General features: G+C 39.6%; 44 protein-coding genes (1 of these 44 running past the window's edge). 16 read left to right on the forward strand and 28 right to left on the reverse strand.

From position 1 onward, the window contains the following. Nucleotides 1-323: 323 nt before the first annotated feature. The gene (locus ACFFIP_RS16230; protein ID WP_382388757.1) at nt 324-977 is read left to right on the forward strand and encodes an MCP four helix bundle domain-containing protein; all 654 of its coding nucleotides are present in this window, start codon (nt 324-326) and stop codon (nt 975-977) included. A 90-nt stretch (nt 978-1,067) separates the two neighbouring features. Here ACFFIP_RS16230 and ACFFIP_RS16235 read toward each other — a convergent pair whose 3' ends face one another. The 5 genes from ACFFIP_RS16235 to ACFFIP_RS16255 are packed head-to-tail and all read right to left on the reverse strand — an operon-like array spanning nt 1,068 to nt 6,434. Next, a complete protein-coding gene (locus ACFFIP_RS16235) occupies nt 1,068-1,970 on the reverse strand; it encodes a sugar phosphate isomerase/epimerase family protein (RefSeq protein WP_382388758.1) in 903 nt (300 codons plus the stop codon). 58 nt (nt 1,971-2,028) lie between these two features. Continuing rightward, the gene (locus tag ACFFIP_RS16240) at nt 2,029-2,583 is read right to left on the reverse strand and encodes a gluconate 2-dehydrogenase subunit 3 family protein (protein WP_382388760.1); all 555 of its coding nucleotides are present in this window, start codon (nt 2,581-2,583) and stop codon (nt 2,029-2,031) included. A gap of 19 nt (nt 2,584-2,602) precedes the next feature. Beyond that, complete coding sequence (locus tag ACFFIP_RS16245; protein ID WP_382388761.1) at nt 2,603-4,282, reverse strand: GMC oxidoreductase; 1,680 nt, start codon at nt 4,280-4,282, stop codon at nt 2,603-2,605. Nucleotides 4,283-4,306: 24 nt separating this feature from the next. Further along, on the reverse strand, nt 4,307-5,179 hold the full coding sequence (locus ACFFIP_RS16250) for a hydroxypyruvate isomerase family protein (protein WP_382388762.1): 873 nt from the start codon (nt 5,177-5,179) through the stop codon (nt 4,307-4,309). 25 nt (nt 5,180-5,204) lie between these two features. After that, a complete protein-coding gene (locus ACFFIP_RS16255; RefSeq protein WP_382388763.1) occupies nt 5,205-6,434 on the reverse strand; it encodes a nucleoside permease in 1,230 nt (409 codons plus the stop codon). Nucleotides 6,435-6,705: 271 nt separating this feature from the next. Between ACFFIP_RS16255 and ACFFIP_RS16260 the strand changes: the two genes are divergently transcribed. The 4 genes from ACFFIP_RS16260 to ACFFIP_RS16275 all read left to right on the forward strand — a co-directional run bounded on the left by ACFFIP_RS16260 (nt 6,706) and on the right by ACFFIP_RS16275 (nt 10,191). Continuing rightward, a complete protein-coding gene (locus ACFFIP_RS16260) occupies nt 6,706-7,875 on the forward strand; it encodes a Gfo/Idh/MocA family protein (protein ID WP_382388764.1) in 1,170 nt (389 codons plus the stop codon). Nucleotides 7,876-7,954: 79 nt separating this feature from the next. Then, nucleotides 7,955-9,007 (forward strand): sugar phosphate isomerase/epimerase family protein, encoded by a 1,053-nt coding sequence (locus ACFFIP_RS16265; protein WP_382388765.1) that lies wholly within the window; start codon nt 7,955-7,957, stop codon nt 9,005-9,007. A 22-nt stretch (nt 9,008-9,029) separates the two neighbouring features. Next, nucleotides 9,030-9,458: a c-type cytochrome gene (locus ACFFIP_RS16270; protein WP_382388766.1), complete on the forward strand. Its 429-nt coding sequence runs from the start codon at nt 9,030-9,032 to the stop codon at nt 9,456-9,458. A 1-nt stretch (nt 9,459) separates the two neighbouring features. Further along, the gene (locus ACFFIP_RS16275; protein ID WP_382388767.1) at nt 9,460-10,191 is read left to right on the forward strand and encodes a 3-keto-disaccharide hydrolase; all 732 of its coding nucleotides are present in this window, start codon (nt 9,460-9,462) and stop codon (nt 10,189-10,191) included. 39 nt (nt 10,192-10,230) lie between these two features. Here the strand turns inward: ACFFIP_RS16275 and ACFFIP_RS16280 are convergent, their stop codons facing one another. Next, on the reverse strand, nt 10,231-10,536 hold the full coding sequence (locus ACFFIP_RS16280) for a rhodanese-like domain-containing protein (RefSeq protein ID WP_382388769.1): 306 nt from the start codon (nt 10,534-10,536) through the stop codon (nt 10,231-10,233). Nucleotides 10,537-10,806: 270 nt separating this feature from the next. On the opposite strand from ACFFIP_RS16280, the gene ACFFIP_RS16285 reads away from it, so the two are divergent. Continuing rightward, on the forward strand, nt 10,807-12,162 hold the full coding sequence (locus ACFFIP_RS16285) for a transglutaminase-like domain-containing protein (protein WP_382388770.1): 1,356 nt from the start codon (nt 10,807-10,809) through the stop codon (nt 12,160-12,162). A gap of 59 nt (nt 12,163-12,221) precedes the next feature. On the opposite strand, the gene ACFFIP_RS16290 is transcribed toward ACFFIP_RS16285, so the two are convergent. From ACFFIP_RS16290 to ACFFIP_RS16320, 7 genes are all read right to left on the reverse strand, one after another. Then, entirely contained in the window at nt 12,222-12,452 is a 231-nt protein-coding gene (locus ACFFIP_RS16290) for a hypothetical protein (protein ID WP_382388771.1), read from the reverse strand. 208 nt (nt 12,453-12,660) lie between these two features. Continuing rightward, nucleotides 12,661-13,992, reverse strand: coding sequence for an alpha-L-fucosidase (locus ACFFIP_RS16295; protein ID WP_382388772.1), 1,332 nt, complete (start codon nt 13,990-13,992; stop codon nt 12,661-12,663). 150 nt (nt 13,993-14,142) lie between these two features. After that, nucleotides 14,143-14,871, reverse strand: coding sequence for a lysophospholipid acyltransferase family protein (locus ACFFIP_RS16300; protein ID WP_382388773.1), 729 nt, complete (start codon nt 14,869-14,871; stop codon nt 14,143-14,145). Between the two features lie 98 nt (nt 14,872-14,969). Continuing rightward, on the reverse strand, nt 14,970-16,976 hold the full coding sequence (locus ACFFIP_RS16305; RefSeq protein WP_382388774.1) for an alpha-ketoacid dehydrogenase subunit alpha/beta: 2,007 nt from the start codon (nt 16,974-16,976) through the stop codon (nt 14,970-14,972). Nucleotides 16,977-16,982: 6 nt separating this feature from the next. Beyond that, on the reverse strand, nt 16,983-17,867 hold the full coding sequence (locus ACFFIP_RS16310) for a phytanoyl-CoA dioxygenase family protein (protein WP_382388775.1): 885 nt from the start codon (nt 17,865-17,867) through the stop codon (nt 16,983-16,985). A gap of 99 nt (nt 17,868-17,966) precedes the next feature. Beyond that, nucleotides 17,967-19,202 (reverse strand): M48 family metallopeptidase, encoded by a 1,236-nt coding sequence (locus ACFFIP_RS16315; protein WP_382388776.1) that lies wholly within the window; start codon nt 19,200-19,202, stop codon nt 17,967-17,969. Between the two features lie 10 nt (nt 19,203-19,212). Then, nucleotides 19,213-20,259: a PorP/SprF family type IX secretion system membrane protein gene (locus tag ACFFIP_RS16320; protein ID WP_382388777.1), complete on the reverse strand. Its 1,047-nt coding sequence runs from the start codon at nt 20,257-20,259 to the stop codon at nt 19,213-19,215. A gap of 82 nt (nt 20,260-20,341) precedes the next feature. On the opposite strand from ACFFIP_RS16320, the gene ACFFIP_RS16325 reads away from it, so the two are divergent. The 4 genes from ACFFIP_RS16325 to ACFFIP_RS16340 all read left to right on the forward strand — a co-directional run bounded on the left by ACFFIP_RS16325 (nt 20,342) and on the right by ACFFIP_RS16340 (nt 31,759). Continuing rightward, nucleotides 20,342-25,906: a T9SS type B sorting domain-containing protein gene (locus tag ACFFIP_RS16325; RefSeq protein WP_382388779.1), complete on the forward strand. Its 5,565-nt coding sequence runs from the start codon at nt 20,342-20,344 to the stop codon at nt 25,904-25,906. A 2-nt stretch (nt 25,907-25,908) separates the two neighbouring features. After that, the gene (gene yaaA, locus ACFFIP_RS16330; RefSeq protein ID WP_382388780.1) at nt 25,909-26,658 is read left to right on the forward strand and encodes a peroxide stress protein YaaA; all 750 of its coding nucleotides are present in this window, start codon (nt 25,909-25,911) and stop codon (nt 26,656-26,658) included. 128 nt (nt 26,659-26,786) lie between these two features. Next, nucleotides 26,787-30,299 carry a T9SS type B sorting domain-containing protein gene (locus ACFFIP_RS16335; protein ID WP_382388781.1) on the forward strand — a complete coding sequence of 1,171 codons (3,513 nt, stop codon included), beginning with the start codon at nt 26,787-26,789 and terminating at the stop codon, nt 30,297-30,299. Between the two features lie 254 nt (nt 30,300-30,553). Beyond that, on the forward strand, nt 30,554-31,759 hold the full coding sequence (locus tag ACFFIP_RS16340; RefSeq protein ID WP_382388782.1) for an MFS transporter: 1,206 nt from the start codon (nt 30,554-30,556) through the stop codon (nt 31,757-31,759). Between the two features lie 55 nt (nt 31,760-31,814). Here the strand turns inward: ACFFIP_RS16340 and galK are convergent, their stop codons facing one another. From galK to purN, 7 genes are all read right to left on the reverse strand, one after another. After that, a complete protein-coding gene (galK, locus tag ACFFIP_RS16345) occupies nt 31,815-32,960 on the reverse strand; it encodes a galactokinase (protein WP_382388783.1) in 1,146 nt (381 codons plus the stop codon). Continuing rightward, on the reverse strand, nt 32,960-34,027 hold the full coding sequence (locus ACFFIP_RS16350) for an aldose epimerase family protein (RefSeq protein ID WP_382388784.1): 1,068 nt from the start codon (nt 34,025-34,027) through the stop codon (nt 32,960-32,962). The genes galK and ACFFIP_RS16350 overlap by 1 nt, the downstream gene beginning before the upstream one ends. Before the next feature lie 14 nt (nt 34,028-34,041). Further along, entirely contained in the window at nt 34,042-35,076 is a 1,035-nt protein-coding gene (locus tag ACFFIP_RS16355) for a LacI family DNA-binding transcriptional regulator (protein WP_382388785.1), read from the reverse strand. A 27-nt stretch (nt 35,077-35,103) separates the two neighbouring features. Next, complete coding sequence (locus ACFFIP_RS16360) at nt 35,104-36,084, reverse strand: M28 family peptidase (protein ID WP_382388786.1); 981 nt, start codon at nt 36,082-36,084, stop codon at nt 35,104-35,106. Beyond that, nucleotides 36,074-37,567, reverse strand: a complete 1,494-nt coding sequence (cysS, locus tag ACFFIP_RS16365) for a cysteine--tRNA ligase (protein ID WP_382388787.1) — start codon at nt 37,565-37,567, stop codon at nt 36,074-36,076. The genes ACFFIP_RS16360 and cysS overlap by 11 nt, the downstream gene beginning before the upstream one ends. Nucleotides 37,568-37,922: 355 nt before the next feature. Then, a complete protein-coding gene (gene purH, locus ACFFIP_RS16370) occupies nt 37,923-39,449 on the reverse strand; it encodes a bifunctional phosphoribosylaminoimidazolecarboxamide formyltransferase/IMP cyclohydrolase (protein ID WP_382388788.1) in 1,527 nt (508 codons plus the stop codon). A gap of 109 nt (nt 39,450-39,558) precedes the next feature. Further along, nucleotides 39,559-40,116 (reverse strand): phosphoribosylglycinamide formyltransferase, encoded by a 558-nt coding sequence (purN, locus tag ACFFIP_RS16375; RefSeq protein WP_382388789.1) that lies wholly within the window; start codon nt 40,114-40,116, stop codon nt 39,559-39,561. A gap of 179 nt (nt 40,117-40,295) precedes the next feature. On the opposite strand from purN, the gene ACFFIP_RS16380 reads away from it, so the two are divergent. After that, nucleotides 40,296-41,906, forward strand: a complete 1,611-nt coding sequence (locus ACFFIP_RS16380; RefSeq protein WP_382388790.1) for an N-acyl-D-amino-acid deacylase family protein — start codon at nt 40,296-40,298, stop codon at nt 41,904-41,906. A 63-nt stretch (nt 41,907-41,969) separates the two neighbouring features. On the opposite strand, the gene ACFFIP_RS16385 is transcribed toward ACFFIP_RS16380, so the two are convergent. The 8 genes from ACFFIP_RS16385 to ACFFIP_RS16420 all read right to left on the reverse strand — a co-directional run bounded on the left by ACFFIP_RS16385 (nt 41,970) and on the right by ACFFIP_RS16420 (nt 50,611). Continuing rightward, the gene (locus ACFFIP_RS16385) at nt 41,970-42,785 is read right to left on the reverse strand and encodes an enoyl-ACP reductase FabI (protein WP_382388792.1); all 816 of its coding nucleotides are present in this window, start codon (nt 42,783-42,785) and stop codon (nt 41,970-41,972) included. Between the two features lie 135 nt (nt 42,786-42,920). Then, nucleotides 42,921-44,573 carry a DNA repair protein RecN gene (recN, locus tag ACFFIP_RS16390; protein WP_382388793.1) on the reverse strand — a complete coding sequence of 551 codons (1,653 nt, stop codon included), beginning with the start codon at nt 44,571-44,573 and terminating at the stop codon, nt 42,921-42,923. A gap of 43 nt (nt 44,574-44,616) precedes the next feature. Then, entirely contained in the window at nt 44,617-45,519 is a 903-nt protein-coding gene (gene porD, locus ACFFIP_RS16395; RefSeq protein ID WP_382388795.1) for a type IX secretion system protein PorD, read from the reverse strand. A 41-nt stretch (nt 45,520-45,560) separates the two neighbouring features. After that, a complete protein-coding gene (gene coaBC, locus ACFFIP_RS16400; protein ID WP_382388796.1) occupies nt 45,561-46,769 on the reverse strand; it encodes a bifunctional phosphopantothenoylcysteine decarboxylase/phosphopantothenate--cysteine ligase CoaBC in 1,209 nt (402 codons plus the stop codon). Beyond that, on the reverse strand, nt 46,769-47,086 hold the full coding sequence (locus ACFFIP_RS16405) for a DNA-directed RNA polymerase subunit omega (RefSeq protein ID WP_382388797.1): 318 nt from the start codon (nt 47,084-47,086) through the stop codon (nt 46,769-46,771). The genes coaBC and ACFFIP_RS16405 overlap by 1 nt, the downstream gene beginning before the upstream one ends. Nucleotides 47,087-47,089: 3 nt before the next feature. Further along, on the reverse strand, nt 47,090-48,028 hold the full coding sequence (locus ACFFIP_RS16410) for an outer membrane protein assembly factor BamD (RefSeq protein WP_382388798.1): 939 nt from the start codon (nt 48,026-48,028) through the stop codon (nt 47,090-47,092). Between the two features lie 70 nt (nt 48,029-48,098). Beyond that, entirely contained in the window at nt 48,099-48,806 is a 708-nt protein-coding gene (locus ACFFIP_RS16415; RefSeq protein WP_382388799.1) for a T9SS type A sorting domain-containing protein, read from the reverse strand. 164 nt (nt 48,807-48,970) lie between these two features. After that, nucleotides 48,971-50,611, reverse strand: coding sequence for an OstA-like protein (locus tag ACFFIP_RS16420; RefSeq protein ID WP_382388800.1), 1,641 nt, complete (start codon nt 50,609-50,611; stop codon nt 48,971-48,973). Between the two features lie 49 nt (nt 50,612-50,660). Here ACFFIP_RS16420 and tilS point away from each other — a divergent pair, with 49 nt between their 5' ends. From tilS to ACFFIP_RS16445, 5 genes are all read left to right on the forward strand, one after another. Further along, complete coding sequence (tilS, locus tag ACFFIP_RS16425) at nt 50,661-51,986, forward strand: tRNA lysidine(34) synthetase TilS (protein ID WP_382388801.1); 1,326 nt, start codon at nt 50,661-50,663, stop codon at nt 51,984-51,986. Next, the gene (locus ACFFIP_RS16430; RefSeq protein WP_382388802.1) at nt 51,979-52,515 is read left to right on the forward strand and encodes a Crp/Fnr family transcriptional regulator; all 537 of its coding nucleotides are present in this window, start codon (nt 51,979-51,981) and stop codon (nt 52,513-52,515) included. Before tilS ends, ACFFIP_RS16430 begins: the two co-directional genes overlap by 8 nt. 148 nt (nt 52,516-52,663) lie before the next feature. Beyond that, nucleotides 52,664-53,602, forward strand: a complete 939-nt coding sequence (mdh, locus tag ACFFIP_RS16435; protein WP_382388803.1) for a malate dehydrogenase — start codon at nt 52,664-52,666, stop codon at nt 53,600-53,602. Nucleotides 53,603-53,702: 100 nt separating this feature from the next. Further along, nucleotides 53,703-56,432, forward strand: a complete 2,730-nt coding sequence (locus ACFFIP_RS16440; RefSeq protein ID WP_382388805.1) for a hypothetical protein — start codon at nt 53,703-53,705, stop codon at nt 56,430-56,432. Nucleotides 56,433-56,540: 108 nt separating this feature from the next. Then, a protein-coding gene (locus ACFFIP_RS16445; RefSeq protein WP_382388806.1) for a mechanosensitive ion channel family protein crosses the window boundary here: on the forward strand, nt 56,541-57,671 show its 5' portion. Its footprint extends 540 nt past the window's final position; only the first 1,131 of its 1,671 coding nucleotides appear in the window; its start codon is at nt 56,541-56,543; its stop codon lies beyond the right edge, outside the window.

Consider the following 57,671-nt stretch of genomic DNA (forward strand, 5'->3'; position numbering starts at 1 on the left):
CGGACAAACATGGACTAATTTAATAAAATCATCCCCTGGGACACCCAAAACCGAAACTTAAGAATCCATAAACATTGAAATTCAATAACTTAAAAAATTACGGTGAATAATCTGCGGAAGTCAGGAGCATAACACTTTTAATGTTAGGGTCCTGGGTTCGAGCCCCAGCGGGATCACCAAAACCTCCTTTTCAGGGAGGTTTTTTTATTCCTGAAAGTTTGAAAATTTGGTCCTAAAAATTTTATTTGGTTGAATATTTAGCTTTTTACCCAAAATCTTATTAATTAGGATTCTCCTTATATTAGTTCACTAATTAGCCAGCCATGCCTAAAAACAAAAACCAAAACAGAAAACTCAAAGCAGCCATCGTACTTACCATCCTTATAGCGATGATCTTTGGTAAAAATGTATTGGAGAGAAAAAACTTCAATGAATTAGGAGATAGTTTTATTTCATTTTATGAAGATCGATTAATGGTAGAGAGTTATATCTTCTCTATTTCTGAAAAGCTTTTCCGTATAAAGCTGTTGGTCAACCATTGTGAATTTGAGAGTGATTACTCACATGTCATTGATGAAATCATAGGTTATGAAGAAGATATTTTAAAGCTTGTGGTGGACTTTGAAAATACCAAATTGACAAATGTTGAAGCGGGATTTTTAAATGATTTTAAAGGAATCATTAAAGACAACCTACGTATTTCAGATTATGCCTTGTTGTATTCGGATGAATCAGGAATCAATGCGTCAAAAGTCAAAGAGTATAACTCTTATATAGAAAGAGCAATTACCGATTTGGAAAAGCTTTCACAGATTCAATTGGATGAGGGTAAAATTCTTGCCATGAATTCTGATAAAGTCGTTAACAGATCAAAAATTTGGGCGCAATTTGAAGTAGCGGCTTTGGTGATACTATTGGTGATTATTTATTTATTGATATATACGTCAAGAAACATCCGCACAGGAATTGTGGACTAATCACGCTAAAGTTTTTATCAATAAGTAGGAGCAGATATTAGAAACAAAGGGACCGATGAAAATCAGTCCCTTCGCTTTTGTATAGGATTTTTAAAACACAAAGTTTTTCATAAATGAAGCATTTAATTCAGCAGCTTCCATTGGGGTTGTGCCGTCAAACCTTTCCTGCTCGACTATAAAATATTTCATTCCATTGTCCATACCTGCTCTGAGTATGCTTGGAAAGTCCATGATTCCTTTTCCGATAAGAGTGGACCCATTTGCTTCCTCAAAAGGTAAATCTCCTGATTTGTCTTTGACATGTCCAAGAGTAAACCTGTTAGGAAATCTCTTGATGTAATCAATAGGATCTTTTCCTGCTGTATAGACCCAATAGGTATCCATTTCAAAGTCTACCAAATCTGGATCAGTGTTTTCCATGATGTAATCCTGTGGGATCTGACCGTCTAATTCTACGAAAGTATAGCCATGGTTATGGTAAGCGTATTTGATTCCATGGTTCTTGCAGATTTCTCCTTGCCTGTTAAAGTCATCGGTCAACCTCTTGAAGTCATCCATGGATTTTTGAGGTCCGACCCAAGGGCAAATGAGGTATTTCATGCCAATAGCTGCGGCCTGTTCAGCCTGTTCCTCAAGATTCTCAAAGGTATTGGCATGGGAAGCAATAAAGTCAAGTCCCAGATCATCTGTTAGGCTTTTAAATTCCGTGTTTTTCATGCCCCAGAAAATTCCCTTCCCTCCATCGAATCCCTCAATCTGAGTGTATCCAAATGATGCGATAGCTTTAATTGTGGCTACAGGGTCTTCCGCCATATTCTCTTTGACAGAATAGAGCTGAATGCCGAAATCATCTAAAATTCCTTTTGATGCTCCCAGTATGGCTTCAGTAGCTACGCTATCTTCCTTCTTGGGAGATGAGCAAAACTGGAATGGTAACATGGCCCCAACTCCAAGGACAGCGCTGGCTTTGATAAATTTTCTTCTATTTTTCATGCTGAGTAAGAAGTAAAAGAGACTGCTGTAAACAGTCTCTTGGTTTTAAATAAGTTTGTTATAATGCATAAACACGATCTCCTGGTTTGTAGTCAATACAACTATCATATCTTCCGGGAGCTTCAAAATAACGCAATTGCTGTGTGGCACCAATTTCAGAGGTGAAGTAGCCCAGGACAGTTAAATCCTGAAGCATACCCAACACTGCCTTTCCTTTTTCATCTGTATTGGTGTTGCTTTTTAGAGCATTGAGGTATGCAGTTCTTTCTTCTACACTGACATCCATGAAGTCTTTTCCTTCTGATGCTTTGAAGTCTGAACGAATGAAGTTTAAGCCATCGACAAAAGTCTGTTGCTGTTCTCCATTATAAGTGTCTTTGACCATCATTGCCATAAATTCACCTATACCGGTTGCTTTTGCTCCCGGGGTATCTGTAGTTGGGATAATGGCTTCACCTATTTCATCAAGAAATGCGATGTCATTTGGAGAGAAATCTAAGCCTATGAGCTGATCTTCAGGAGTACAGCCGGTAAAGATGACATTGGCACCTACCATAGCACCTCCCATCATCAATGCAACACTTTTAAGTGCGTCTCTTCTATTCATTGCCATGATTCAATTCTTTTAAGATTTAAAGATTACCTTTTTTAAGTTCACTGACTGCAAAATCAGCAGCTCTGGCTGTAAGGGCCATGTATGTAAGGGATGGGTTTTGTGCAGCGGCAGAAGTCATACAAGCCCCATCTGTGACGAATACGTTTTTGGCATCCCAGACCTGATTATTGCCATTGAGGACGGATGTTTTTGGATCGCGGCCCATTCTCGCAGTTCCCATTTCGTGAATTCCCTGTCCAAAAGTGTATCCGGCATCGAATGTCTTGACATTTTTGAGTCCTGCTGCTTCCAACATTTCAGCTGCATCATTCATCATGTCCACCCTCATTTTCTTTTCATTTTCTTTGATTTCGGCATCCATTTCCAATGCCTCAAGTCCCCATTTGTCTTTTACAGTTTTGCTAAGGCTGATGGTGTTTTCATGGTATGGAAGGATTTCGCCAAATGCAGTAATTCCCATGCTCCATGGTCCTGGCTCGCTCAACGCTTCTTTCAAAGGTGCGCCAAAGTTCATTTCTGCCACATTTCTGCTCCAACCTGAGCGGGAAGCACTACCCTGATAACCAAAACCTCTTAGGTAGTCTCTCTTGTCATCTCCGACATTTCTGAATCTAGGTATGTAGACGCCGTTCGGTCTTCTGCCGAAATAATATTTGTCTTCATAACCTTCAGCGATCCCATTGGCGCCCAATCTAAAATGGTGGTCCATCACATTGTGTCCCAATTCCCCTGAGCTACTTCCCAGACCTCCTGGCCAAATGTCGGTAGCCGTTCTCATCAAAATAGCTGTTGAGTTGAATGCAGATGCGCAAAGGAAAATGATTTTGGCATTGTATTCATAGGTCTGATTGGTTTCGGCATCCAAAACCTCAACTCCTGTTGCCTTTTGACTGTCTTTGTCGTAGATAAGGCGTGTCACAATTGACCATGGTCTCAAGGTGAGATTGCCTGTTTTCATGGCTGCTGGCAATGTTGATGACTGCGTGCTGAAATAGCCTCCAAAAGGACAGCCCAACCAGCATTTGTTTCTAAACTGACATTGGGTTCGCCCTTCAAGTGGCTGTGTCAGGTTAGCTACTCTACCGATAGTAACCAGTCTTTTTCCGTCAAAAGCTTTCTTAACCCTATCAGCAACATCTTTTTCTACACAGTTGAGAGGCATTGGTGGTTGGAATTCTCCGTCAGGAAGTATAGGGTAGCCATCTTTGTTTCCTGAAATACCGGCGAATTTTTCAACATAACTGTACCAAGGCGCCAGATCCTTGTATCTTATAGGCCAATCCACAGCAATACCTTCTTTGAGGTTGGCTTCAAAATCAATATCTCCCAATCTATAGCTTTGTCTTCCCCATAGTAAAGACCTTCCGCCTACCTGATATCCTCTAAACCAAGTAAAAGGTTTCTTCTCTACATAGGGAGAGTCTGCTTCATGTGCCCACCAGTGTACATTCTGTTCGTTCAACACATAATCTCTTCTCAGATTGGGATGGTTTTCTATCATTTCAACCGTTCTCCTGCCCCTGTGAGGTATTTCCCAAGGAGCTTGGGTTGCGGTTTTGTAGTCCTTGATGTGTTCAACATTTTGACCTCTTTCTAATAATAGAACTTTCAAACCTTTTTCTGTAAGTTCTTTCGCTGCCCAACCACCACTGATTCCTGACCCGACAACGATTGCATCATAGGTATTATCTGCCATAATAAATAATGTATTAGTTTACTCTTATAAATCACATATTTTGATTGCCTGCTCTAAAGAGGCTATTTTATCCGTTGCTTTAGGGATGAATTCCTGGCAAAGGTAACCTTTGTACCCAGTATCTAGAATTGCCCTTACTACTGCTGGATAGTTGATTTCCTGGGAACTGTCTATTTCATTTCTTCCAGGATTACCTGCTGTATGGTAATGACCGAAGTATTGATGGTCTCTTTTGATGGTGCGGATAATATCGCCTTCCATAATCTGCATATGGTAAATGTCGTAAAGCAATTTGAAGTTTTCACTGCCAACACTTTTACATAACTTTACGCCCCAAGCACTGTTGTCACACATGTAATCCTTGTGGTCCACTTTGCTGTTAAGTAGTTCCATGATGATGGTCACCCCATGCTTTTCAGCAATTCCAACCACTTTTTTTAGGCCTTCTGTACAGTTCTGCAGGCCGGTTTCGTCATCCATGCCGTTTCTGTTGCCACTGAATGCGATAATGTTCTTGTATCCTGCCTTTGCGACCAAAGGAATAACTTTTGCATAGCCTTCATATAATTGATCATGGTTGGCTTTATCATTAAATCCTTGGACAATTCCCATGTCAGCGCCATTTGCCATGGAGCATTCCACACCATGTTTCTGTAGGATGTGCCAGTTGTCGGGGCCAACCAGATCGATGGCGTTGAAGCCGATTTTTTTGATTGCGATGCAGAGGTCTTCTAGAGACATGGGGTTAAATGGCCAGTGGCAAACAGCATGGTTAACATTGCCTTTTAAAGGAGTTTCTAAACTTTTCGCTTCAGTTTGAAGGATGGGAAGGCAGCTCAAAGCTGCTGATCCCAGTACCATTTTTTTAAGACTGGTTCTTCGGCTAAGTTGGGTCATAAGATTAATTTAAATAGGTTTGGTTTTAGAGATTTTTATTTGCTGGTTCGTTTTTGAAGAAAAACAAAAAGAACAGGACTACTAATATAGCAATACCTGATGGAATCATCCAGATAGATTTCCAATTATGTGTACTATCTGCTATTAAATAATGATCAGATACTTGGCCTGCAATCGCAAAGCCTATGAGCATTCCGATGCCATAAGTTGCCAGTGTGATCAATCCTTGGGCAGCTGATTGGAATTTTTCTCCTGCTTTGGCATCTGTATAGATCTGACCGGATACAAAGAAAAAGTCATAACAAATGCCATGTAAGGCTATGCCTATGATCAGTAGATATAACCCGCCTTCCGCATCTCCTAATGCAAAAAGCGCATACCTTACTACCCAGGCCATCATTCCTACCAACAATGTTTTTTTGAATCCGAATCGTTTAAAGAAAAAGGGTAAGAGCAAAAGGAAAAGTGCCTCTGATATTTGCCCAATGGTCATTTTGCCAGTAGGGTCTGACACTCCAATTTCGGCCAGAAAAGGATTCGCATTTTGATAGTAAAAGGCAAGCGGGATGCAAATCAGGATAGAAGAGATAAAAAAGACTGCATAATTTCTGTCTTTTAATAAGGATATAGCGTCTAGGCCAAGGATATCTGAAAAACTGATTTTGTCCGCTTTTGATGCCTTTGGAGGTGTTTTGGGAAGAGTAAAACTGAAAAGGCCTAAGAGAAGTGATGCAAAAGAGGCCATTAGGAAAGTGTTTTTCAGTAAACCTTCCTGCATTCCAGTAGCAGAATCCCAGACAAACACATAACTTATAGCCAATCCGGCTGTAATCCATCCTATGGTGCCCCATACCCTGATTGGAGAAAATTCCTTTTCAGGATCATTCATTTGTCTGAAAGATACTGAATTGACCAGTGCCAATGTGGGCATATAAATGATCATATACATTAAAATGTACGGATAGAATGCCGAGAAAGTAGGGGATTGATAGGCGAGAAAGAGCAATCCAGCACCAATCAGGTGAAGGAATCCCAATATTTTCTCAGCATTAAAGTAACGGTCTGCAATCAAGCCTATGATAAAGGGGGCAATGATGGCTCCTAAAGACTGGGTGGAGAAAGCCGCTCCTATCTGAGTACCAGTCGCCTGCAAATTAATCCCTAAAAAAGTGCCCAATGTGACAAACCATGATCCCCAAATAAAAAATTCCAGGAACATCATGATAGAGAGTTTTGATCTAAGCAATAGGGGCATTTGGTAATAGGCTTTGGTTAAATAAACTTGATTCGAAATGGTAAACTATCAATTTACTGTTTAAAATTCAGGTTTTTTGACTTAATTTTAATTTTACCAAAACCGACCTTCAAGTAAGATATTCTAAGCTTGAATTCTTTACCACTCATAACATCTTACTGCTGTTGGTCAATTATTTCATTTCCTTTTTAAGTGAATAGAAAGGATAAATTATCTTTCAGGAAATTAACCCAAATAATGTAAATCAATAAACCTTTAAACCGAAATTAGTATGACGGCTCACAAGAAACTGAAGATGGGGATGGTAGGTGGAGGCCCTGGGGCATTTATTGGTGCTATTCACAGAAATGCTGCATTGATGGATGGATTGATTGAACTGACAGCAGGTTCATTCAGCAGTAATCCGGAGAAATCAAAAAAAGCAGGTGAAGAATTGATGCTTGACCCATCAAGGGTATATGCTTCCTATGAAGAGATGATTGAGAAGGAACTTGCACTCCCTGAATCGGAGCGAATTGACATCATCAGCATTGTGACTCCCAATAACGTCCACTTTGATCCAGCGAAAAAGGCTTTGGAAAATGGGTTTCACGTAGTCCTTGATAAGCCAATGACCTTGACCTATGAAGAAGCTCAGGCACTCTATAAGGTGATCAAGAATAGCGATAAATTATTTTGTCTGACACATACCTATACAGGTTACCCGATGGTCAAGCAAATGAAGCAGATGATAGCTGATGGGGCCATCGGAGAAGTGAGAAAAGTGTATGTAGAATATCCTCAAGGCTGGTTGTACAAGCTTTTGGAGCATGAAAATAATAAGCAGGCTGAATGGAGGACAGATCCGGCCAGAAATGGAAAAGCAGGATGCTTTGGAGATATCGGCACCCATGCCTTTAATCTTGCCGAATATGTTTCCGGAGTCAAAGTAGCCAAAATCTGTGCGGATTTGGATATAAAAATTCCAGGTCGTCCAATTGATGATGACGGAGCAGTCCTGATGAGATTTGAAAATAATGCTTCAGGAATCTTGACAGCCTCACAGGTGGATACAGGATGTGAAAATAACCTTAAAATAAGGGTTTATGGAGAAAAAGGTGGTTTGGAATGGCAGCAGGAAGATTGCAATTCCCTGACTGTCAGATGGCCAGGCAAGCCGGCGGAAATTTATAGGGCTGGAACAGGCTATTTGGGATCTTTGGCTAATGAAAACACCAGGACCCCTGCAGGACACCCAGAAGGATATATCGAGGCATTTGCCAATATCTACAGGAATTTTGCACGCTGCATTTACTCATTGAGAAAAGGAGAGGAGCCAAAAGCAGAGTGGTGGGATTTTCCAGGTGCAGAAGACGGTATCCGTGGAATGGCGTTTATTGATCATGTCCTAGCCAGTTCTGAATCGGAACAAAAATGGACACCGTTTGAAGTGAAATATTAAAATAGATCACAGAGGTGATTTTCTTGCTTCCAGATTTATAAATAAAAAAATGTCAATTAATCAATCAAAATAAAGACCTATGAAAACCATAAAAGGACCTGCAATATTTCTTGCACAATTCGCTGATGATGTAGCCCCATTTAACAATTTGAAAAACATTTGTGAATGGATGGCAAATGTTGGCTATAAGGGTGTTCAGATACCATCTTGGGATGCAAGGATGATCGACCTTCAAAAGGCAGCCGAAAGTAAAACTTATGCAGATGAAATTAAAGGCATTGTTAACGCTGCCGGTTTGGAAATAACTGAGCTTTCTACTCACTTACAGGGACAATTAGTGGCAGTACATCCTGCTTACAATGAGCTTTTTGATGCGTTTGCACCTGCTAATCTCGCTGGTGATCTAAAAGCTAAGTCTGAATGGGCAACCCAGCAATTAAAATACGCTGCGAAAGCATCAGCAAATCTAGGTTTAAATGCCCATGCTACCTTCTCAGGTGCTCTAATGTGGCATACAGTATATCCTTGGCCACAACGTCCCGCAGGATTGGTCAATACCGGATTTACTGAATTGGCTAAAAGATGGATGCCTATTCTGGATACTTTTGAAGAACATGGTGTAGATGTATGCTATGAACTTCATCCAGGAGAAGACCTTCATGATGGTATAACATTTGAAATGTTTTTAGAAAAAGTCAATAACCATAAGCGGGCCAATATTCTTTATGACCCGAGCCATTTCGTGTTGCAGTGTCTGGATTATTTGCAATTCATTGATTTCTATCATGAAAGAATTAAAATGTTCCATGTGAAGGATGCCGAATTCAATCCTACCGGTAAACAGGGTGTTTACGGTGGTTACCAAGGTTGGGTGGACAGAGCAGGAAGATTCCGTTCTTTAGGTGATGGACAAGTAGATTTTAGTGGTATATTTAGCAAACTTTCCCAATATGATTTCTCAGGTTGGGCAGTGTTGGAATGGGAATGTGCCATCAAGCATCCAGAACAAGGCGCCATAGAAGGTGCGCAATTTATCGCAGACCATATCATCAGGGTAACAGAAAAAGCCTTTGATGATTTTGCAGCTGCAGGTGCGGACGAGGCCTTTAATAAAAAGATCTTAGGAATTTAAATTTACATCAACCAATATTATCATGAAACTTATTAAATCCTTATCAATGGGTGTAATTGCCCTTTCTGCAATCGCTTATTCTTGTGGTGGAGGATCAAACTCCTCAGATTCTGGCTCCAATACACCGCCTGCAGCTACTACCTCTACGGCTGAAAGTGTCAGTTTAGAAGATAAATATAAAGATGATCCGGTTTTCGTAGCCGGTTCAGCCAAAGCTAAAGAAGCCGGTTGTACTGCTTGCCATATGGTGGAAAGAAAGATAGTTGGACCTTCTTATGCTGACGTTGCGGCAAAATATGAGAACAATGCAGAAAACCTTGAATTACTGACTTCACATGTGATCAATGGAAATGTTGGCGTGTGGGGAGAGGTACCAATGCCTGCCCATCCTCATCTTGCCAAAGAGGATGTTGAGACAATTGTGAAATATGTCCTTTTACTGAAAAAATAATATGAAAAATTCAGCGTATATCTTGATGCTTGGTGCAGGTCTTGCTTTTGCCTGTGGAAGTAATCAAGAAGAATCAACTGAGGAAACATCAATTGAGATAGTTGAAAATGAATGGATCAGTTTATTTGATGGAGAAACCTTCAATGGCTGGTCAAAATATGGCGGAGGAGAAGTAGGTGCAGCATGGAAAATTCAGGACGGTGCCATTTATTTGGATGCCAGTAATAAAGATGGTTGGCAGACAGGAGATGGTGGAGATATCGCTACGGATGAAGAATTTGATAATTTTCACTTCCAAGTCGAATGGAAAATTGCAAAAGATGGTAATTCGGGGATTATCTTTTATGTTCATGAATCTGAAGAATTTGCGTATTCATGGATGACAGGTCCAGAGATGCAGGTTTTGGATAACGACGGACACCCCGATGCTAAAATCATCACCCATCGTGCTGGTGATCTTTATGATCTAATAGAGTCCAGTGAAGAAACTGTAAAACCTGTTGGAGAATGGAATTTAGCCGAAATTATCGCGAAAGACGGTAATTTAGAACTTCACCTGAATGGAGTGATGGTTGTCTCAACAACCATGTGGACTCCTGAATGGGAAGAAATGGTGGCCAACTCCAAATTCAAGGATATGCCTGGATTCGGCAAATATCAAAAAGGTAAAATTGCCCTACAGGATCATGGTGACGAGGTATGGTTTAGAAATATTAGAATCAAAAAATTGTAACAACAAAAAATCCGGATTTCGTTCCGGATTTTTTTTGATTTATCTAAGGATTGGATACTTATTTCTTGACCAATCCATTATGCCTCCTTGTAAATTATAAACTCTAGAAAAGCCATTTTTTTGAAGAATTTGTGCTGCCTGAAGGCTTCTTGCACCAACAGTACAATACACATAGATTTCTTTATCCTTTGGAAGTTGATTGATTTTATCAATAAAATCCCTCTGATAGATATCTGCAATGACCGCATTAGGAAGATGTCCTTGTGTAAATTCACCCATAGTTCTCACATCAAGGACAATTCCATTTCCTGACTCTGATAAATTTTTAAAAGTAGGTGAATCCACATTCTTTATAAAGCTATCTGCTTGTTCTGTATTGTTTTGAGCAGAAATATCTTTTGAATTTTGGCCGCAACTGTTAAGTCCAAGTTAGAGAATTAGGAACAGAAAGAAGTGTTTCATGTTTAGTTTGAATATTGGGTGCTGATAATTAGGCTGAAACCTACAAATAAATTTCATTTCTTTTCAGTGTCAAAAATCACTTTATTTTTCTAAGTGACGAAACATGGAGAAAGAGAGTATTGAATTTTTCGAAAATTTAGTTTAATTGCTCAAATGATAAAATATGCATTCAGATTCGCGATTATCCTTTTAGGGATGCTTCAGGCATGTCAGCAGTCAGGAAATGACAAAAGTGAAGAAAATGATAAGGAGAATATAATATCCAGTGGTAAAATTCCGATTTCAGAAATTGAAGCGGGGATTAAGGCTTATATCGATGCAGAAACCAGTAAGAATGATGGTTTTTTCTTGGTTAATGATGAAAGAGGAGATTTTAAGTTGAAACTTGTACGGGTCCATACAGAGTACTTGTCTAATCTTGGTCCCAACAAATTCTTTGCCTGCGTAGACTTGGCAGATGAAAAAGGTGATGTCTATGACGTTGATTTTTTTATGGAAGGTGAACCGGGGAACATGTCTGTTACTGAGACTTCACTTCATAAACTTAACGGAAGACCTTACTACACCTGGAAGCAAGTTGTAGATAAAACATGGAGAAGGGTGCCTGTTGAAAAATCCACCAATGATTTGATGGGCATTGTGGAAGGAGAGGATGCTTTTGAATTTTACTACCAGGCCAAATTACCTAAAATTACTACCTCTGCTAAAGTTTGGATTCCACTTGCGCAATCTGATGATTATCAGAAGGTAAGCTACACATTGGAGAAACTGCCCGGTAAACATAGGGTATTGGATGAGAAAGAATACGGAAATAAGATTTTGCTTTTAGAATTGTCTCCTCAAGATTCAGAGCATGAAATTTCAATAGTATACGAAGTTACTCGAAAAGAAAAAGGTCCATATGAAGAAAAAGGAACTGATATGCAAAAATACCTTGAGCCAAATCTTTTGATGCCTATTGGCGGGAGGTTCAGCGAGATCGCCAATGAGGCGATAAAGGGGAAAGAAAATGATAATAAATTGGTGCAAGCAAGGGCTTTGTACGATTATATTATTGACAATATGCGCTATATGAAATTTGGGGAATACGGAACTGGAAATTCAGTTCTTGCTTGCGACTCCAAAACGGGTAATTGCACAGAGTTTCACTCTTTTTTCATCTCCTTGGCAAGATCAATTGATATTCCGGCAAGGTTTTCAATAGGGGCTTCTATTCCATCAGAGCGAAATGAAGGCGGGATTGATGGGTACCACTGTTGGGCGGAATTTTATGCAGAAGGGAAGTGGTGGCCTGTGGATATCAGTGAGGGGAATAAATACACAGCTTTGGCCACCTATTATTTCGGGAGACATCCTGCCAACAGGATTGAATTGAGTCAGGGTAGAGATTTAAGAGTAGAACCAGGACCTTCAACTGGCCCTATTAATTTTCTGGCCTATCCACTTATGGAGGTTGAAGGTGAAGCAGCCTATCCTTTGACTACTTTTTCTTTTCAAAGAAAAAATTGATCATGAAAAAACATTCAAATAAAAAAGGGGTATCACTACCCCTTTTTTATTTGAAGATTTTAATCATTTGAAGGATGTTCGCCACCGCTTGGGTGCTCGCCTTCACTTGGATGTTCAGTACTGTCTGAAGGGTGTTCTGATTCTTCAGCAGGATGTTCTGACTCTTCTGCTGGTTGTTCAACTTGCTCCGTTTCATCCTCAGTTTTCTTATTGCCACATGAAGTTACAGTAGTGGCAAACAAAAAACCGAAGACTAAAATCAATAGACTGAGTGATTTTAACTTTTTCATAAACAGGTTTTTGGTTGTTTTTAAATATTATATGAATCTAAATTAAGAAAAATATCAAAGATCAACTTGAATTGCATGTTTTTCTTTAGTTTCTAAATATCAAGTCTTTTTAGCATCAATTAATAGTTGAAGGGAAATCTTTAATGTGTAAGAAAAGCCTATTGATTTTTTGTAAATAAATAAGCTTTTGCTGTTAGACTATACCTGTTCAATTTTCTAAAACCAAAATGGTTTCAAGAGGTTTTCTTTTGGAATAAGGTATAGTAAGCAATATACCTTCTTTACTTTCTTTAAATGCTATAGGACTGTTGTCACCGTAGAGTTTTACCGATTTTACTTTTTTTCCTAAGCTAGGGATTAAGATGGACTCATCTTTCCAAGCCAATAAGTGAAGGAAAACTTTGTTATCTTTTTGAGTAGTGACACCCCAAGGTCTAGGACTGATTGGACCTTTTCTGGTGCCGTAAATTGTCTCTCCATATTTGTCCAACCATTTTGACATCACCATAAGTGTATCTATATTTTCTTTTTGGATAGTGCCATCTGGTAGTGGGCCTGTATTGAGAAGGAAGTTGGCGCCATAACCTGCTGCTCTGATCATGGTTTCCAATAATTGGGAAGAGGACTTAAATCTCCTATCTTTTATATTATAGCCCCAGCTTCCGTTCATTGTTTCGCACATTTCTAGGGGAAGAGATTGTGAAATTTCCGATCCTTTGTTGAACCCCATGGTGTTTTCTCCCGGAAGGTCTCTCTCAAACATCTGAAAATCCTCACCTAGAAAAGGTGCTAAATGATGGTTGCTCCCGATCAGCGCACCTGGCTGAAGGCTGTGAATGTGACTGTATATTTCATCCAGATACCAGTTTTCCTCATACTTGTCCCATTGTCCATCAAACCAAATACCGCCAATTTCGCCATAGTTGGTGAGCAGTTCTGTCAATTGGGCTTTCATATAATCAATGTATTTTCTCCATTCCCCTGAATTTGGTCTTCCGGTATAGTCTCTTCCGGTGTTTCCTCGTGGAAAATAATCGGGGTGATGCCAGTCTAATTGGGAATAGTAAAAGAAAAGTTTGATGCCTTCTTTGTCACAGGCATCTTTAAGTTCTTTCAGAACATCCCTTTTAAAGGGAGTTTTTTTGACAATGGTATAATCAGATACTTTAGAATCATACATCGCAAAACCGTCATGATGTTTGGAGGTAATCGTGATATAGCGAATGCCGGCTTTTTTAACCATAGCCACCCATTCCTCTGCGTTGAATTTAGTCGGATTAAAGAAATTCGGTAGGTTTTCATATGCAGCAATGGGGATTTGCTTTTGGTTCATGATCCACTCAGCAACCCCTATGTCACCTCCCCCGGCCATGACAGCATATACACCCCAATGAATGAAGAGTCCATATTTGTTGTCCTGAAACCATTCCCTATTCCTTAAATTTTCCTCTGAAGGTTTGTAGTCAACTTGCGAAAATGCATGCGTTTGAAAGAAAAAATATAGCGTAACCAATAGAGAATAGAGCGTTCTGGTTGTCATAGTTATAGGGGCTAAAGAAGTACACAATGAAAGAAATTTACTCTTTGTTTGCTAAAAAGTAAAGAAGTGAGCCTCTTTAGGGTAAAAAATGCACAATAAAAGAAAATTTGGTTCCTGTCTAATAGAGTTTTCTTATTTTCTAGACCGGATTTATTCATGGGTAAGAATCATTGCTTCCAATCTGTTGTAACACTTTTCTGCAAGATCTGAATATCCTCCTTCGTATTGGTATTTGCATGGATCAATAGGTGAGGAGAAATAAATACGGATAGTGCCTGGTTTGAGTAAAATAGATCCTCTTTTCATAATCTTATCTGCCCCTATTACTGCCATGGGCAAGAGAGGGATCCCTGTTTCTACGGCAATCCTAAAAGCTCCTTTTTGGAAGGGCAAAAGTGTCTGATCGGTGTTATTCCTGGTTCCTTCTGGTGCTACCACTATTGAAATGCCCTTATTGAGTATTTCCAGTAATTTTTCTACAGAGGCTTTTCTAGATGCTGAATCTTTTCTGTCTACCCAAACTGCAACCCGCGAGGTAATAAATCCAAAAACCGGAATCTTGGATAATTCTTTTTTTCCTATGGCGCGTACTTCCTGGTGAATAGCGATAGGAATAACTGGAGCATCTACAAATGAACGATGGTTGAAAATATAAATGTAGGGTTGGTTTGGGTTGATATTCTCTCTACCGTGGATTTCGTATCTGATTCCTGATAGAAAAGACCATACAGATGCCCAAATCCGAATAAAAAAGAATGAAACATGGCCACCCTTTCGGCTGACGACTAATGGTATTACAATGAATAATCCTAAAATCAACATCAATGAGACAAATATCAATGCAGAATAAAGGGTGTATATCCATTGTAGGATTTTCATTTTCAGAAGTCTTTGTTTAATTTTGGGTATCGAAAATAATTTACTAACTCTTTGCTTGCAAACAACCCCTGAAATGAATTTCAGGGGTTTCGTTTTTTTTAATAAGCAATCAATTGTTTGACCTTTGTGCGGAATCTTTGCTGTGGAAGGAAGTTCTTTTCTAAACTGGGAGCAAAAGGAACAGGAGTATCCAAACTTCCCTCCCTCATTACTGGTGCATCGAGATATTCAAAACAGTTTTCTGAAACCCATGCTGCTATTTCCGATCCAATTCCTCCAGTGAGGCAATCTTCTTGAAGAAATATTACTTTTCCGGTTTTTTTGACTGTCTTCTCAACAGCTACTTTATCCCAAGGCAGGAGAGTTCTTAGGTCTAGAATATCAGCTGAAATCTCCATTTCTGCTACTACTGCTTTGGCCCAATGGACTCCCATTCCATAAGTGATGATAGAAATCAAATCCCCTTCATTTACCAATTTTGCTTTTCCGACTTCTACTGTATAATATTCATCAGGAATTTCTTCGGAGATTGATCTGTAAAGAGCCTTATGTTCAAAGAACATGAAAGGATTGGGATCTTCAATGGCTGCATTCAGCAATCCTTTAGCATCATAAGGATTGGAAGGATAGACAATTTTTAACCCAGGGGTATGAAAAAACCAGGCCTCGTTTGATTGTGAGTGAAAAGGACCTGCTGCGACTCCTGCTCCCGTTGGCATCCTGACCACAACGTCTGCATTTTGACCCCAGCGATAATGTATTTTGGCAAGATTGTTCACGATTTGATTGAAGCCGACGGATACAAAATCAGCAAACTGCATTTCTACCATTGCCTTATAACCTTTGATGGAAAGGCCTAATGCAGCCCCAATAATGGCGCTTTCGCAGAGCGGGGTATTTCTTACCCTTTCTTTGCCGAAATTATGGATAAACCCATCTGTTATTTTGAATGCACCACCGTACACTCCAATATCCTGCCCCATCAGTACCAGGTTTGGATATTTTTCCATCGACTGCCTTAGTCCCTCTGAAATGGCATCGAGAAATCTTTTCTCTGACTTTTGATCCGATTTTGGTTCGTATACTTTTTGGTCAAAAGGTGCGTAAATATCGGAAAGCTCCTCGGTGGTATCCGGTTGGATAGCTTCTTCAGCGAATGCGATATCCAAACCTTTATTAATAGCAGATTTGACTCTTTTATTGATTTGATCTTTATCTTCCGCCAATAGGATTCCATAAGATTCCAGAAAGGATTCATAATTGGTAACTGGGTCTTTCAGTGCCCAGGTTTCCATGAGGTTTTTAGGGACATATTTGGTCCCGGATGCCTCTTCATGCCCACGCATCCTGAAGGTAATCGCCTCAACCAACACGGGTCTTGGGTTTTTCCTGATATCCTCAGCCAATGTTTTGATGGTGTCATATACTTCAAGCACGTTGTTGCCATCAATTCTAACTGCCTCAATGCCGTAGCCCGGGCCTTTTTCAGTGAAGTATTTGAATGCAAACTGCTCTTCACTTGGTGTGGAAAGGCCATAGCCATTATGCTCTACAACAAAAATAACAGGAAGCTTCCAAACCGCAGCGACATTGAGCCCTTCATGAAAATCGCCTTCTGAACTTGCTCCATCCCCGGTAAAAACCAAAGTAACTTTATTTTCCTGAGATAGTTTGTGTGCCAAGCCTATCCCGTCAGCGATGGCCATTTGTGGACCCAGATGAGAAATCATCCCTACGATATGATGTTCATTTGTGCCAAAATGAAAAGATCTGTCCCTGCCTTTTGTGTAACCTGATTTTTTTCCTTGAAACTGAGCAAAAAGTCTTTCCAAAGGTAAGTTTCTACCAGTGAAAATCCCCAGATTTCGGTGCATGGGAAGTATATATTCATCTTCATTTAATGCATTAACCGCTCCGATAGAAATAGCCTCCTGACCCCATCCGCTAAACCATTTTGAAATTTTGCCCTGGCGTAAGAGGATCAACATTTTTTCCTCAATTCTTCTGGGCATCAATAAAGATTCATAGAGGTTAAGCAGGGTTTGATCATCATAAGATTTACGGTCAAAAACCATGGCTTGGGTCGCCTCGCTAATCATAGTCATATGGGTTTATTTTTCCGCCAAATTAGGAGAAAAAAGTAATGGAAAAAACTGCCCTTGCATTTTCTCGCCTTTCGGTATGATAGGAACTCCTTTTAATAATTCTTCATTTGTGTCAGAGAGTGTGCCATCTGCAAAAACATTCAGGACAAATGCTCTTCTGCTACTATTGGAATGGTTTTCATAACTTCCATGAATAGTCAAAGGATGGTGAAATGTAGCAAATCCGGCTCTGAGTTCTACAGGGACAGGATTGAAAGCTGCTAGTTGCTCATCAGTCATAAATTCTTTAATGCCATCCATTTTTCCGGCAAGGGCAGGTTTTTCCAAAAGTCCCCATCTATGGCTTCCGGGGATGTAATGAATGCAGCCATTTTCAACTGTAGCATCATCTAATCCACACCAACAGGTCAGGTGTTGCATTTTGACTGTTCGGGTCCAATAGGAATAATCCTGATGCCACGCCACGACTCCACCGTGGTATGCAGGCTTACAAAATAGTTGGTCATGCCAGAATCTTACGCCTTGTTCTCCCAATAATTGGTATGCGGCCATGATAAATGCAGGATTCCAAAGCACATCATGAAAGGCTTTGGATATGCGCCAGTGGCCCAAAGAGTGAAAAAGGACTGTGTTTGGATCACTGGATTCATTAGAATGGAATTCATGGAAAAGATGATGCAGAGGGTGGTGCAGGTCTGCTACCTCATCGAGTTCTTTTTTTAATACTTCAAATTGAGCTTCATCCAAAAGTTTGATGCCGCCTAAATAGCCGTTTTCATTAAAGAAGGATACTTGTTCGTCACTGAGACGATACTGATCCCATTCATCTGCTTTTTGAGGAAAAGTAAATAAACTGCTGATAGGATGGTGGATTTTTGAAAGATCTGTCATATACCGCACGGTTGTTTGGTATGAAGTTAAGCAGTCTTAAGCTAAAGAAAAATATCTCTTTTTTTATGTAAGGGGATTAGCTAAAAAAATGTGTGATGGTTATGTATTTTCCAGCTTTTGCAACCTTTCCAAAAGGGGTGGGTGGGAATAATTGACAAACACATACCAAGGATGTGGATTAATGTTGCTGAGTGAATTCACAGAAAGGGTTTTCAGTGCTTCGGCCAGGGGTTTCCCTGCGTAAGTTGTTTTTGCATAGGCATCTGCTTCAAATTCATTTTTCCTACTGAGCATATTCATGCCAATTCCTAAAAACAGGGAAATAGGAGAGAATAACATGGTGAACCCGATGATGTTGAGATGGATGGCCATATTATTTCCCCCCAATGCTAGGCTCATGTTTTCACTGAAAATAAATAGAGAAAGTATATACAGTAGAGCGCCTACTTGTAGGACTGAGGCAGACATTCCCCAAATGATATGCTTTTTCTTATAATGACCGATTTCATGTGCCAAGACTGCTACTAATTCATCTGGTGTATGTTGATCAATTAAAGTGTCATATAGAACAACTTTTTTTCTTTTTCCAAAGCCGGAAAAGAAAGCGTTCGCTTTTGAAGACCTTTTGCTCCCATCAATGACGAATATATTATCCAAGGGGAACTTCACTGACTGTGCATAGGAAACTATTTTTGACTTCAGTTCTCCGTCTTCCAAAGGAGCCAATTTGTTGAATAGAGGAAGTATAAGCGCAGTGTAGAATAAATTGACAAATACCATAAAAACTGAGGAAATGATCCAAAACTGCCACCAAAAATCTTTCCCCATTTGGTGAATCAACCAAAGCAGTATACCTAAAAGTCCACCTCCGATAAGTATAGACAATACATATCCTTTTAGCTTGTCTGTGATGTAGGTGTTTTTTGATGTTTTGTTGAATCCGAATTTTTCTTCAATGACAAATACCTGGTAATAGTCAAATGGAATGGAAAGGATGTCTGAACCGATAAAGATTATAGCAAAATAAACCAGTGAGAGTAATAGTGGTTGTTCTACGTAGACATTTAACCAATTATCTACCCAGCCAAAAAAGCCAAAATAGATAAAGCAAATGGTAAGGATGAAAGAAAAAAACGATGTAATGAGTCCAAAAGAGTAATTTGCCTTTTGGTAATTTTTGGCCTTTAGAAGTTTTTCCCTGTCAACATATTCCTGTAGGGTTGCAGGTACCTGTGGCACCTCTCTTTTGATATTTAAATAACCCAGGATGTTATTGACAATAAAATTTAAGGTCAGTACCCCTAGCAAAAGGTATTTGATCCAGATTACTTCCATCTATAGGTGATTAAAATTTAGGGCAAGGCAGGATAGTGTCTCTACCCCTGATTTTGTTTTGGTTTCTATCAGCCAAAAGGAAAGATAAGCTGATCTCATGTGCTCCCCCAGACTGAATCCCTAGTTTTGATACGGTATAGTCAAAACTGTAACCTATACTCACACCGTTGATCAGGTTTACTCCTGCCATCAATACAATGGCATCTCTGTTGCTTTGCTGCTCCACTGGTTTGTACGGTAAACCTCTGTACCAAAGACCCAATATCAAGGGTTCCATATATAAATAAGCACCAGCGTCTAATTGTTCAAATGGGCCCTGTCTTTTGTAATTTATGGTAGGGACAATATAGCGCTGCTTGTACATGTGGGTGAAATCGTTTCTATATCCTCCAGTTCCCAAAGAAATTCTGTAACCTGTGTGTATGGAAAGTTTGTATGGCAGATTACTGATACCATTTTCCAAGAAAGATTGGTTGGGTTGATTCAAATGATCCGCTGCTACCCCAAACCAAAATTTATCTGTAAAGAAAAGGCCTCCGACTGATAAAGAGAGAAGATTGACTGGATCTCCGAATCCTGGGACATCACTAGGAAGTAGGTCGCCCCAAGGGTTTGTCGGATTGATTTGATTTGCAAAAACCAGGTTTTCATAAAACCCAATATCTCTTCGGATATAGCTTGCCCTAAAACCAGGCCTGAAATAGGCTTTTTCTCCCAATCTCAATTCATAAGAATAAAAACCGGCAATAGTAGTAGAACGTAACTTTGCGGCACCTTCCGTGTCACTCATAACCAAAAGCCCCACTCCGCTGTTGTAATCTTCTAAGAAAGTATCGAAATATGCAGAGAAGGTGGTGAACTGTGCATCAAGACCAGGCCATTGGTTTCTGTAGTTGAGTCCAACACGGGGGACTAACTCCGATCCAGCAAAAGCAGGGTTGAGGTATAAAGGGGCTGCGTAATATTGACTATATTGCGGATCCTGACCCCAAGAGTTGGCGTAAATAAAAATACTGGCGACCAATAAAAAAACACGATATGTATAAGACCTTTGCAAGTTTTTATTCGTTAATTGGATGGGTCAACTCAAGAAGCTTAACACTAGATTTCGATCCTTGTTTTAGAATAGGGTGTAAATTATGAAAAGCAGGATAAATTCCATAATTATAAAATTAATTTTTGGCTCCTTTTTGGTAATATCTTTTTTTGGAATAACTCAAAAAAGTTTTTCTCAGGGATTCAATAACAATAAGTGGGTATTTGGGTATTGTGGTTCCTCTCAGGAAAACAGTTATCTCTCTTTTGGTAAAGGTGAGGACCCTATTGTGAGGACTTTGCCGAGAACCATTGTGATTGGTTCTGAAAATGGGAATGTTGACAATAATGCGGTTGCTGTAGATCCTATTACAGGGCAGGTTTTGTTTTATACCAATGGCGTCCTTGTTTATAATTATGATAACTTTCAGATACAAGGAGCGCCTAATGGCGTCAATGGGAGTTCGGAAGTCAGGCAGGGGGCGGCTATTGGTACCTTGGATTTTGAACCTGACGGTGATAAGCTGTTTTATATTTTCCATATTTCCGTAACCGGACAACTTCAGTATTCTGTAGTAGACATGAATGCTTCAGGTGGTGCAGTAGGGAATTCGCCACCTTTAGGTGCAGTGACGACTTTAAATCAGACCATAGGAAATGCCTCTGGTGCCATTGCTGTTGTGAAATCTGCCCAATCTCCTTCGTATCTGTTGAGTTTTGAAGGAGGTTTTTTGATTTCTCGGCGAATAGAGCCAGCTGAAGGTGATTTTACCGAAACGGATACCCAATCTTTGCCATTTACCCCTAAAGCGATCATTTTCGATGAGGAGAGAGGGCAATTGATCCTAATTCCTGAAGATCCAAATGAGGATTTGATGATTGTGGATTATGATACCGCAACAGGTACATTTGGATCTGCGACTGTGATACCAGGTTCAGGAGGTCAAGATGGAATCGAGGGTGCCGCATTTTCCCCTGATGGAACGTATTTGTATTTTTCTAAGGGTGATGGATTATTCAGAGTGCCCACATCAGACCTTGATGCAGAACCTGAGTTGATCCCAATTGAGAATGATGTCTTTAAAATATATGACATTAAGGTAGGTCCTGATGGAAGACTCTATTATATCTATGAGGAAGTGGATGGTGGTCCGCAGCTGATCGGTAGGGTCAACAATGCAGATGAAGAAGAAATTGATGAACTTGAAGTTGAAGAAGATCCTTTCAATGGTGTAGATTTTTGCGGCAGGGTGTTCCCACAATTTGCCCCCAACCAGGACATTGAGCCCACAGTAGATTTTACCTGGGAGCCTGATGAGCCATGTAGCAATAACCCGGTTCAGTTGACTAGCTTGATTACGCCTGAAAATTACAGACCGGTTAGCTTCGAGTGGACGTTTAACCCTCCTTTGACCAATGAAGATGGGCAGCCTGTTGAAATTGATTTCAATCAGGAACATCTTTTAATTCCAGAAGAAGCTACCACCAACCAAAGCATAAGTGTAACGCTCACGGTGACCTTTCCTGATGGGACTGTCAGGACGGTGGATAAAACCATAACCCTGAAAGAAAATGATCTCCAGGCGAATTTCAGTACACAAGACACCACCGTCTGCCAAGGACCTTGTGTGGATATCGGTTCATTGTTAGAAGTGCAGCAGGGTGGTAGTCAAGGTGGAGAAAATCCGAATGTAGGGGGAGGTGGACAAGGAGGGGATTATGAGTATTTCTGGTCGAATAGAAGAGATGAAGGATGGGTCACAGATAAAGACAACTGCGTAGATTTACCGGGGCTTTATTGGGTATTAGTAAGGGAGCCAGGGTCTGATTGCTATGCCTATGCGGAAATCAGAGTTCGTATATGGGACCTACCTGATCAGAGCAACAATATCTGGCTTTTTGGTAATGGTGCAGGACTGGATTTCAATCCTGACCCGGATGATCCTAATGCAGGTATTCCTAGGCCTGTAACTCCACCGCATCCTCAAAATATTCCTGCCGGAACGACGACGATTTCAGATGAAACAGGCCAAGTACTGTTTTTTACAGATGGAGAATCAGTTTGGGACCTCAATGGTGACCTAATGGCCAATGGTGATAATATTGGAGGTAATAATCAATCATCCGAAGGGGTGATTGCAGTTCCTGTTCCTCAGAATCAGACTGTTTTTTATGTATTTACCACCCAAAGAGCAGCAGACGGAAGCAATCAGGTGAAATATTCTGTTGTTGATATCAAGACAGATAATCCCACCGGAGTAGGGAATGTGGTCACTAAGGATAATTTCCTGTTCAGTCCAAGTACGGAACATTCTGCCGCTTTAGCATCAGGGGATACCACTTGGGTATTATTCCATGAATTGGGGAATAATACATTCAGGGCTTATCCTGTATCCCCGTTTGGAATTGGGCAACCGGTATTCTCTTCTGTTGGTTCAAATCATGGATTCAATACAGGTGTAGGCAGTATGAAATTCAGCCCTGATGGGAGTCAGGTAGCCGTCACCATTCAGGATGGCAATTGTAGCAGGCTCGAGATTTTTAATTTCAACCAAAGTACAGGAAGGCTTACGGAATACGCTTTGCTAGACCTAGGATGTAATGATGATCAAATTTATGGCTTGGAATTCTCAGCTGATGGTAGCAGGATTTTTGTTTCCTATTTGGGAAATGGAGGAAAAATAGAGGAGTTTTTGATCAAAAACCCTGAAGCTGCAGGAGATGATGAGGACCCGGATCTTTCCTGTGGCCAATGCTTTACTTCTGCTAGGACCAGAGCTGCCCGTGAAAACTGTATTTTGAATTCATCCATTAGAAATGTGTTGACAACAGATGGTCCGTTTGGGGCTTTACAGATAGCCTCCGATGGTCAAATATATGTGGCCCGTCCAGGTCAAAATTCTATACCAAGAATTCAGGCTGGTGCTAATTGTGAAGATAGTTTTTATGATGATCAAGGAGTTGGATTAGCTCCAGGGACGACTATGAACCTTGGTTTGCCTGCTTTTGTACAGCAGTCAGGCAGTAGTATTCCGGAACCGGCGATTGCAGGCCCTGAGAGGTTATGTTTGGATCCTCAGGAGGGGGCACTAGGATTGTTTGAAGGAGGTGGTGAACCGGATATTGATTTCTATTTTTGGACGATTCAACATGAAGATGGGCAGTTCGATATCAATGATTTTGGTGGAGATGGTGAGCAGTTCCAGAATTACGAGCATGTTTTTACCAGGCCCGGTCTTTTTGAGGTGACACTAAGAGTTGACCGTTGTGGAGATCCGAACTTCTACGAGGAAAGTATAGAGGTGTTGGTAGTGGCCTCGCCTGAACTTACGCTTCCAGACGAGTTTACGTTCTGTATAGGCTCTCCTGTTTCTCTTACAGCAATTGATGGATATGATCCTTCTGAAGGGCTTTATGACTTTGAGTGGAGAAACGCAGCAGGACAATTGATAGGTGATTCTACTAGTAATACGATTGAAGTTACCGAAGAAAGTATTTACACAGTAACAGTGAGTTACAGGGTACCTGAAGGATTGACTGCCGCGGAGTTTGATATTTGTCCTTCTACCAAGTCGGTATTTGTAGGCCCAGCTTTTGATTTTGATTTGACCCAAAGTGCTGAAGAGGTGTGTTATGATGAAACATTGGTTGTTTTTGCCCCAAATTCTCCTTTGCTTGGGCAGTGGTTCTATCAAGCAGAAGGATCTCCGGACAGGGTATCGTTAGGGGAGTTTTTTGAATTGGAATTGGTGCCTTCCAGCTTACCATCTCCAGGCTTATATGAAATTATTTTTGTGGCAGAAGATCCCTTGATAGAAGGATGTCTGGTGGAGAAGAGGGCTGAATTGAGGGTTTATCCTTTACCACAGGTTGAGATAGTGATTTTATCAGATGCAGATGATTGTGATAATCCGAATGGCAGTTTTGAGATTACTGCTTTGACAGATATCGAACGATTGGAAATTTTGGAAACAGGTCAGATTTTTGGACCATTGGCAGCAGGAGAGATGTTGCCTGTTTTTACTGGTTTGGAGCCTGGTCTTTACACGATTCAGTTGACGAGTGATTTTGGATGTGAGTTTGTTCAGACTGCAGTGATTCAAAACCTGAATCCACCACTTGGTTTGGAAGGTTATGAAGTTAGCGTCAGTCCTGAAGTTTGCGGTGTCGATGGCATTGAAGATGGCGAGATTGTCCTAAGATTTGTCAATGGACCGGTCAGTGGAACATATCAGATCATCAGGCAAGAAGATGGTTTGCTTTTTGAAGGTCAGTTTACCAATCAGGATTCCGTTCTGCTTGAGGTTCCTGCTGGGACTTATGCAGTGGAGGTAAGGGATGCAAATGATTGTGCGTTTCCTCAGCCTGATCTATATGAAGTGGAGGAACGTAATTTGGTAGACTTTAGTGTGCCTGCAGATGTTGAGGCCTGTGGCTCTTTTGTTTTTAGTCCACAATCCGAATCAGTCTTGAATTTCACCTTGAGGGATTCGAATGGTACTATTATCAATGCAGAAGCGAATGGGGAATTTATCATTACGGCTAGCGGAAACTATGTGTTGAGAGGGGAGGACCCCGATGAGATTGACTGTCCAAGGGAAAGGAGCATAATTGTTGCACTTAGCGATCCTCCAGTGTATGATTTAGCGGGTCCAAGAGTTGATTGTGATTTAGGAGTTTATTATGAGGTTGTTTTGGGTCCAGGAGTAGATCCTAATGATGTGTTTATTTTTTGGCTGAATTCGAATAGGGAAGTAGTCAGCAGGAATCCCTTATTCTTTCCTACTCAGATAGGTGATTATTTTCTTGAAGTACAGCCCAATTCTGGAGCACTATGTTCTGTAGACCCTATTGCCTTTACTGTAGATGATTTGGCAGCACAGATTGAAGTGGAATTGACTTCTATACCTTGGTGTTATGATCAGGAACTTACGCTGATTTTTTTAAATGCAGATCTGACTAATGTTGCCTTGATTGAGTGGTTTAAGGTAGAAAATGGAGTGACAGGACCGATTCCAACTGATTCAGATCCTAATCCGTTGGCTTTAACTAAAGGAGTTGAGGAACCAGGTATTTACCGGGTAGTTCTAACCAGTGTGGACGGTTGCATTGTAGGAGAAGCTGAAATTGAAATAATCCAGTCATTCATTGAACCACCGGTACTTGAACCCAGTTATATTATTTGTGCGCCTGAAAATGAAGTGCCCACAATTGATCCGGGTGAATACGGTTTTTATTCATGGATCTTAGATGGAGAGGTGGTTTCAGAAGAAAGGATATTTGTCCCAACCTTGGCAGGAACCTATCAGTTGGTGGTGTCAGATGTTGCAGGTTGCTCCTTTGAGGTAGAATTTACCGTTGAAGAGGATTGTGAGATTAGGGTAATTTTCCCTAATGCCATGATTATTAATGAATCAAATAAAAACTTTGTGGTATATACCAGTGATTTTGTGGATCAATTGGAAGTCTTCATTTACAACAGATGGGGCGAACTTATTTACTACTGTGAAAATTCAGGTAGTAATTCAGAAACTGCTCAATGTGCTTGGGATGGCACTGTGAATGGTAAATTTGTACCTATAGGTACTTATGCTGTAGTCGTAAGGTACGGCAGCACTAGACAAAATATATTTAGAACACTTAAAAAATCTATTACAGTACTCGAATAATTATGCTTACTTTAATTTCCCCTGCGAAAACATTAGACTTAAGTACAACCGATCTACATTTATCCAGTCAACCTGATTTCCAGAAAGAGACTTTGGAATTGGTTTCCATCATGAAAAAGAAATCAAGTGAAGAGCTTGTTCGTTTGATGGCTATCAGTGATAAACTTGCTGAATTGAATGAGGAGAGATATCGTAATTTTAAAAAGACTTTTGAGCCAAACCATGCAAAGCAAGCCTTATTGGCTTTTAAAGGAGATGTTTACACAAAAATTGATGTAGAGAATTATTCAAAGGAAGATTTTCAATTCGCTCAAGAGCATTTGAGGATCTTATCCGGGCTATATGGTTTGTTGAAGCCCATGGATTTGATTCAGCCTTACCGTTTGGAGATGGGGATAAAGCTAGAAAACAAAAAAGGTAAGAATCTTTATGAGTTTTGGGGTCAAAGAATTGCCAAAGCTATCAATGAGGTAGCAAAGGGAGAACCTATTATTAACCTGGCTTCGCAGGAATATTTCAAAGCTGTGGATACCAAAATATTAAAATCTAAATTGATTTCTCCTGTTTTTAAGGAATACAGGAATGGAAAATATCAGATAATCGGCCTTTTTGCGAAGCAAGCCAGAGGTATGATGACAGATTTTATCATCAAAAACAGGATTAATGATCCAGAGCAGCTAAAAACTTTCAATGAAGGTAAATATGAATTCAAGGAAGAGTTTGATAATGGTGAATGGTTATTTGTGAGGTGATTATTTCATATTGTTATAAATGTTTTTTAATTACAAAATAACGTTTTTTATGTTGTATGATATCATTATTAACTATGGCGAATTTTGATTAAATTCGCCGTGAGAGATATGAAGTTTCTCATATGTTTATGAAACAATTTTTACCATATAAGCTGATTTTGCCGATCTTATTATTTGGATTGGCTTTTTCGCTTGTAAGTATTGGAGCTATTTTTGAAGATAAAAAAAGCGATCATCAAACTTTGAGTGAAACTTTTTCCAATGAGGAATTTGGTATCTTTGGACCTGATGAACTTTGTCTTTACTATGGTAGTATTATAGGTGATTTTTCGGGAGGAGGTCTGGATACGGATGTTTTTGCATGGAAAATCAGGAGAGAAGATGGTACTTTGGTGACGGAGAGGGAAGGAGGTTTTCCTGTTTTTAGCTATACTTTCTCAGAAGTAGGTGATTATTTCATTGAGCTTAGTATCAGGAGAGGTGCTGATCAGGTTTTTTCTGACAAGAGGCCACTTAAGATTAATTTGGGAGCGGATTTGGTGATTGAAGATTCTTATTTGATTTGTGAGAACGGGTCTGTTGAACTGACTTTGATAAATCCTGCTTCCCCCGATATTTCAAATTACTTTATTGAGTGGAAAGATAGTGCTGGAAATATTATCAGCTCCGAGAATACCTTAGTGGTTGACCAGCCAGGTGTTTATACAGTTGATTTTTATACCACAAATGACCAAAATCAGATCATTTGTCCGTATTCAGAAATCACAACAGTTTCATTTCCTCAAGAATACACGGTAAGTGCTTCAGCCTCCCAGGTTTGTTTGGGTTTTAATAATATTTCACTGAACACTAGTGTGCCGATTCCTGGTGATTGGTTTTATCAAAAGGAAGGTTCGCAGGACAGGGTACTTTTGAGAGATAGAAGCAATACATCTTTCAATGTGCTGGATCTTGACGGTCCCGGTGATTATGAGCTTGTTTTTGTTGCAGATAATTCGGGTAATAATTTCTGTAAGCTTGAAGATAGTGTTTCTTTAAGGGTTTTACCTCAAGCTGAAATAGAATTAGAGACCATTACAGATTCGGAAAACTGTAGTCTAGGGAATGGAGAAGTTGTCATCAATCTGTTGTCTGAAGTAGATAGGCTTCAAATTATCAAAGCAGATGAAATAGTGGAAAATATCTTCTCCCTTTCCCCGGGTGATGGCCCACTTGTGTTTTCTGGTTTAAGTTCCGGTGTTTATTCTATCAGATTTACTTTGGGAAACTGTACAAGGTTTTTACCCTTTGTGATAGGTTTGGAAGAAGAACCTGCTGAAATGCAGTTTGAAATTGTGGAGATTATTGATGAAACCTGTACAGATACTGGTATTTTGGATGGGAAAATTACTGTAAACCTTCTCAATGGACCTTTTACAGGAAGATATAGAATACTGAGCGTTAATGGAATCCCATTTACAGAAGAAGAACTTCCTGGATCAAGTGGAGTCCTCAATAATGTCGATGAGTTTGAATTGATTCTTAGGGCTGGGAGATATTATCTCGAATTGATTGATGAAAATAATTGTGTAGTTTCTACCCCTCAGGAGTTCAGAATTTTAAATAAGGACCAGGTATCTTTTACGGTTCCGGTAATATTGACTATCTGTGGAGAATACGAATTTTCACCCCAAACTGATCAAAATATTAGATTTGAGTTGATCTACCCTAATGGTGATGAAGTGACAAAATTCACAGGAGATCCGTTTATTCTTGATCAGGGTGGTGATTATATCATTCGTGGATTTGAAACAGACCCAGATAGGGGATTTTGTCCACGAGAAGCCACATTCAGGGTTAATGTCAACGAAGCTGTCAATTATGAACCGGTTCTGATCAGTGAGGACTGTTTTGGAAATAAAACATATGAAGCAGAAGTCTTCGGAAGAGATTTGAGTAACCTGATTATTACCTGGTATAATGAAGCCGATCAGGTTGTGGGGAATGGAAGATTTTTATTTCCGACCACTTTTGGGGAGTTTAAATTGGATGTACAGGTTAGAAATACAGAACCCTGCCCAAACCCTCCCAAGACCTTTATGGTCAATCAACCAGTGTTTGAAATTGAAGTTGAAATTACTGAAGCTCAATTTTGCTATCAATCCAGATATTCAATATTAAATGTTGAAACTGATTTTGATGGAGCAGATTTCTTTGAATGGATTTTTATAGATAGAAATGGCAATTCGTTTGATTTAACGCAATTTGATGGAGACACAGAAATCCGAATTGAGGAATATGGGTTTTATGAAGTGGTGGTGTACAATGCTATCGGGTGTGAGATTGGAAGGGAACTAAAAGAAGTTGTAGAGCTTATTGATGTGGCTGATTTTGACATTCCTGAAGAATTGGTAGTTTGTGAAAATTATAATTTGAATCTGGATACTTCTCTGGAAATTGAATTTATCGTGACCTTCCCTTCTGGGGAGCAAATGACAGTCCAACGAGGCATCCTACTTTATGTAGACCAAGAGGGAGAATATGTTATTGAATCAAAAGCACTCGATGGAAATGATCCCTTATGCAGACTGATCAAAAGATTGAATGTGACAATTGTTCAGCCTGTTACTTTCGAGCCCGAATTACTTAGTGAAGATTGCGACGGGAATATAGTTTACACAGCCAACGTTTTTGGGGAGGATCCCGAATTGTTGGATTTTTATTGGTATGCTCCTGATGGTAATCTGATCAGTCAAGATCAGTTATTGCAGCCTTCAGTTTTCGGAGAGTTTCAGTTGGATGTCAGAAGAAAAGGAAGCGTGGAATGTCCAGGTTCAATCAAAAGTATTTTGATCGAGGAACCTGTGATTTCATTAGATGTGACACTAGATGCCGAACCAACGACAATCTGCCCTGATCTTGGATTTACCTATATTTTCCTTACTTCAGATTTAGAAAGAGTAGAAGGAACCATTAGGTGGTTTTATACAGATGCTCAGGGAAATCGGTTTGAAAGAGATGAATTTGAAAATAAACCTGATATTGTAATTCAAGAGATTGGGCTTTTTGAAGTTGAGGTTTATAATCAAATAGGGTGCCTTTTGGGGTCAGCGCAGGTTGACATCCAAGTGAGTGTAGATGAATCAAGACCAATTACTGAAGAAGAATATATATTCTGTCTTTCTTTTGGAGAAGCACCTGAAATCAACCCCGGGGAGTTCAGTCTGTATGAGTGGTATCTTAACGATAGGCTTATCCATGAAGGAAGTACATTTAGTCCTACCGATGCAGGTGATTATGCCTTAACTGTTACAAGTTTTGAGGGGTGTAGGTATAGCACCGAATTTACAGTTAGGGAGGTTTGTGAACTTCAATTGGCTTATCCGACAGCCATTGAACCAGGTAATTCCCAGAAGAATTTCCGTATTTACCCCAACTATTTGGTGGACGAATTGAGTGTTTGGATTTATAACAAATGGGGGCAACTTTTATTTTATTGTGCCGATTCAGAATTGTTTGACAAAAAACAATCTTGTGAATGGGATGGGACATTTGGGGGGCAAAATCTTCCAGTGGGCACTTACGCTGTTAAAATCCAATACAAAAACAGAAATGAAGAAGGGTATAAATCTGTTTTTTCGAGTATTACAGTTTTAGACTAAACTTCACAAATCTTATCTGATTTCTGATTTTTTAGGCATTTGGGAATGGATTTTTTGATCCAAATTACAATAAAATGATAATCATAAGATTAAGTTTTTCTCATTTATCTAAAACATTCTGCTGAAATACAAGGAATTACGATCATTTTGATCAACGGCAAAAAAGTAATTCAATATTTTTTTTATATTTTCCGAATGATTTAATTAATCATCCTTAATATTAAGTCAATTCCAACCTTTTAAACCCAATTAATATGAATGAAAACATTAATAAAACAGCACTCTTTAATGCCAGCTGTTTTGCTTTGATTACAACCGCTTTCACCTTTGCCATCAGAGCAGGGATTTTACCCGAGTTAGGTGATCAGTTTGGGCTTTCGGCTGAGCAATTAGGATTTATCAATTCCATGTGGTTTTTGGGATTTCCTATTTCAATGATATTGGGTGGCTTGTTCTATCATAAGATAGGACCTAAACTTATCATGCAAATTGCCTTTGTAGCCCATACTCTTGGAATAGTGTTGACCATCTATGCAGGTGGCTATACAGGGCTGTTGATTTCAACACTTTTTATTGGTTTTGGTAATGGCTGTACAGAAGCAGCCTGTAACCCAATGATTGCAGACATGTATTCCGGAGACAAAATGAACAAAATGCTGAACAGGTTCCACATGTGGTTTCCAGGAGGTATTGTATTGGGTAGTTTGATTTCCAAATTTATGACAGATTTCGGAATGGGATGGCAGATGCAAATGTGGGTATTGATGATCCCTACTCTTATTTATGCTGTTTTGTTCTTTGGGAAAGCATTTCCAAAACCAACCGTGGAAGGAGTTACATCTATATCCAGTAATGTGAAGGCATTGTTTTCTCCAGTCTTCATATTCCTGTTTTTCTGTATGGCTTTGACAGCAATTTCTGAGTTTGGCCCTCAACAGTGGGTGAATGTAGTGATGAGTGAAAGCGGTGCCAGCGGCATGTTGATCTTGGCTTTGACTACTGGTATTATGGCTGTTGGAAGATTCTTTGCAGGTCCTGTGGTGAAGTCCTTAGGTCAAACCGGTGTCTTATTGGGGGGCGCGATTTTTGCGACCTTAGGAATATACATGTTCAGTACTGTAACAGGTCCAATGGCTTATTTAGCAGCAGTAATCTTTGCTGTTGGCGTTTGTTATTTCTGGCCTGTAATGGTTGGAGCTGTAGCACAAAGAGTGCCATTGAGCGGAGCTTTGGGAATGTCGATCATCGGTGGTGTAGGAATGTTTTCCACTGCTATTTTCCAGCCTATTATCGGTAAATGGATTGATGATGCAAGAATGGTTTATGATACGGACCTATTGGCGGGTCAAGCGACTCTTGCTAAAATGGTTGCGTTTCCTGGTATCTTGATCGTCCTGTTCATTATCTTCTTCTTCTGGCAGAAAAATTCAAAATCTCCAGAAGTAATTTCTGCACATTGATAAAAAAAAGCAGCCTTTTCGGGCTGCTTTTTTCTTTCCTTTTATGCAAGTTGTTTTATATCAAGCTAGTTCCGTTTTCTAACGTAACCAGATAGAAATTTGGGCTGATTTTGAATTTTTTTGAAAATGCGGCTGATATTTCTTCCTGAAGAAGTTCTGTATGTCCCCTCTCTACTAGGTTGATCGTACAGCCACCGAATCCCCCACCCATCATTCTACTTCCCAATACATAAGAAAGGGGTTTTGTAAAATCAACCAGAAAATCAAGTTCAGGACAGCTAACTTCATAAAGTGTACTGAGTCCTTCGTGAGAGGCGTACATTTTTTCGCCGAACCCATTTATGTCGTGCAACTCCAAAAGTCTGGAGCTGTCCAAAACACGTTTGTTTTCCTGGATGACATAAAGACAACGGCGATAGACTTTTCCGTTAATTTGGGTTTTAATCTCCTCCAAGAGCGCGATGTCCATGTCTCTTAGAGATTGGATACCAGGATTAGTTTTTTGTGCGGCACTGACACCGGATTGACATTCCTGCCTTCTTTGATTATAAGCAGAGTCAGCTAAAGAATGCTTGACCTGAGTATCAATCAATAATATTTGATGATCAGGTAAGTTTAATGGGAAATAATCAAAATCAAGTGACCTGCAATCAAGTCGGATCACATGGTTCTTTTTTCCCATGACAGATGCAAACTGATCCATGATGCCGCATTGCACACCGGCAAAAAGGTGTTCTGCTTTCTGGGCATAGTGGATCAATGATCTCTTGGGGATGCCAAACTCAAATACAGTGGCCAAGGCAAACCCCACAGCAGCTTCCAATGCTGCAGAAGAAGAAAGTCCTGCTCCTACGGGGATGTCACCACCGAATACCATATCAAAGCCTCTAACCTGGTAGCCGGCCTGCTGTAGTTGTGCAGTGACCCCCATGATATAAGTAGCCCAATGGCCTTTTTTAGGGCCAAAGGAATTAATGTCAAAAGCAAACTCTTCTTTAAAATCCAGGGAATAAATCCTACCTTGATTGGTTTGGTTTTCAGCAATGCCGACTACCATTTTCTTATCTATAGCGGCAGGCATCACAAAGCCTTCATTGTAATCAGTATGTTCCCCAATCAGATTGATCCTTCCAGGTGAATAAACCAATAGAGGATCTTTATCAAAAAAAAACCTAAATACCCGTTTTATTTCACTTACCATTATTCTACAGAAAATTCAAATTGGGTCCTGGATTGAAAAACTTCTCCGGGAAGTAGAAGAATGGAAGGGAAATTGTCATGACTGCAAGAATCAGGGAAATGTTGCGTTTCCAAACAAATGGCGGCTCTTTTTCCATAAGCAACTCCTCCTTTTCCTTTGAAAGATTTATTGAGGTAGTTGCCTGTATAGACCTGCAATCCCGGCTCGGTGGTGGATAAGGTTAATTTCCGGCCACTTTCAGGGTGATAAAGAATCGCGCAATCCTCCGGCTGATTCAGTACAAAGCAGTGATCTATACCTCCAGCCAATTGTAGTTGGGGGTTTTTCTGATGGATTTGTTCTTTGATGAAGGTGGTTTTTCTAAAGTCAAAAGGAGTCCCTGCAACATGAGATAGTTCTCCGATAGGAAGACTTTTTTCATTCATTGGTAAGAAGTGGTCTGCATTGACCGTAAACTCATGGTCTTCAATGTTCTCTGAAAAATCTCCACTTAAATTGAAGTAGGTGTGGTTTGTAGGGTTGATAATTGTTTTTTGATCGGTGATAGCCTTGTAGCTAATTTCCATTCTTCCCTCGGTATCCAAAGTGTATGTGACCCAAACGTCAAGAGTACCTGGGTAGTTTTCTTCACCGTCTACACTTTGGTAAAAGAAGGTTACGCCAACTGAGTTTTCTGTCTCAAAGGGTTCAGCTTTCCAGATTTTTTTGTCCCAGCCTTCCATGCCTCCATGTAGGTGGATGTCTCCTTGGTTTTTAAGGAGATGGAAGGTTTTTCCATCAAGAGTAAACTGGTTATCTGTAATTCTTCCAGCTATTCTTCCTACAGTTGACCCAATATAGCAATAGTTTTCAAGATATTCTTTTTGAACATAGCCATCAAAATCATCAAAACCCAGAACCACATCTTCCATTTTTCCATTTCTGTCAGGAATAAATAAATGCGTCCAAGTTGCCCCGTAATCCATGACTGAAAGCCGGATTTTATTTTCGAGGCTAAAGGTAAAAAGCGTAATATCTTCACCGTTAGGTGTAGTTCCAAAGTGTTTCGACTCTAGCGAGGGTGTCATAATGCAGAAAGTTTTTATTGGGCTGTTTTAATCTTTTTTGTAGAGTTTCTTGGTACCAATGTCGTGAGTAATACAAAAGATTGAGGTTCGTCAGATACTACTTCGTCTAATTGGTCTAAGAGGTGATTGGCAGCAATCTGCCCCATTTCGTACCCAGGTTGTGAGACAGTGGTCAAAGAGGGTTCTACTACAGCAGATGTAGGGTTATTCGTAAAACCGGCCAAGGCAATATCCTCAGGGATTTTGATGCCTTTTTCTTTTAAAACCATCATGACGTCTACCGCTAATGGGTCAATCATGGCGAATATGGCGTCAGGGTGTTCTTTTTCAGCCAACATTTGCAAGGTGATTTCCCTGTTCATGTCAGAAGTCAAGTCGGTAACATACACCAAACTTTCTGATTCGGGTATTCCAAATTCCTTCAATGCTTTAAGGTACCCTTCTTTTCTTTTTTTGCTGATATATAAATCCTCAGGACCTGAAAAATAGGCTACTTTTCGGCATCCTTGTTCTAAAAGATGATGTACGGCTAAATAAGCTCCGTGAGCATCATCAACAGTCACTTTTGAAACAGGGATCTCCTCTGTGACCCTGTCAAACATGATAAAAGGTATCTCTCTATCATATAGCTCTCTGAGATGGTCATAATTTTTTGTTTCACGGCTGAGTGAAATCAAAAGACCATCCACCTGAGAGGAAACCAAGGTCTTGATGTTTGCTTTCTCCTGTTCAAAAGATTCATTGGACTGACATATCATGATATTGTAGCCCCTTTTGTAGGCAGTATCCTGAATCCCGCTGATGTTGCTGGAGAAAAAATGTGAGGTAAGTTCTGGTACGATGACTCCCAGTACTTTGCTTTTGCTGATACGAAGGCTCTGCGCCAAAAGATTGTACTGGTAATTCATGCTTTTAGCCATTTCCACGATCTTTTTTTTCGTCTCGGGATGAAGCTCTGGAGAATCTTTCAATGCTCTGGAAACAGTAGATACAGATACGCCAAGTTTTTTGGCGATCTCTTTCATGGTAACCTGATGGCCTTTTTTCATGATTTAGTGTGGTTTAAAAGGGTAATCCTATTCCTGATAAAGGGTAAACAACACTGTCTGTCCAACGGCTTTTAAAGTCCTTTTATCAATCAATTCCATGTTGTCATCATGGGTGTGATGGTAATGTCCAAAACCAAAATCCGGAGAAAATTCCACAATATTGATCATGGGTATTTTAGCGTCCTTATTGACAAAATAGTGATCATCAATGATTTCTGGAGCATCTCTCGTAATAAAGAAGTCAGAATATCCTAATTCTGAAGCAAAGCTCCATACTTTATTGACAATATTTTTGCCGTATCTCATCGAATGTCCTTCTCTGTAAAATCTGGCTCCCTTGGCGCCTACCAAATCCAATAAAATACCATAATAGGCAGAATATCCTCTTTCGTGAGGGTTTTTAGACCAATGTTGGGAGCCCAGGCACCACCATATTTGGGAATTGTTTCTAATATTCACTTGCTCGGGTTCCCCATCATCCTCACCGTCAAAAAGGATAAAATCTATCCCAATTTCAGGTTTGTTGGCAGCAGTACTGATAATTCTTGCAATTTCCAATAACACCCCCACTCCAGAGCCTCCGTCATTAGCACCGTCTATCGGTTCATTAATTCTTTCAGTGTCTTTGTCAGCCATTCTTCTGGTGTCCCAGTGGGCGGCCAATAATACTCTTTTCTTAGCTGATGGATTAAATGAAGCAATGATGTTGCTGAGATCCCAGGTTTTATTATCATAACTTTTAGCCTGGAAATCTTGGGTCTGAACATCCATACCAAAACTTTCAAACTTCTGGATCAGCCAATCTCTGGTTTTCTTATGCCCTTCAGTATTGGGAACTCTGGGTCCGAACTTAACCTGCTTTTCTATATAGGCATAAGCTGAGTCAGCGGAGAATTCAGGGGTTTTGTTATAAATAATCGGTTCCTGTAACTTGTCATGGGTCTTATCCCCATTACAAGCCCACAAAAGCACCAAAAGGATAATCAAAATACCTGCTCTATTCTTCATACGCCCAGTCAATTTTATCTTTCATGTCCTTTACAACGAAACCCATTGATTTCAGTGCATTTCTGATTTCATCCACTTTATCATAATTTCTGGCTGTTTTTGCTTCGCTGTATAAGTGAAGTAAGACATCTAATAAAGCTTGTTGATTATCAGATTTTTCTTCTTGAAGCCCTAAGATTTTTTCAACAAATACGATAAAAGTTTGAATGATATTACCAAATACTTCTTCACCCAATAGGGCAGGATGCAGTTGCCCTGTATACATAGAATTAATTTTCTTCAACAGGTTGAATAGGTGTCCAATCGCCTGAGCAGTATTGAAATCGTCATCCATTGCACGATAAGCATTGGTGATACTCTGCTCTACCTGCTTGATCTGTTCTCCATCTAATTCTATATTTTCATCTGCAATGAATTGTAGCTTTTTAGCTATTCTGAGTCCATTGATTATTTTTTTATAGCCTTTTTGGGCTGCTTTCAAAGCATCATTCGAGAAATCCAAAGTTGATCGGTAATGTGCCGTCAACATGAAGTAGCGAATGGTCATAGGGCTGTAAGCTTGGTCTAAAAGCTTGTGATCACCGTTGAATAACTCCTGTAGCGTAATAAAGTTGCCCAAGGATTTCCCCATCTTTTGCCCATTGATGGTGATCATGTTGTTGTGCATCCAGTATTTAGCAGGATCTTGGTGGTTGCAGGCATTTCCTTGAGCGATTTCACATTCATGATGGGGAAACATCAAATCCATTCCTCCTCCGTGAATATCAAAATGTTTGCCCAAATATTTCGAAGACATGGCAGTACATTCTAGATGCCAGCCAGGAAACCCAATGCCCCATGGTGATTCCCATTTCATCAAATGTTCCGGCGCAGCATTTTTCCAAAGGGCAAAATCTACAGCATTTCTTTTTTCTCCCTGTCCGTCCAAATCCCTACTGCCACTTATCAATTCATCCAGGATTCTTCCTGAGAGTTTTCCGTATTGCTCACGCTCATTGTATTTGAGCACATCAAAATAGACAGATCCATTAACTTCATAAGCCAAACCTTCATCTAGGATTGCCTGAACCAATGCGATCTGCTCTGGGATATGGCCTGTTGCCCTCGGTTCAATACTTGGTTTGGTTGTGTTGAGCAAATCCATGTCTCTGTGGTAAGTGTCCGTATATTGTTGGGCCACCTCCATCGGCTCCAATTTTTCCAACTTAGCTTTTTTGGCAATTTTATCTTCTCCTTCATCGGCATCACCGGTCAAGTGCCCTACATCGGTAATGTTACGGACATAGCGTACTTTGTAACCCAAATAGCTAAGGTACCGGTAAACTGTATCAAAAGTGACAGCTGGTCTGGCATGGCCTAAATGTGCATCCCCATAGACTGTCGGTCCGCAGACATACATCCCGACAAAGGGAGGATTGATGGGCTCGAAAATCTCTTTCTTACGGGAAAGTGTGTTATAGATTTTAAGTTGGTGTTGCTTCATATTTTAATGGTAGAAAGTACAAAATGCTGGATGTGCAATAGGCTTTCCATACTAGACTGCAAAATAGCGGATTGTATCGGTTAAATAAAAAAAATGAGCTTTATTAAGGCTTTTTTACTCAATCATTCTTTGGCTAATAAAAATATAGAATGGCGCCTGTATGCAAAATTTAAAAAGGGCTGTAGATGCCGAAAGACCAATTGAAGTCATCAACTCTCAAATGGAGCCAATTGGAAACCAAACAAAATTATTTACAAGGTGCTTAATGAAAAAAGCCCTCATCCCGGATAAGATGAGGGCTTTTTATTGATCAATATGCTCTTCGATGGCTTAAGCTAAACCCCGATTGTAGCTTTTAATGTTTGAAATGCCTAACACCTGTCATGACCATGCTCATGCCATGAGCATCACAGTAATCAATTGAATCTTGGTCTTTGATAGAGCCACCAGGCTGAACCACAGCAGTAATACCAGCTTCATGAGCAATCTCCACACAATCCGGGAATGGGAAGAAAGCATCGGAAGCCATTACCGCACCTTTCAAGTCAAAGCCGAAAGCTTTCGCTTTTTCAATTGCCTGCCTCAAAGCATCCACCCTAGAAGTTTGTCCAACGCCTGATGCAAATAATTGATTGCTGTTGCTCAACACGATGGTGTTGGATTTGGTATGCTTGCAGACCTTAGCAGCAAATACCAAAGCATCTTTTTCTTCTTCAGTAGGGGCTACTTTAGTAACCAGTTTGAAGTCTTCTTTGGTCTCAGTTTTTAGGTCTTTATCTTGCTCAATAAAACCATTCAGCAATGTCTTGATCTGCTTGGTGCCCGGGACATCTATTTTTTGCAAGAGGAGAATTCTGTTTTTCTTTCCTTTCAACAGTTCAAGTGCATCTGCATCGAAAGAAGGAGCGATTAACACTTCAAAGAAAAGACTGTTCATTTCCTCTGCAGCAGCCAGATCGACATTTTGATTGGTCACTAATACTCCTCCAAAGGCTGAAGTAGTATCAGCAGCAAAAGCTTTTTGATAAGCTTCCTTCACGGATGAGGCTGTTGCGCATCCACATGCATTGGTATGTTTTAGAATTGCAAATGCAGTTTCGTCCTTAAATTCTGAAATCAAAGCTACAGCTGCATCTATATCCACGAGGTTGTTGTATGAAAGTTCCTTACCGTTCAATTGCTCAAACATTTCATTCAGATCCCCATAAAAATGAGAAGCCTGATGAGGATTTTCTCCATAGCGAAGTTCCTTGGCCCTGTTTTCTGATATTTTAAGGGCAGGGATCTCCTCAGTTTGGTTGAAATAGTTGAAAATATGTGTATCATAATTGGAAGAAACCTGGAATGCCTGAGCAGCAAAGTATCTTCTGTCTTCAAGGCTCGTGCTACCCTCCTGTGATGTTAATCTTTCTTCCAGTTCACCATATTGGGCTTTAGAAGCTACGATTACCACATCTTTGAAGTTTTTCGCGGCAGCTCTGATCAATGAGATGCCTCCAATATCGATTTTTTCGATGATATCTGCTTCAGAAGCCCCGGAAGCCACAGTTTCTTCAAATGGATACAGATCCACAATGACCAGGTCTATGGCAGGAATGTCAAATTCAGAGGCTTGGGATACATCACTTTGATTATCTCTTCTGTGTAGAATACCACCGAAGATTTTTGGATGCAGGGTCTTCACTCTTCCTCCAAAGATGGAAGGATATCCGGTCAATTCTTCCACAGGGATTACTTCTGCACCTTGTTCTTCAATGAATTTTTGGGTGCCTCCTGTGGAGTAAATTTTAACTCCATGTTTTTTCAAAAGAGCAATAATGGGTTCAAGATTGTCCTTATAATAGACAGAAATGAGCGCGGATTGTATTTTTTTGGTAGCCATGATGTTTGAATGCCGCAAAGCTGTTAGATCACAAGGGACTTGCGATGTACTTTGAAGCTATATTTTGATGGAAAATTTTTCAAGTTGCAAAGGTAGGAAAATCAGGTAATTAAAGCAGACTTTCAATCACATTTGGAAAGTATTTGTGCTCCAGTTGATGGACTTTTTGTGCGATGGCCTCAGGGCTGTCTGATGGTTCCACTGTTACAGCCGCTTGAAAGATGATTTTTCCTTCATCATAATGTTCATTGACAAGATGAATCGTAATGCCTGTTTCCGTTTCACCTGAATCTTTGACAGCTTGATGAACTTTCATGCCATACATTCCCTTTCCTCCATATTTAGGCAATAATGCTGGATGAATGTTGACTATTTGGTCTGGATAAGCATGGATCAGATTAGCCGGAATTTTCTGTAAAAACCCGGCAAGGACTACAAAATCCACCTCTAAGTCCTGAAGTTTTTGGGTAAGTTCTCCAGCCTCCATTTGACTTCTGTTAAAAGTAAAAGTAGGTACTTCAAATTTTTTGGCTCTGTCCAATACATAGGCATCTGCCTTGTTAGAACCTATAAGGACTACTTTACCTTTTGAAGAATGTTGGAAATGTTTGATGATTTCCTCAGCATTGCTGCCGCTGCCCGAAGCGAGGATTGCGATTTTTTTCAAGGTGGGATGATTTGATTTGGTGACTCAAAAATAGAGATATACCCTCAACTCTCCAAAAGCTAATGTCAAGATGAGAGTCATGCATTTTATATATGATGATTTCTCTCCGTTCAGCACATTCCCTGTTGATTTGATTAAATAAAAAATTAAATTTCATGTAAACAGAATGTATGGTTGTTATGAAAATCTTATCAGGTAAGTTATTCAACTTGCCCTTCTTCGATATTAATAGCATTTGGCTCATCCTCGTGATTTCAGGGATGATGTTTTCCTGTGGACCAAAGGTGCAGGAGTTGGATTATTTAATCGTTAATGCTTTGGTTTTTAGCGGTGAAAATGAAGGGCCAATTCACACAGATGTGGGGATTAAAGGAGAGGAGATTGTCTTTGTGGGTAATTCAGGACAGAAAAGGCTAAAAGCCGTAAAAGTTTTGGAGGCGAAAGGATTGATTTTGGCTCCTGGATTTATTGATCCGCATACGCATTTGGACAGGGACCTTTCAAGTCCTGAATATCAGTCCAACCTTGCTTCACTGATGCAAGGTGTGACTACTGTTTTTGCAGGAAACGATGGAAACAGTCCTTTGCCTATCGGCAGGAAACTTGAAGAATGGGAGAGAAATGGAATAGGGACGAATGCAGGTCTTTTTGTTGGTCATGGTGCCGTCAGAAGGGTAGTTCTAGGATTAGAAGCCAAACAGCCAACGGCAGAGGATTTAACAGAAATGGAGGTTTTGGTGGCCAAATCTATGGAAGAGGGCGCTTTCGGGCTATCCACAGGGCTTTTCTATGCCCCAGGTAGTTACGCTAAAGAAGAAGAAGTAGTCGCATTGGCCCAAGTGGCTGCTTCTTATGGAGGAATATATGATACCCATATCCGTGATGAAAGCTCTTATTCAATCGGCTTACTGGCATCTATTGAAGAGGCTATAAATATTGGTAGAAAAACGGGTATCGCAGTCCATATTTCACATATCAAAGCCTTGGGGACGGATTTATGGGGAAAAAGTAAAGAAGTTATAGCACTCATAGAATCTGCGCAAAAAGAAGGAATCAATGTTACGGCCAATCAGTATCCTTATCTGGCTTCGAAAACCAGTTTTAGGGCAACGGTTATTCCCAGATGGGCAGAAGATGGAGGTAATGATGCCATGTTGGTAAGGTTTGGGAATTTAGAGATAAGAAACAGATTGATTCAAGAAATAACTGAAAATATCAGGATTAGAGGAGGTGCGGAGGCACTGGTTTTTTCCGAATCGGAAAATCCCATTTATGATGGTATGAGTTTGAGGGAATTTGCAGACATGAGAAAACTTTCTGAAGCGGAGGCAGCTATGGCTATTCTTACTGAAGAACCGAATCTCGGTGTTGTTTCTTACAATATGGTGGAGGAAGATTTGAAGAATTTTATGCTTAAAGACTGGGTGGTGACAGGTTCAGATGGTGGTTCTGGCCATCCAAGAAAATATGGGGCTTTTGCTAGGAAAATCGGTTACTATGCACATCGTGAAAAATGGACCGGTCTGTCGTTTGCCATTCATCAATCCACGGCAAAGACTGCCAGGATTTTAGGATTGGATAGGAGAGGGCTGATCCAAGAAGGGTATTTTGCAGACCTTGTCTTAATTGATTTGGAAAGATATTTGGACAAAGCGACTTTTGAATCCCCTTATGAACTGGCAGAAGGTGTGGAATATGTATTCGTGAATGGAAATTTGGTTATCAATAAAGGAGAATTCAGTAGTGATTTAAAAGGGAAAGCACTTCGGCTAAATCAAACAAAAAAATAGGAGGCTTTCACCCCCTATCATATTCATCAATATTTGATTCTTGGATTCTACGGTATTAAGTAATTATAGATCCTTAAACTGATCCATCAATTCTTCAGAAATACCAGTCGTGGAATAACCGCCGTCATGGAATAAGTTCTGCATGGTAACATATCTGGTTAGGTCAGAGAACATGGTGATGATATAATCAGCACAAGCTTCTGCCGGAGCATTGCCCAAAGGAGACATTTTATCCGCAAAGTTGTAGAAAGCATCAAATCCGCCAATTCCAGTTCCTGCAGTGGTTTTGGTTGGTGATTGGGAAATGGTGTTGACTCTTACTTTTTTCATTTTTCCGAATCTATAACCATATCCTCTAGCAATACTTTCTAGTAAAGCTTTTGCATCCGCCATATCTGTATAGAATGGATATACACGCTGAGCAGCAATATAAGAAAGTCCCATAATAGAGCCCCACTCATTCATGATGTCCATTTTTTCTGCCATGTGCATCATTTTGTGGAAAGAAATGGCAGAAACATCATAGGATTTGTTGACCCAATCATAGTTTAGGTCACCATAAGAGCGGCCTTTTCTGATATTTGGTGACATACCAATAGAGTGGAGTAAAAAGTCAAAATTTCCACCTAGGTATTCTTTTGCTTCAGCATAGAGTTTTTCAATATCTTCCAAAGAAGTAGCATCAGCCGGGATGACAATGGTATTGCATTGTTCTGCCAATTCATTGATAGCACCCATTCTCATGGCAATCGGCGCATTGGTTAATACAAACTTTGCTCCCTGCTCATGTGCTTTGAGTGCAGTTTTCCAAGCGATGGAGTTTTCATCCAATGCACCCGTGATGATGCCTAACTTTCCTTTCAATAAATTCTCTGCCATAGTATCGTAGTTTAGGTTTGTTCTGTTTTGAATCGGTAAAAATAAGGAAAAAATTAAGATATGGGATTTCCTTATCCGTAATTCGGGACCATGTGTTGGGAATTGATCATAAGGAGGTAAGGGTAGGGTAGGGTTCTAGTGATTCAGTAACTCCCTAGCGCTAGTATAAGCACTTTCTGAAGGATTGGCGCCTGCAATCATCTTAGCTATCTCTGTAACCCTTTCTTCGGTATTGAGAAGCTTGATTTTGCTGATGGTTTTTTCTTCAGTGTTATCTTTATATACGAAATAGTGTTGCTTGCCTTTAGCAGCTACCTGTGGTAAATGTGAAATACAGATTACTTGGTGGTTTTTGGCAATATCTTGCATCATTTTGACCAGTTGAAGGGCAATTTCTCCAGAAACACCTGTGTCTATCTCGTCAAAAATAAGGGTAGGGAGAGCCATTTTGTCGGCCATGATGTATTTTACTGCAAATATCAGTCTGGAAAACTCGCCTCCAGAAGCCACTTGCTTGAGTGGCTGTGGGCTAATTCCTTTATTGGCAGAAAATAAAATATCAATTTGGTCCATGCCTGTTTTAGAAGGCAGAATTGCAGCATGGGTGCATTCTACTTTTGCATTTTCCATCCCTAGTTGATGCAGTAATTTCATCAGTTGATCGGAAAATTCTTTGAATACACTGGTTCTTTTTTGGGTTAGAATTTTGCCTTTTTGAAGCATTTCTTTTTCAGCATCTTTTCGGGCAGCATCTAACCTTTCAAGTTCTTCATCCAGATTTTCTACTTGGAATACCTTATCTGCCAATTCTCTTTCTAAATCCATCAAGGATTCCACAGATTCCAAACCATGTTTTTGCTGTAAATGGTAAATCTTACTTAGCCTTTCCCTGATTTCCTCCAATTTTTCAAAATCTACTTCAATATTGCTGTCTTCATCTTCCAGGCTGGCAGCAATATCTTTGATTTCAATCAGTACACTTTGAAAGCGTTCTTTGTAGCCTTCGAATTTATGGGCAAGACGACTTAGCTGCTGAAGATTTTGATTGGCAAGGGCCAAAAGTTTCAAAGAACCAAATTCTTCATCTTGTAGCTGTACTAGGGTCTCCTGAATTTTTGATTTTATCTCCTCTGCATTTTCGAGTATTTCCTGTTCACTTTCAAGTTCAGGTTGTTCCCCTTCCTGAAGCTGTAAGGATGATATTTCTTCCAATTGGAATTTGTTGAAGTCGGCCTCCTTTTTCAGTTCAAGTGCTTCATGCTGAAGTTTAGCATAAGCAGAGTTAGCTTTTTGCCAATTTTTAAAAGCGTCTTCGTATTGGGCCTTTTCGTTTTTTGATTTGGAGAAAGCATCTATCAAGCTCAACTGATATCCTCCTTCACCCAGGGTCAGGTTATCATGCTGGGAGTGGATATCCATAAGGGACTTACCCAGGTCTTTTAATGTTTCCAGCCTTACGGGCGTATCATTGATGAATGCTCTTGATTTGCCATTCGGGCTTATTTCTCTTCTAATGATACACTCTGAATCAAAATCAAGGTCTTCTTCTTGGAAAAAGTGTTCCAATCCGTAATTCTGTATGCTGAAAGTGCCTTCTACGACACATTTTTTTTCAGGATCAAGTAAAGATTTTGTATCTGCTCTATTGCCCAATAACAATCCCACAGCACCAAGCATAATGGACTTTCCTGCACCTGTTTCACCAGTCACCATATTGAGTGATTGGCTGGGCTTCATTTCCAAGTTTTTGATCAGTGCGTAGTTAGAAATATTGAGTGATTTGAGCATTTTATTTTAAAAATTTGACAGCAGCAAATCTAATAAAAAGTGTTTAACCTTTTAGGATATCATTGTACCTTCTGGCGTTATTTGGATCAATTTTCATCAGATAACCAACAGCTTCCTGCCTGACTTCCAATGGTGCTTTTTTGAGGAGTTTACTTACTTCATCACCTTTGGCATCAATAAAGGCTATGGTTAAAATGCCATTTGGCTGCTGTGTATTGGCTTCCGCGACCAACCGGAGTGCTTCCACGATGTTGCTGAAAGCTTCTTCAGGGTTTGTTGTCAGTAAATCCAGTCCTTTTCTATGATACAGGTAAACTGCTTCACGGATAGGTCCATAAACAGAGGAAGTGTATATGTCATTGATCAGCCAATACCTGTTTCTTCTTTCATTAGGGTTCGGCTGCCATCCTGGACGTGGAGATTGCTGGGCATTGTTGACAATGTTGTTTGCAATCTCAAAATATGGGTCTCCTCCTTTCAATGAAAAACTGTCGTAATCAAAACCGATAGCGATGTAAGCATAGTAAGCCAAGAGTGAACTGATGTTGTTGAGGAAAGAAAACCTGTTGAATTCCAATGGTTGGGATTGCAAAAATTCAAATGACCAGTTCCTGTCAATGAAGTTCAGAACCATGCTTTCATAATTGGTTCCATAGACTGGCCGGACTGTCTGGATTTGTACTGTGGCATTGTAGAAACCTACCTGTGGCATGTCACTGATGGTTATCAGTACATTCCCTTTTATCCTTTCTAAAGCCTGAAATTGATCTGATGTCCAGGTACGTCCGTTCAGGAATTGTTCGAAGTTGATTTTCATATCTTCGAAGATTCCCGTCTCCTGAGTTCTTGCCCTGTCCGAATTGATGATGACAGTAAGATTGAGTTCTTGGGCAAAAGCTTGTCCAAGACAACAAGTTAAAAGTAAAACTACTAGCCAGGTCCTCATATCAATTGCAGATCAAGTTAAAGATAACGAAAGTCCTGTAATTAGATTTTGACAGGTAGCTTTTTAATTCCTTCCAAGATCAAGTTTGCAATTTCTTCCTTGGGAAGAACTTCTGATTGGAGAGAAGACCCATCTTCAAAGAACATGCTGACTTTATTGGTGTCCAATTGGAATCCAGCTCCTTTTTCCTTCATGGAGTTGAGTACGATCAGGTCGAAGTTTTTCTTTTCCAGCTTTTGCTTGGCGTGAAAAACCTCATTTTCTGTTTCCAGTGCAAATCCTACATGAATTTGGTCGAATTTCTTTGCTTTGCCCAAGGTATAAGCAATGTCTACGTTTTTCACCAACTCGATGGTCATGCCTTCACCTTCCTTTTTGATCTTTTCGGCAGCGATTTCTTTTGGAGCATAATCAGCTACAGCTGCAGCAAATACGCAGATGTCCATCTGTGAATGGATGTTGGAGGCTGCTTGGTACATTTCACTTGCACTCTTTACCGGGTATATTTTGATGCTGGAATGCTTTGGCTTTTTGGCACCAACCCCTAATATAAGATGAACCTCAGCTCCCCTGGAAGCAAAAGCGTCTGCTATAGCAGCACCCATTTTTCCACTGGAGTGGTTACTGATGAATCTTACAGGGTCAATGGCTTCCTGTGTAGGACCTGAAGTGATCAACACTTTCTTTCCTTTAAAGTCTTTGTTTGCGGAGAAGTGGTCAATGATATGGTCCAGGATATGCTCGGGTTCCATCATTCTTCCCTGACCTGAAAGTCCACTTGCCAGTTCACCGCTTTCGGCATCCAAAATGATGTTGCCGAATGATTGGAGTTTACGGAGGTTTTCTTTGACAGAGGGGTGTTGGTACATGTCCAAATCCATGGCTGGAGCCACCATTACCGGACACCTTGCCGATAGATATGTTGCAGCCATTAAGTTATCGCAGAGGCCATTTGCCAGCTTAGCAAGGCTGTTGGCACTGATAGGAGCGATCAGAAACAAATCTGCCCAAAGGCCAAGGTCTACATGGTTTGTCCATGAACCGGTTTTGGAGTCAAAAAAATCATGGTAAACAGGTTTTTTAGAAAGTGTAGCCAAGGTAAGCGGGGTAATAAAATCAAGAGCAGAAGTACTCATGATAATTTGTACTTCTGCTCCTTCTTTGACTAATAATCTTGTTAAATGTGCAGCTTTGTAAGCAGCAATACTGCCTGTTACACCTAATAAAATCTTTTTACCTTTTAATAGCATTATTCTTCTTCAGTTGTTTCTTCAGGATGACGGTAGTAAAGTTTACCTTCCATAAACTCTTCCATCGCTAATGTACTAGGTTTTGGCATCCTTTCATAAAACTTTGAAATTTCAATTTGCTCTTTGTTCTCAAAAACCTCTTCCAAGTTGTCCACTGTTGAGGCAAATTCTGAAAGTTTATTGTTCAATTCTTCTTTCATAGAAGAAGAGACCTGCTTTGCTCTTTGGCCAATGATGTGGATGGATTCATAAAGGTTTCCAGTTTGTTCGGATACCTTGTCCAAGTCCCTTGTGATGATAGATGGATTGATTGCCATATATTAATTGTTTATGATTTCAGGTAAATTTTCAGTATTGATGTCTTCTTTAGAAGGCATATTGGTATTATCTTGATCTAGTTTGGCTTTTGCCAAAGCTTCCTCATATTCTTTTTTCAATTTGAGATGAGCATTCAGTTCAGCATCTGCTTTTTTGATCAATGGTTCAATGGATGAAAGGTACTTACTTTCAGGGTATTTTACCTTGAATTGATCCGCAAACTTAAAGACATCTTTAAGACGGTCTTCTTTTTTATCGAAAACACTTCTGTCACCGTAAGCAAGGGCAACTTCTACAAGTTTGTAGCCTAATTCCTCATTGTATTTGCTGTCGGGATAGTCCTTGGCAAAGTTTTGAAAATTGATGATACATGCCCTGTAAAAATCCCCTGGATAAAGTCCTTCTGTCAATCTAAGGTATAATAGCGATTCCTGATAAGCTTTTTCCTCAAATCTCTTTTGAAGATCATCTATCATCGTCATTGCCCTTTCATATGAGTCAGATGATGGAAATCTATTGATAAATAATTGAATGGCATTTACCGCATCCCTACTGCTTTTTTGATCCAGATTAAAATCAGGTGCATCCAAATATAAGGAATAGGCATTCATGAACAACGCCTCTTCAGCTAATGGACTTCGGTTGTAGGTTTGGTAGAAAGTATTGAAATAACCTGCTGCCTCAATGTATCTTTTGGTTCTGAAATGGCTATATGCATAATTGAAATCAGCCAATTCTGCCTTCTCGCTACCCCGGATTACAGGAAGAACTTTGTCATACAAGATAATGGCTTTGTTGTATTCTTCTTTACTGTAGTAATCGTTGGCCGCATCATAAAGCTCTTCCCAATTGGTGCTTTTCTCCAACTTGTAGAATTTCCCACATGAAGTGATTGTGAAAAGCAAGAATAGGGATAATATGTAAGTACTGTTAATTTTCATCTTTTTTTGGAGGCGCAAATATAAGGGAATAATCATTGGTATCAAATTAAACCTCTGAGGCTTATTGAGGTTACTTTTTGACAACGAGTTTTTTGGTGACTATATTTTTATTGTCCACGAATAAAGTATAAAAATAAACCCCTGGATTGAGGTCGGCTACATTGATTACCAATGTTTTCTGCATAGGGTCCAATTGGTATTCAGCGACTGGATTGCCAATAAAACTGTTGATGGTGATTTTAGCCACTGCATTTGGGTTTTTGTATTCGTAGTCAATCTGTGCTATTCTGTGGCTTGGATTGGGATATATCCCTCCAAGTGAAATGTCTTTGTGGTTGGTTTCATCTTCAACAGGATTGTAGACTTCATATACTGCCTCTATCAAAAACACATCTCGGATATTTGTTGGGTTTGCGAAATGTAAATCGAAGCTTCCTCTTATTTCAGTGATTCCCAAATCAAACTCAAGGTAAAGATCAGTGTAGATCTCATTTGGCTCAAGGTTTAACTTGATTTTGGAAAGGTCTTTTTTCGGATCAAAGCAACGGTCATCAATACAGACTTTGATATTTTGGGATGAACCAATATTACCCCTTAGAAATTTCAAAGTGTATTCTTTCGCCTGATTGCTTTCGTTTTGAATGATCAGGGACTTTCTTTGGGAAGTACCTATTTTTCCACTGAACTCGATATTCTCTGACAAAACACGCACCTGTGCCGCTACACTAAATGGCAGCAACATCATTATGCATGCGAAAATTGTGAGAATGCTTTTCATGTAGAGTTTTATCAATAAGCTTCCGGTTTCTTTGAAGGATATAATATTACTACGTATAAAAATACCAAATAGGTTTGAGTTTTTTAGCCCTTTCGGGTTAAAATTTGTTAACCTTTGTAAAATTTTTTTTGACGCTTGTCGTTAAAAATCTTCTTTGTTGATTTTCAATTCTCAGCTGTATTTTGTTTGTGGCCAGTTTTGCTTTTTTCGTCCAGTGATTTTTGTATTTCCTCTTCAGAAGGGAAGGGAATGGTGACATCAGGCTTTTCGAAAAAATTTAAAATTTCTTCCCGTATTTTTGGCATTCTCCAGGCATTAATCAGGTTCATATTTGGTTTTTCTTCCTCTCGCCAAATAAATCCCTCTAATAATTTATCTTCTTCTTTGATCAAATGGGGTGGATTAAAAGCTCCCTCCGGCTTAACCAGCCAGTTGATTTTGGTAATTTGTCCTTCTTCAAAAAACATCATGATGTTTGCACACAGCATTTTGTTCATGCCCCGGAGAACGGTGTCTCCCACCACGTCGAAATAAATGGATTCTCCATTACCCTCAACATGAAACCGGTTGATTTTGCCCTCCAAAAAATAGCCGGTCATCCTTCTTCCTTTGATCTGATTGAAATTACCTAGGGTATCCTTGGTGATATTGAACGCTTTTCTGTTCAGAAAAACCCTGTCAATTTCCTCGTTGGCGATTAAAAACTTGACACTATCTGCCGTAATTTGGCTTTTATCATTCCATAAGATAGGATCTTTGTATAAATAGATCGTGGAATCTGAAAAAGTGTAGGCCAATGAATCAGCTGAACCATACAAGTCTGATTTGATCATTTTCACATTGTTGAAACCCAATAAAAATCGCTCTTCATCAAATTCACTGTCCTGTGAAATAAGTGTGTCCGCGATCATATACAGGGTATCTTTCTCGAAATACTTCCTGACCAAGGCATTGCCGTATACAATGCTGTACTTACGGTCTTCCCAGTATTTCCCCTCTTCTCCAAAGACCTCGATCTCTCTTTCTTTATTGAATACGCTGACATCAGTTCTTCCTTCATAGTACTTTTGCAGCTCATCGTAATAGAGGACCTCAGCATAGACTTTACTTGTCTCTGTTTCCACTTCTCCTTCGTAAAATCTAAACCGTTTGTTTTCAGTGTCGTAATAACTTCCCTTAACTGCATTTAGCCTGTCTCCCTCTTTAGAAACGATGTTTGTTTGTCCGACAGTTTCTGCAGTTTTGGGTATGGTCATGTAGATCAGGTAATTGGTCTTCATGGTGTAATCAGGATTCACAAGGACTACATCATCCGTAAAAGTTATTTTTTCAATGCTGGTTTCATACACCGCATTGATACTGGTTAGGACATTTGTAGAATCAACTACTTTACCTTCATTGAAATACCTGGCGACACCTGTGCCGCGGTCATAATCGAGATTATCGGTGTATAATGTTGTGTTCTCATTTTTGAATACCACATTGGTTCTCAGCTTTGCCAATTTGGTGTTTCCGTCATATTCTGCATAACGGCTTGTCGTGACAATTGGGTCATCGATGTCAACAATCCTCACGTTGCCGTATAGTTTGGCCATATTGTCTGCCCTGAAAAAGTGTGCAGAATCACAGTAGATCAATGAAGTCTGATGCTTCATTCTGACATTGTTGATTAATCTCTCAAATCCACCAGCACCTTGTAACAGGTCCGCTTGTTGGATTTCCAAAGTATTGCCCCCTTGGCCAAAAATATCTGTCCAGGCAAAAAAGAAGAAAATTATAAGAAGAGTACTTGGCTTTTTTAACATTTGGATCTTGATCAGCGGCAAAATTAACTAAAAATGATATTTTTGAGTTATGATCAGCCTTTTTATCGAACATATACGTACAAAAAAAATCCTGGATGAAAAATCCAGGTATTTATTAGGTCTAAGCGGCGGGGTTGACAGTGTTTGTCTAGGATATTTTTTAATTGCTGCCGGTATTGATTTTGATGTCGCTCATGTCAATTATGGACTTCGTGGAGAGGAAAGTGATGGAGATGAACATTTTGTCCGATCATTGGCTGACCAATGGGGGAAAAGGCTTTTTGTAAAAAAAGTAAAAGAAAACCTCTACCTAACTGAAGGGCAATCCATACAAATGGCTGCCCGGAATATCCGGTATCATTGGTTTGAGGATTTGTGTGAATCGGAAAATCTTGCCGGTGTGCTTGTTGCCCATAATTTTGAAGATCAGGTAGAAACAGTCCTGCTCAATCTCCTCAGAGGTACAGGAATCGAAGGGGTTTTTGGGATGTCAGAGAAAAGAGGAAAGGTAATCCGTCCGATGTTGCCTTTTAAAAGAGTGGAAATATTGGATTTCATGCAGACTAATCATTACAGATGGAGAGAGGACAGTACAAACAAAAAAACGGATTATAAAAGAAACTTTCTTAGGAATGAGGTTTTTCCAAAGATTTCCGAAAAATTCCCTGAAGGAATGGATATTATGAGTGCGAGTTTCAAAAGGATAAAGGATTCAGGCAAGGCATTTTTTCACCTCTATTCTACCTGGAAGGATCAGTTTGTGAGGCAGGAAGGAGATTTTCAATATCTTTATATCCAAGATTTTAAAAATTTACCAGGAAAGCATTCGCTTATCTACTACTGGTTAAGGGATTATGGCTATAACTTTACTGATGTTGAAGACGTTTTAGAAGCTGTTGAAAAAAAACACTCCGGTAAGGTCTTTTATGCAGGGGATTTTCTACTGAATATAGACAGAGATATGCTGATTCTTGGGAAAGCAGCGTTCAAGTGGGAAAGTTTACAGATAAATCAGTATGATATTCAGGTCAAGTTCAAACATGGGCAATATGATGTTTTGTACGTAGGGAAAGATTTTCCAATGGATAAAAATCCCCAAAATGCGATGCTGGATTTGGAAAAACTTACTTTTCCACTGGAATTGAGGCAATGGGAACAAGGAGATAAGTTTATGCCTTTGGGCATGAAGAATGAGAAAAAGATATCTGACTTATTGATAGATTTAAAAGTACCTTTGATTGAAAAGAAAAAGGTTGCAGTCTTGGTCTCTAATGGTGAAATCGCCTGGGTTATGGGCTATAGGATCAGTGAAAAATTTAAATGTGACGATAATACTTCAAAAATTTTATATCTAAAAAAGACAAATCATGCTTAATCCATTTTCCAGGACTTTTAGTGTGTCAGAGTTGGAGACTTTTCAGTTTTTATCTCAGGTGATGCTGTTCGAAAAATTGAAAAATGTGGAGATGTCCAGGTTTCTTCCCGCACTTCATTTTCGAAAATACAGGAGGGATGAGGTGGTGTTTTTTAGCGGAGATCCCAGTCAGGCTCTTTATATCGTTAAATCGGGGCGGATTCATCTTACCATAGACATCAAAGATAACTTTGAAATCATCAATGAAGTAAACAAAACAGAAGCTTTTGGGGAAAACTCCATGTTGGAAAATACTTTTAGGATTTATACCGCCATAGTTGCTTCAGAAGAGGCGGAGCTTGCAGTTATTCCCCATTTTGCCATGCAGGAAATTTTTGAAAGTCATCCGAGAACAAAAGCTAAAATGATGACTTCCCTTGCTGAATTTTATAACCAAAACAACCGAAGACTGTTTAAGTCTTACAAGAGCTCTTTTGGCTTTTTCAATTTACAGGAAATGTTTGATAGAAACAGGGAAGATTCAAAATAAGTGTTTTCTTGACCATCTATATGATTTAGCAACAACATGGCTATTATTAGCAAGTAAACACCGCGATTGCTTTATAAAATGTCCTTTGTTTAATAACTTAGCGACACTTTTCATAATAATGTTAAAAACTTAAAATAAATCCATAATCATGACAAAAGTAACCGTAGTAGGTGCAGGAAATGTGGGAGCAACTTGTGCCGATGTTTTGGCATACAGAGAAATTGCTGAGCAGATAGTTTTGGTTGATATCAAAGAAGGTGTTGCAGAAGGCAAAGCCTTGGATATCTGGCAAAAAGCACCAATTAATCAATATGACAGCAGGACTGTAGGCAGTACCAATGATTACAGCAAAACTGCTGATTCTGATGTAGTAGTGATTACTTCAGGTTTGCCTAGAAAGCCAGGAATGACCAGAGATGACCTTATTGAAACCAATGCCGGTATTGTAAAGTCTGTAACTGAAAATGTCATCAAGTATTCTCCGAATGCGATCATCATCGTGGTATCCAACCCTCTTGATGTAATGACCTATCAGGCTCATATTACCTCTAAGCTGCCAAGAACAAAAGTGATCGGTATGGCAGGTATATTGGATACCGCTAGATACAGAGCTTTCATTGCTGATGAGTTGAATATTTCTCCAAAAGAGATTCAGGCAATCCTTATGGGCGGACATGGTGATACCATGGTGCCTCTTCCAAGATACACAACAGTAGCCGGTATCCCTGTTACTGAGCTGATCGCAAAAGATAAACTCGATGCTATCATTGAGAGAACCAAGTTCGGGGGTGGTGAATTGGTGAAATTGATGGGAACTTCCGCTTGGTATGCACCAGGTTCTGCTGCCGCTCAAATGGTAGAAGCTATCCTGAAAAACCAAAACAGGGTATTCCCTGTTTGCATCAAACTTGATGGAGAATATGGAATCGATGATTGCTATTTAGGTGTACCTGTAGTATTGGGTAAAAATGGAGTTGAAAAAGTCATCGAACTTGATCTTAATGAAGATGAAAAGGCTTTATTGGAAGTTTCCAGAGGCCATGTGAAAGAAGTGATGAATGTATTGGACAAACTTTCCAATAAGTAAAATTCTTCATTTTAGAATAAGAAAATCCCGGCCTTAAGTCGGGATTTTTTATTTACTTTGACTTTGTTCAATTTATCAATCAAACCAAGATTTAATTTCAGTGCGTATTAGTAAGGTTTTTCTGTATCTATTGATTATTGCAACTTTAGCTGTGGCGGGTTATTATTTGATTGAAAAGTTTAATCCATTTGCACGGAAAAACGGTATGGAGCTGGTGTCATCTGATGCCGTTGTGGTTTTTGAGACGCAAAACCCGGTAATGGCATGGAATCAGCTGATCAGTCAGCCTTTATGGTCCAGACTTATGGATCTTCCAGCACTGAATCAGGCTCAAAACCAATTGATGGCATTGGACAGTATTTTCGGGTCAAATGGAAGTCTCGAAAAAACGCTAAGAGGAAATCAGTTGATTGTTTCACTTCATCCAGTAGGAAGAGAGGAATTTGACTTTTTGTATACTTTTTCATTTAAAAACACATCAGATCTTCAGTTCTTGGAAAAGCTGGAAAGCCAATTGCCCCCTCTATCACAAATAAATTCAAGGAGTTACAGCAACGTTATTATCAAAGAATTCCAAAGTCTTGAGCTGGAAAGAAACCTGAATTATACCGTGATCAATAATGTATTGGTAGTCAGTTACACCTCATTTCTTGTAGAGGAGGCGATCAGGTATTCTCAGAGCAGTAATTTATCTAACTTTAAATCTATTCATAAAAAGCTGTTTGATGAATTACCCGGCGCTAAAGGGCTTGGGGTGGTAAGGTTGTCTGCCAGTGGATTGGCAAATCTGATTGCAGGCATTTCAAGGGGTAAGGATTTAAGTATGATTAGAAATTTTGAAAGGACAGGGGTTTCAGCCAATTTGGAACTGAAATTTTTGGACGGGAAAATACTCTTGGATGGAAATGCTTACTTTCCTGATGGCCGTGAAGTGGATTTCAGTAATCAAGAAAGTTCTTCAGCAGGTCTCTTCCAAAATTATATCAGCAATAGGTCAGCAGTTTATACCCAATATGATTTTAAAGAATCAGGCCAGTTGACTGAGCTGAAAGATGATGGTTTTCAATACAATAGTTCCTTGAAGGGGGATATTGAAAAAAATCTCTTAGAAAAAGGTTTTTTGGAAAATCTGAGTGGTGCTTTGGGGAATATGCTTTTTGAAATAAGTCCCAATGAGCCACAAGATCAGGTTTTGATCATACATTCAGAATCTATAGACCAACAAATTGGCTTATTGAAACAATTCGGTTTAGGGGTGGAGGAGACAGGGTCTATAGATGGACTTCCTTTGGATTTTTACCAGGAAAAGGAAATTTTTATGGTGGCTTCTGAAGAATTTCCTGCACATCTTTTTGAAGGGAAATTTATGGGTTTTCAGGATACTTATATTACATCTATCGGAAATCTTTTGGTTTTTGCCAATAGTAGCAAGGCGATGAAACTTTTCATTGATGACCTGAAGAATGATAATACTTGGGGGAGGTCACTTCAGCAAAAGCGGTTGATTGAAAGTATTTCTTCAAATGATGGCTATACTTTTATCATCAATGTCGCCCGGTTTTGGAATTCAGTGGAAACGGTAAGTTCACCTAACTGGAAAGCATTTTTTCAGAAGTATGCACCGCAGCTTAGGTCGATAGATCTGATTTCGATGAGGGTCAAAGAATTGAATAAGAAAAATTACGTATCATTAGAATTAGGATATAATCTAGAACCGATCAAGCAGGTTCAGGATATTATGCTGACAGAAAACAAGTCTTTCCAGTTTGATAATTTGTTGGTTTATGGTCCGGTAAGTGTTCAAAACTTTGTAGACAATAGTCTTGAGTTTCTGGTCCAGGATGAAAATGATGTCATGCATTTATTGACTTCCGAAGGAAGCCTGGTTTTTTCTTATCAATTGGAAGGTCCTATTATCAGTGAAATTTACCAGGTGGATTATTATAAAAATGGAAAACTACAATTATTGTTGGCTACAGAGAAACAAGTCTACATTGTTGACCGGTTGGGAAATCTTATCCCGGGCTTTCCCGTTAGCATCAATGCTGGTAGAATCACCCATTTGAACCTTGTAGATTATAGTAATTCGAAAGAATATAGATTTTTCGTTGGTACTGATGAAGGTGATTTATTGCTTTTGGATAAAGAGGGAAAGCTTTTGGACGGTTGGAATCCAAAAAAGGTCAGTAGTTCCCTAGCGGTAAAACCTTCACACCATAGAATAGCAGGAGTAGGGGATAGAATGGTAGCATTGACTGCTAACGGTCAGCTCTATTTTTTCAATAGAAGAGGGGAGTCAGAGCTTGGTTCACCTATCAGATTGGGAGATGGGCTAGCTTCTGATTACATTATTTTGGAAAGAGGAAGTGCCAGAGATACAAGATTAGTGACTATTACCAAAGAAGGAGAAGTAGTTCAGGTCAATTTCATGGGTGAACTGACCTACAGGAATCAATTGATGAGACCGGATAGAGAAAGCAAGTTTTATCTCATCAAAGACCAAAAAGAAGATAGGTATTTGTTTGTAGTACATGAGTACAATAAGGTTACTGTCTTAGACCAAGAGTATAAAGAGCTTTTTGCGATCAATATGTTCGCAGAGAAGCTGAATTTTCAATTCTTCTCATTTGGCTCCGATAAAAATATTTTTGTGGTTACAGACCCTTATCAGGAATTTATTTACTTATATAATCTTCAGGGGAATCTTTTGAATACCACACCTATCGGTGGAAATCAGAAAATTGATTTGAAATATTCAGGTAGCCAAAATGACTACACAATTTATGTGATTTCAGGCAAAAGGTTTTCCGAGTATAAATTGCCACTGTAATTTTAATTGCCTTTTCGGACATAATTTTGTCTGAAAAGGCAATTAATCCCCATTCCTTTCCCTTGTTTAATGATCTTTATATTTTTGTGTTTCCAAAAATTAATTGAAATGTATTTGACCAAAATAAAAGCTACCATCATTTTTTCAATTTTAATCTTACCAAACATCCTTTTCGGGCAGGTAATATTTGATGATCGTCAGGTGTTGGTGACAGAAGAAGATTACCATGACTTATCAACTCCTTACCATGCCACCCTGTCTTTTTTCTATAATTTAAGAGAGGAAAGCTATGATCCCGAAGCTGCTTCCCGTGTATTGACATTGAATGCGGCAAATGCCAAAGATGCAAGTAAGCTTGCAATTCAGTTAAAACAGATCTTTGATGGCAATGCTGTATTTGTAAAAATCAATGAAGTTCCCAATGAATCAGATTACATTGATACCTTGTACAGCAATCAGTCCAAATACTTTTTTGATACCAAGCAACTTCCTTTGGTCTATTTGGAAAAAGTTGGAAAAGAATGGAAATTCAGTGCATTTACTGTTTCTCAAATTGAGGAAATGCACCATGAGACTTATCCATATGGGACAGACCGTTTGTTGAATTTGCTTCCAAAATTAGGGAGTCAGGTATATTTAGGTCTGCACTTTTGGCAATTTGTAGGCCTCTTTTTACTGATCTTGTTGCTTTTCTTATCTCACAAGTTGATTACTTTTTTATTGGATAAGGTGTTTTTGTACCTGATGGGAAAATTAGGTTATGGGTATGTGGGTGAAAAATTCCTGCTTCCGGTGGCAAGGGTTACCAGTATTTACCTGATCGTAGTACTATCTTCTTTATTTATCAGATTGCTGCAATTGCCTATAGAAGTGGTGTCCATAGTGGTTAAAATTCTGAATGCAGCTAAACCTTTCATCATCACTATTGTCTTTTATAAAATAGTCGATATAGTTTCTCTGTACTTTGGGCGACTGGCAGAGAAAACAGAATCTACTTTGGATGATCAATTGGTGCCTTTGATCCGAAAGACACTGAAAGCTTTTGTGGTGATTATCGGTTCTTTATTTGTACTCAAAGAAGGGCTTGAGGTCGATATTGTGCCGTTTTTGACGGGTCTGTCTATTGGAGGTTTGGCCTTTGCCTTGGCTGCACAGGATACCATTAAGAATTTCTTTGGGTCTATCATGATATTCATTGACAAGCCTTTTCAGGTTGGGGACTGGATTACTTCAGGTGAC

The organism is Fontibacter flavus (genome assembly GCF_042432905.1).
Lineage (GTDB): Bacteria > Bacteroidota > Bacteroidia > Cytophagales > Cyclobacteriaceae > Fontibacter > Fontibacter flavus.

Bases quoted from the DNA above. Each gene is read 5' to 3' on its own strand.
- ACFFIP_RS16420 (WP_382388800.1), bottom strand. From the start codon at position 50,611: ATGTTAAAAAAGCCAAGTACTCTTCTTATAATTTTCTTCTTTTTTGCC.
- ACFFIP_RS16380 (WP_382388790.1), top strand. From the start codon at position 40,296: ATGAAAATCTTATCAGGTAAGTTATTCAACTTGCCCTTCTTCGATATT.
- ACFFIP_RS16300 (WP_382388773.1), bottom strand. From the start codon at position 14,871: ATGAAAATCCTACAATGGATATACACCCTTTATTCTGCATTGATATTT.
- ACFFIP_RS16310 (WP_382388775.1), bottom strand. From the start codon at position 17,867: ATGACAGATCTTTCAAAAATCCACCATCCTATCAGCAGTTTATTTACT.
- ACFFIP_RS16245 (WP_382388761.1), bottom strand. From the start codon at position 4,282: ATGGCAGATAATACCTATGATGCAATCGTTGTCGGGTCAGGAATCAGT.
- galK (WP_382388783.1), bottom strand. From the start codon at position 32,960: ATGGTAAGTGAAATAAAACGGGTATTTAGGTTTTTTTTTGATAAAGAT.
- ACFFIP_RS16360 (WP_382388786.1), bottom strand. From the start codon at position 36,084: ATGAAGAATAGAGCAGGTATTTTGATTATCCTTTTGGTGCTTTTGTGG.
- ACFFIP_RS16265 (WP_382388765.1), top strand. From the start codon at position 7,955: ATGAAAACCATAAAAGGACCTGCAATATTTCTTGCACAATTCGCTGAT.
- ACFFIP_RS16355 (WP_382388785.1), bottom strand. From the start codon at position 35,076: ATGAAAAAAGGCCATCAGGTTACCATGAAAGAGATCGCCAAAAAACTT.
- mdh (WP_382388803.1), top strand. From the start codon at position 52,664: ATGACAAAAGTAACCGTAGTAGGTGCAGGAAATGTGGGAGCAACTTGT.
- ACFFIP_RS16295 (WP_382388772.1), bottom strand. From the start codon at position 13,992: ATGACAACCAGAACGCTCTATTCTCTATTGGTTACGCTATATTTTTTC.
- ACFFIP_RS16235 (WP_382388758.1), bottom strand. From the start codon at position 1,970: ATGAAAAATAGAAGAAAATTTATCAAAGCCAGCGCTGTCCTTGGAGTT.
- yaaA (WP_382388780.1), top strand. From the start codon at position 25,909: ATGCTTACTTTAATTTCCCCTGCGAAAACATTAGACTTAAGTACAACC.
- ACFFIP_RS16255 (WP_382388763.1), bottom strand. From the start codon at position 6,434: ATGCCCCTATTGCTTAGATCAAAACTCTCTATCATGATGTTCCTGGAA.
- ACFFIP_RS16250 (WP_382388762.1), bottom strand. From the start codon at position 5,179: ATGACCCAACTTAGCCGAAGAACCAGTCTTAAAAAAATGGTACTGGGA.
- ACFFIP_RS16340 (WP_382388782.1), top strand. From the start codon at position 30,554: ATGAATGAAAACATTAATAAAACAGCACTCTTTAATGCCAGCTGTTTT.
- ACFFIP_RS16325 (WP_382388779.1), top strand. From the start codon at position 20,342: ATGAAAAGCAGGATAAATTCCATAATTATAAAATTAATTTTTGGCTCC.
- ACFFIP_RS16415 (WP_382388799.1), bottom strand. From the start codon at position 48,806: ATGAAAAGCATTCTCACAATTTTCGCATGCATAATGATGTTGCTGCCA.
- cysS (WP_382388787.1), bottom strand. From the start codon at position 37,567: ATGAAGCAACACCAACTTAAAATCTATAACACACTTTCCCGTAAGAAA.
- ACFFIP_RS16260 (WP_382388764.1), top strand. From the start codon at position 6,706: ATGACGGCTCACAAGAAACTGAAGATGGGGATGGTAGGTGGAGGCCCT.
- coaBC (WP_382388796.1), bottom strand. From the start codon at position 46,769: ATGCTATTAAAAGGTAAAAAGATTTTATTAGGTGTAACAGGCAGTATT.
- ACFFIP_RS16410 (WP_382388798.1), bottom strand. From the start codon at position 48,028: ATGAAAATTAACAGTACTTACATATTATCCCTATTCTTGCTTTTCACA.
- ACFFIP_RS16275 (WP_382388767.1), top strand. From the start codon at position 9,460: ATGAAAAATTCAGCGTATATCTTGATGCTTGGTGCAGGTCTTGCTTTT.
- porD (WP_382388795.1), bottom strand. From the start codon at position 45,519: ATGAGGACCTGGCTAGTAGTTTTACTTTTAACTTGTTGTCTTGGACAA.
- purH (WP_382388788.1), bottom strand. From the start codon at position 39,449: ATGGCTACCAAAAAAATACAATCCGCGCTCATTTCTGTCTATTATAAG.
- ACFFIP_RS16285 (WP_382388770.1), top strand. From the start codon at position 10,807: ATGATAAAATATGCATTCAGATTCGCGATTATCCTTTTAGGGATGCTT.
- ACFFIP_RS16315 (WP_382388776.1), bottom strand. From the start codon at position 19,202: ATGGAAGTAATCTGGATCAAATACCTTTTGCTAGGGGTACTGACCTTA.
- ACFFIP_RS16405 (WP_382388797.1), bottom strand. From the start codon at position 47,086: ATGGCAATCAATCCATCTATCATCACAAGGGACTTGGACAAGGTATCC.
- ACFFIP_RS16270 (WP_382388766.1), top strand. From the start codon at position 9,030: ATGAAACTTATTAAATCCTTATCAATGGGTGTAATTGCCCTTTCTGCA.
- ACFFIP_RS16290 (WP_382388771.1), bottom strand. From the start codon at position 12,452: ATGAAAAAGTTAAAATCACTCAGTCTATTGATTTTAGTCTTCGGTTTT.
- ACFFIP_RS16335 (WP_382388781.1), top strand. From the start codon at position 26,787: ATGAAACAATTTTTACCATATAAGCTGATTTTGCCGATCTTATTATTT.
- ACFFIP_RS16385 (WP_382388792.1), bottom strand. From the start codon at position 42,785: ATGGCAGAGAATTTATTGAAAGGAAAGTTAGGCATCATCACGGGTGCA.
- ACFFIP_RS16305 (WP_382388774.1), bottom strand. From the start codon at position 16,976: ATGACTATGATTAGCGAGGCGACCCAAGCCATGGTTTTTGACCGTAAA.
- ACFFIP_RS16240 (WP_382388760.1), bottom strand. From the start codon at position 2,583: ATGGCAATGAATAGAAGAGACGCACTTAAAAGTGTTGCATTGATGATG.
- tilS (WP_382388801.1), top strand. From the start codon at position 50,661: ATGATCAGCCTTTTTATCGAACATATACGTACAAAAAAAATCCTGGAT.
- ACFFIP_RS16430 (WP_382388802.1), top strand. From the start codon at position 51,979: ATGCTTAATCCATTTTCCAGGACTTTTAGTGTGTCAGAGTTGGAGACT.
- ACFFIP_RS16350 (WP_382388784.1), bottom strand. From the start codon at position 34,027: ATGACACCCTCGCTAGAGTCGAAACACTTTGGAACTACACCTAACGGT.
- recN (WP_382388793.1), bottom strand. From the start codon at position 44,573: ATGCTCAAATCACTCAATATTTCTAACTACGCACTGATCAAAAACTTG.
- ACFFIP_RS16230 (WP_382388757.1), top strand. From the start codon at position 324: ATGCCTAAAAACAAAAACCAAAACAGAAAACTCAAAGCAGCCATCGTA.